Source organism: Stenotrophomonas sp., from assembly GCF_059505245.1.
Genome location: NZ_JCACKF010000019.1, coordinates 57,672 through 105,489, shown reverse-complemented (window position 1 = coordinate 105,489; position 47,818 = coordinate 57,672). Strand labels below are relative to the sequence as shown.

Genomic DNA, 47,818 nt, shown 5'->3' with positions numbered 1-47,818 from the left:
CTGTCAGGTGGGGCCGGGGCCCGCTGCACCGGCCCGTTGCCGCCATGGAGGGCGCCATCCAGCCCCAGGGCGGGGCTTTGGGGGGCCCTGGCCAGCGCCCCCCGCCCCCTCCCACACGGATCAACGAAAGCGCCGGCAGGCGAACCAGCCGCCAGCGCCTTCATCAACTCAACCAATCCTTGCACGCACCATCAACCTGTTCCTCGCACGCCTGCTGCATCCGCTGCTGCAGCCGCGCCAGTGTTTCGGCGCCCTGGTGCTTGCCGCTCCACGTCTTCAACTGCCCGGCCAGGCGCTCGAAACGCTGGCGGGTACGCTGGTGGTAGCCCGACGGCTGCGCTTCCAGTTCGGCGATCAGCGAGGCGGTGGCCTGCTCGATGCGTGGTGCATCGTCCGGCGCCAGCTTCAACAGGCCCTCCACGTACAGCACGCCCCACTGCACGCGGGTGGCCGGGCCCTGCGCACCATCGTAGGCGCGCTTCAGCCACTCCAGCGCACCGGCGGTGTCGCCGCGCTGCTCGGCCAGTTCGGCCAGCTCGGGCATGTAGTAGTACGGCTGTTCGCTGCGTTTCAGCTCGGCCAGCAACAGCGCCTCGGCGCCCGCGTCGTCGCCGACCTGGCGCAGTGCGTAGACCGCGCTGCTGATCGTCGCCTGGCGTGCATGCGCATCGGTGGCGGCGGCATCGGCAGCGGCCACGCGCTGCTTGACCCGCTCAACCAGGGCCGCGGGCAGTGCGCCGTTGGGCTGCTGCTGACGGGCCAGCGACACTTCGGTCAGCGCACGCGACAGCGCGTCGTCGGCACGGTTGCCGCGCTCGGCATCTGCGCGCTCCAGTGCGACCAGCAGCTGCTGTCCCAGCGTGTTGCTGGTGGCCGGCCCCGCACTGGCCTGCTTGACCAGCGTCGCGCCCGCGTAGCCCAGCAGTTCGCGGTTACGACGGACTTCGGCAGGTTGCGCCAGCACTGCCTGTAGCAGCTCACGCACCTCGGTGGGCGAGCTGGCGGGCGTGTCGGCGGTGGCCAGGGCCAGCAGGGCGAAGCGGCGTTGCAGCGCCGCGTCGGGTGCGGCCTTGGACAGCTGGCGCAGCACATCCTGGCTCCTGCGCTCGCCGGCCAGGCGGTTGGCGTCGACTTCCCAGCCGTAGTCGCCCAGCACCTGCCAGTCTTCGGCGGCCAGCCTGTCCGGCGTGGCCAGTGCCGTCGCCAGGGTGGCGGCGATGGCGCTGCGGCGCCCGGCCGCGACGGTCAGCGCACGGGTCAGTTCGGCCGCGTCGTTGCCGCCGGCCACGCGGGTGAGCTCATTGCGTTGTGGGTCCAGCACGATCAGGGTCGGATAGCCGCGCACCCCGAAGCGTTCGCCCCAAGCCTGTGCCCCTTCCTCGTCGCCATCCAGGTAGACCGGCACGAACTTGCCGGTCAACGCGATGAACGCCGGGTCCTTGAACAGGCCAGCCTTGAGCTGGTTGCACGGCGGGCACCAGACCGCGCCCCAGTACAGCAGCACCGGCTTTCCGCTGTCGGCGGCCTCGGCGAAGGCATCGTCCACATCGCCCTGGCGCCAGGCGATGGCGGACGCCGGCGCGGGCGCCTCGGCGGAGCTGGCGGTGGACACCGGGGCCGGGGTGCAGGCGCTCAGCGCCGAAGCCAGCAGCAACACGGAAAGCGCGACGCGCATCGGCGGCATCTCGAAGGGGGGACAGTCCATTGTAGGAATGACCGGGGAGTGTGCTGATTCAGTTTGCTTATATCGGCCGTGCAGCGGGGCATGACACCCGCTGTCCTCAGGCGGCTGCCCGCACCATCTGCTGGTACACCAGCCCGTTGAACTCGCCGACATCACCGTCCAGCACGAAGCCATAGCGCAGGTAGGTAGGCACTGCGTTGAGCGAGGCGCGCACGGTCAGCACCGGTGTGCGCAGGTGCGGCAGCACGGCTTCGAACAGGGCATGGCCGATGCCCTGGCCCTGGCAGGCGGGATCGACGAACAGCATCGCCAGGTGGCGGCCTTCCTTCAGCTCTACCACGCCGAGGATGCGGCCATCCTGCTCGGCCACCAGGATGTGGTTGTCACCCTGCAGGCGTGCAGCGAACGCATCGGCGGCGGCGACACTGCCGAACGTAGCAATGCCGGCCGCGCTGAGCGAGGGCGCGACGGCCGCAGTGAATGCGGCCAGGCATACCGCGCTCATCGCGGGCAGGTCATCGATGTGGGCGGGGCGGATCCTCGGCATGCAGCGATCTTCCTGTGGCGTGTGGCGTGTCATCGTCGCCGGTTGCCTGCACGCTAAGCTGGTCCCATGAGTGAATTCAATCCCGCCTACGCTTCGTTGTTTCCGCAACAGGGACTGAGCCTGGGCCTGATGACGCCCGTTGCGGCGCATGGGCTGGCCGATCCGGGCGCGGCGCGGCGCATTGCGCGGCTGGCCGACGATCTTGGTTTCGCCGCGTTGTGGGCGCGCGATGTACCGCTGATGGTGCCGCAGGGTCCGGACGCGACGGCGAGCGCGCTGGACGACCCCTTCCTGTGGCTGGGCATGCTGGCCGCCGCGACCACGCGCATCGTGGTCGGTACCGCCGCCATCGTGTTGCCGTTGCGCCAGCCGTTGCAGGTGGCGAAGTCGGCCTTGAGCCTGGACCGGATCAGTGCAGGGCGGTTCGTGCTGGGCCTGGGTTCGGGTGACCGCCCGGAAGAATTCGCCGCCTTCGGCGAGGATCTGGAGGGCAGGGCGACGACCTTCCGTGAGCGCTGGACGTTGCTGCGCGCGGCGTTGTCACCGGAGGCCGATGCGCGGACCGCCGTACTGCAGGCCACGGGTGGCTTCGACGTGCTGCCGGCGCCGGCAACCCGCATCCCGATGCTGGTGGTGGGTACCGCGCGGCAGAGCCTGCAGTGGATCGCGCGCGAGGCCGAAGGCTGGGCCACCTATCATCGTGAGGAGGTCGCGCAGGAGGGGCGCATCGGCCTGTGGCAGCAGGCGCTGGTGCAGCGTGGTGGCCCAGGCAAGCCGTTCGTGCAGTCGATGCTGCTGGATCTGCAGGCAGATCCGCAGGCGCCAGCCGAGCCGCTGCCGCTGGGCCTGAAGGTCGGCCGCGATGGCCTGCGTGACTATCTGCTGCGCGTGCATGGGCAGGGCGTGGCGCACGTGATGTTCAATCTGGTCGACAACGGGCGGCCGATGGACGCGGTGTTGCGTGAGATCGGGGAGCAGGTTCTGCCGAATATGCCCCGGTAGGTGTCCACCTGGGTGGACGCGCTTCATCGTTGCCAACGCTGCGCTCGCCGGTGTGCTGGAAGTCCGCATCTGCGTATCATTCGCATTTGATACCCCGCTGCCGGAGCCGCGTGTGACCCAACGTTCCCCCATGCACCCGAGCGGACGCCTGTTCGCCGCGGTCGCTTTCATCGAGGCCGTGACCTGGGCCGGCCTGCTCATCGGCATGTGGATGAAGTACGGCCCCATGGCCAACGTGGCCCTGGTGAAGCTGTTCGGACCCCTGCACGGCGTGGCGTTCCTGCTCTATGTGGCGGTGACGCTGTTCGCGGCGCTGCGCCTGCGCTGGCCGTGGTGGGCCAGTGCGCTGGCGCTACTGGCAGCCATCCCGCCGCTGGTGACGCTGCCACTGGAATGGTGGTTCAAGCGCCGTGGCCTGTTGGGCCTGCGCGCGGTGCGCTGAAGTCGCCGTTGCGTGCCCGTTCAAGAGAATGGGTATCAAATGCAAATACGAGCCGTTATCATTTGAGGATGGCGTCCGGTCCTGAGCAGGGCCGGCGCCGGGCGGGGCGCAGGTGCGCCCGGCGATCCCTTCCTGTTACGGCTGGTGTTCCATGCACGCACGTCCCGTCGTTCCCGGCTTGCCGGCGCTGGTAGTGGCCGCCCTGATCGGCACCATGGCGATGATGTCCTTCGTCGCCGTGATCGGTCCGGTGGTCCGCATGCTCGGGCTGTCCGAGTGGCATGCCGGACTGTCGGTCACCGCCGCGGGCATGTTGTGGATGCTGGCCGCGCGCCCCTGGGGCCAGCTCAGCGACCGCATCGGCCGCAAGCGCGTGCTGATGCTGGCGATGAGCGCCTACACCGTGGTCTACATCGCGCTGGCGGTGTTCATCGACGTTGCCCTGCAGGCGGTGCCGCCGGTACTGGTATCGGTGCTGGTGCTGGTCGGTGCGCGAGGCCTGATCGGCCTGTTCTACGCGGCGGTGCCGCCTACCGCAGCCGCGCTCATCGCCGACAAGGCACCGACCGGCCAACGTGCGAAATTCCTCGCCCGACTGGGCAGCGCCAATGCGCTGGGCATGGTGCTCGGGCCGGCCGCTGCCGGCTGGCTTGCCTATACCAACCTTTCGCTGGCGCTGTACGTGGCCGCGTTGCTGCCGCTGCTGGCACTGGCATTGCTGGCCTGGCGGCTGCCGGCTACACCGCCGGTGGTTGGCGCGTCCGCACAGCGCCGCGCGCCGATGAGCCGCCTCGACCCGCGCCTGCGCCTGCCGCAGCTGGCGGCGCTCATCGCCATGGTCTCGGTGACCATCGCGCAGGTGACGGTGGGCTTTTTCGCGATTGATCGCCTGGGCCTGGATGCTGCCGCTGGTGCACGCATGGCCGGCATCGCGCTGACCGCGGTCGGCATCGGACTGATCCTGGCGCAGGCGCTGGTGATGAAGCTGGAGGTGCATCCGCGCCGCTGGATCATCCTCGGCGCGCTGATTTCCGGCATTGGCTTTGCTTCGGTGGCGGGCGTGCAGCAGGGCTGGCAGTTGCCGGCGGCGTACGCGCTGGCCGCGTTCGGCATGGGCTTCGTATTCCCCTCGTTCCAGGCGCTGGCCGCCGACGCGGTGGAAGCGCACGAGCAGGGTGCCGCAGCGGGTACGGTCGCTGCCGCGCAGGGGCTGGGCATGGTGGCCGGGCCGATGCTCGGCATGCTGTTGTATCGCGGCGGGCCCAGCCTGCCATATCTGCTGGTCGGCGCGCTGCTGCTGTTGCTGTGCGCGCTGGCTGCAGCGCATCGGATGAAGGAGACCCCATGAACGATTCCCTGATGCAGGGCGCGTGGCCGGAGGCTGCGCCCGCGGCGCTGGAGAGCACTGACGACGCGTCGCTGTTCTTGCTGCAGCATGCAGGCCAGCATGTGCACGCACGCGGTTGCCGCCTCGCGCTGCCGGGTGGCACGCTGGCAACCCTGGCGGAGCGCGTTGCGGCCTTCTTCGCCCAGCAGCGTGGCGGTCCGGGCCTGCTGGTCGGTGCGGTGCCATTCGAACCGCATGCCGACGACGCGTTGTACCAGCCCGAGCGCCTGCTGCCGGCCCTGCCGTTGCAACCACGGGCGGCGCCGGCGCTGCAGGGCCCGCTGCAGGCGGAGCCCGCAGCGCAGGACTATGCAGCCGCGGTTGCCGCGGCAGTGAAGGCGCTGCGCGCGCCCGACCAGGACCTGCACAAGGTGGTGCTGGCGCGCAGCCTGCTGGCGCACAGCCGCCATGCGCTGTCTCCGGAGGTGCTGCTGGCGCGGTTGGGCGCGGATCCCTCGGTGGCGACCTATGCGGTGCCGCTTCCGGTTGAACCGGGGCACGCACCGGCCTGGCTGGTCGGCGCAACACCGGAGCTGCTGCTGCGCAAGCGTGGCGCCGAGCTGTTGTCGCACCCGCTGGCCGGGTCCGCGCGCCGCAGTGCCGATGCCGCCGAGGACGAGCGCGCCGCGCAGGCGCTGCTGGCTTCGAACAAGGACCATGACGAGCACCGCCACGTGGTCGAGGCCATCATCGAGGGCCTGGCGCCGTACTGCAGCCACATCGATGCGCAGCCGCGCCCGGTGCTGCATGCCACCGCCAGCATGTGGCATCTCGGCACCCGCATCCACGCCACCCTGAAGGATCCGAAGACATCGGCGGCCGAGCTGCTGGCGCAGTTGCATCCAACGCCGGCGGTCTGCGGTACACCCCGGCTGGCGGCACTGCAGCGTATCCGCGAGCTTGAGCCGGTGCCGCGTGGCTTCTATGCCGGTGCGGTCGGCTGGCTGGATGCGCAAGGGGATGGTGACTGGTATGTGGCGATCCGCTGCGCACGCCTGCAGGGCACGCAGCTGCGCCTGTACGCCGGCGCCGGCATCGTTGCCCAGTCGCAGCCCGAGGCCGAGGTCGCCGAAACCGCGGCGAAGTTTGCCGCCCTGTTGAACGCGTTGGGCGCCCACGACGCCGCGCCCGTCATCGAGCCTGCTGCATGAACACGCCCACTGTTTCTTCCCGCCTGCCACTGCAGCAGGCATGGCCCGATGCGCTGGTGGCGCGCTATCGCGAGGCGGGCTACTGGCGCGGCGAGACCTTCCCGGCGTTCCTGCGTGAGCGTGCGGAACGCTACGCTGATGACATCGCCGTGGTCGCTGGCGATGTGCGCCTGAGCTACGCGCAGCTGTGGCACGAGGCCGGTCGCATCGGTGCCGGACTGCTGGCACTCGGCCTGCAACCCGGTGAGCGGGTGCTGGTACAGCTGGGCAACACCGCCGGGTTCATCGCCACCGTATGCGGGCTGTTCCGCGCCGGCCTGGTGCCGGTGTACGCGCTGCCGGCGCACCGCATCACCGAGCTGGTGCACTTCGCCAACAAGGCCGAAGCCAGTGCCTACATCACTGCCGACCTGCACGATGGCTTTGATCATCGCGGGCTGGCGCGGGCGCTGCAAGCCGAGGTGCCGGCGCTGCGCCACGTGGTCATCGATGGCGACGCAGCAGAGTTCACCGCGCTCGAGGCGCTGCAGGGAGACCGCAACCAGCTGCCGGCCGACCCGGACCCGCAGTCGGTGGCGTTCCTGCAGATCTCCGGTGGCAGCACCGGGCTGTCCAAGCTGATTCCACGCACCCACGACGACTACATCTACTCGTTCCGTGCCAGCAATGACCTCTGCGGCATCGACCGCGACAGCGTGTATCTGGTCGCGCTGCCGGCCGCGCACAACTTCCCGATGAGCTCGCCCGGTTTCTTCGGCGCGCTGTATGCCGGTGCCCGCGTGGTGCTCAGCCCCGGTCCGGGGCCGGATGCGGCCTTCCCGCTGATCGCGCGCGAGCAAGTGACCTGCTGTGGGCTGGTGCCGCCGCTGGCGCTGTTGTGGGCACAGGCCGCCGCCACCAGCAAGCACGACCTGTCCAGCCTGCAGGTACTGCAGGTAGGCGGGGCCAAACTGGTGCCGGAAGCCGCACGGCGGGTGATTGACGGCCTGGGCTGCACCCTGCAGCAGGTGTTCGGCATGGCCGAAGGCCTGGTGAACTACACACGGCTGGATGATCCGGAAGAGCTGATCGTAGCCTGCCAGGGCAGGCCGATCAGCCCGGACGACGAGGTGCGCGTGGTCGATGACCATGACCAGCCGGTGCCGGAAGGCGAGGTAGGGCATCTGCTGACCCGCGGCCCGTACACCATCCGTGGCTACCACAACGATGCGGTGGCCAATGCGCGTTCGTTCACCGACGACGGCTTCTACCGCACCGGCGACCGCGTGCAGCAGCTGCCCGGAGGCTACCTGGTGGTGCAGGGCCGTGCCGGTGACCACATCAACCGGGCGGGCGAGAAAATCTCCGCCGAGGAGATCGAAGATCACCTTCTGGCCCACCCCGGCGTGTTCGACGCCGCCGTGGTCTCCATTCCTGACGAGTATCTCGGTGAGCGCAGCTGCGCGTTCGTGATTGCGCAGGGCGAGCCGTTCAAGGCGCCGGCACTGAAGGCCTGGATGCGCGGGCGCGGCCTGGCCGCGTTCAAGGTGCCCGACCAGGTCGTGTTCGTCGACAGTTTCGATACCACCGCGGTCGGCAAGATCAGCCGCCGCGAACTGCGCGCGCAGCTGCGTGCGCGTCATCTGCAACAGACAGGAGGAACGCGCTGATGGCGCTGCCCCGTATCACCGATTACCCCTTGCCGACTGCCGCCGAACTGCCGCAGGCGCGCGGCCCGTGGCGCCCCCAGCGCGATCGTGTCGCGCTGCTGGTGCACGACATGCAGCGCTATTTCCTGGCCGCATTCGACGCCGGCAACGCACCGCTGCGGCCGGCAGTGGACAACATCGCACGGCTGCTGGCGCATTGCCGCGCGCACGGCATTCCGGTGTTCTACACCGCCCAGCATGGCGACCAGGACCGCCGTGACCGTGGCCTGCAGGCCGACCTGTGGGGACCAGGCATGCGTCGCAGCGCCGACCATGAACCAATCATCGAGGCACTGGCACCGCAGCCTGGCGAGCACGTGCTGGTGAAGCACCGCTACAGCGCGTTCCAGCGCAGCAACCTGGAGACGCTGATGCGGGTGCGTGGACGCGACCAGCTGCTGGTCACTGGCGTGTATGCGCATATAGGCTGCACGGCCACCGTGGTCGAAGCCTTCCAGCGCGACATCGAGGCGTTCATCGCGGCCGATGCGGTAGCGGATTTCTCGCGTGCCGACCACGATCAGGCCCTGCACTGGATTGCCCGCACCTGTGGCGTACCGATGACCACCGACCAGTTGCTGGAGGTGCTGTGATGGCCGCCACGGGTGACGTGCTGGATCTGGAGCGGATGCGTGCCGACGTGGCGCGCGTGCTGGAATGTGCTCCGGCCGAGATCGGTGACGACGACAACCTGATCGACCTGGACCTGGACTCGATGCGCATGCTCGGCCTGGTCCTGGCCTGGGGCAACACCGGCCTGCCCATTGAGTTCTCGCAGCTGGCCGAGCACACCACGCTGCGCCAGTGGTGGGCTGTGGTGCAGCAACTGCAGGCCGCGCAGAACGCATGAACGCCGCTGCGCTGGCCACACCGGTGGCATTGACCGAGGCCCAGGCCGGACTGTGGTTCGCACAGCGGCTGGCACCGGACAATCCGTCATTCAATACCGCGCACGCGGTGTGGATCGACGGCCCGTTGGACGTGGCCGCGTTCATTGCAGCGGCAGACCAGGCTGCAGGCGAGGCCCAGGCCTTCGCATTGCGCTTTGCCGAAGGGGCCGATGGCCAGCCGCTGCAGTGGCATGACCCGGCACACGTGCCGCTGCTTTCGGTGCGCGATGTTTCCACCGCGGCGGATCCCGCCGCTGCGGCACGCAACCTGATGCACACCGACCGTCTGAGCCCGGTCGATCCCACCCGTGACCGGATCAGTCAGCAGGTGTTGTTTGACCTGGGCGGGCAGCGCTGGGTCTGGTACCTGCGCGTGCATCATCTGGCCGCCGATGGCTACGGCATGGCGCTGTTCACCGATCGCGTGTGCGCGTTGCATGCCGGTCGCATGGCTGAACCGCTGCCAGGGCTGGCGGGCGTGCTGGCGGATGACGCCGCTTATCGTGCCGATCCGCGCCGCGCGCTGGCCGGGCAGTGGTGGCGTGAGCACATGAAGGGCGCACCGGCAGGCGTGGGCCTGGCCGGCACGCTCGCGGCCAGTGACGACGCGCTGCGCTGGGTGCAGCCGCTCGATGCGGCCTTCCGTGAGCAGCTGCTGCAGGCCTCGGTGCGTTGGCTGCAGCCCTGGCCGGATGTGCTGGCCGCGTTGTCGGCCGAGTACTTGCGGCGGATGAGCGCCGCCGATGAAGTGGTGCTGGGCGTGCCCTACATGGGCCGGCTCGGCAACGCGTCGGCGCGGGTGCCGGCGATGGCGATGAACGTGTTGCCGCTGCGCGTAGCGGCCGGCGAGGGCAGCGTCGAGGCCTTCACCCGCGGCCTGGGCCGGCAGCTCAGCCAGGGTCGCAAGCACGGCCGTTACCGCAGTGAGCAGCTGCGCCGGGACCTGGGGCTGGTCGGCGCGCAGCAGCGCCTGCACGGTCCGCTGGTGAATGTGCAGCCGTTCTACAAGCCGCTGGCGCTGGCCGGCGTGCAGGCGACGCTGGAGGTGCTGTGCACCGGGCCGGTGGATGATCTGACACTGGGCTTCCGTGGCGATGGCCAGCACCTTCTCGATCTGGAGATCGAGGCCAATCCCGCGCTGTACAGTCGCGAGGATGTCGATGCGCATGCAGCGCGGTTGCTGCATTTCGTGTCGGCAGCATTGCAGGCTGACGATATTGCAGCCGTGCCTTTGGCGACGCTTGAGGAGGCGCAGCAGGTGCTGCACGGTTTCAATGCCACCGCGCATGCGCTTCCCGAGACTACCCTGGTTGAACTGCTGCAGCAGGGCATGGATCGGGATCCGCACGCGCCGGCGCTGGTGTTCGGCGACACTACGCTCGACTATGCAACGCTGGAAGCGCGCAGTTTCGCGCTTGCCGCACAACTGCGCGGCATGGGCGTCGGCCCGGGCAGCGTAGTCGCGGTGGCATTGCCGCGCTCGCTGGAACTGGTGCTCGCGCTGGTCGCGGTGCTGCGCGCAGGCGCGGCCTATCTTCCGCTGGACCTTGCCCATCCCGATGAGCGGTTGGCACGTATTCTTGCGTCGGCGCAGCCGGTGTGCGTACTGGCTGCGCCAGACGTATCGGTGCGCATGGCCGGTGTGCCGGTGCTCGCGCCGGAGCAGTGGACCGCCCTGAGTTTTGCGGCGCCATGGGCGGATCCTGCGCCCAGCGATGCCGCCTATGTGATCTATACCTCCGGTTCGACCGGCGAGCCCAAGGGCGTGGTCGTCGAACACCGCGCGATCGTCAATCGCCTGCTGTGGATGCGCGAGCACTACGGCATCGGCGCCGATGACCGCGTGCTGCAGAAGACCCCGGCCACCTTCGATGTCTCGGTCTGGGAATTCTTCCTGCCGCTGCTGTGCGGGGCAACGCTGGTGGTTGCCAGGCCCGATGCGCATCGCGATCCCACTGAACTGGCGCGCTTGATCCGGGGCCATGGCATCACCACGGCGCATTTCGTGCCGTCGATGCTCGACGCCTTCCTCGCTGCGCCGGCCTCCGAAGGTTTGCAGCTGCGCCGCGTATTCACCAGCGGCGAGGCGCTGGACGCTGCGTTGCGCGACCGCTTCCATGCGCGCGTGCACGCAGAACTGCACAACCTGTATGGCCCGACCGAGGCCGCAGTGGACGTCAGCTATTGGCCGGCGTCAGCGCAGGATCGCTCGCGGCCGGTGCCGATCGGCTTCCCGGTCTGGAACACCCGCCTGTACGTGCTGGACGCCCGGATGCAACCGGTGCCGGTCGGCGTGACCGGTGACCTGTACCTGGGCGGCGTGCAGCTGGCACGCGGCTATCTCGGTCGCGACGATCTGACCGCCGAACGCTTCCTTGCCGATCCTTTCCTGGCGGGCGAGCGCATCTACCGCACCGGCGACGTGGCGCGCTGGCGCCGCGATGGTGCGGTGGAGTACCTGGGCCGCAGCGACCATCAGGTGAAACTGCGCGGCCTGCGCATCGAACTGGGCGAGATCGAGGCGGCTTTGCGCGAACTGCCGGGCATGGAACGGGTGGAAGTGCTGCTACGCCAGGATGCTCCCGGCGAAGCGCGTCTGGTGGCCTATGTGCCGACCGCGCTTGCCGATGCCGTAATGCTGCGCAGCCACCTCGCCACGCGTGTGCCGGACTACATGGTGCCCTCGGCCATCGTTGGTGTGGACCACTGGCCGGTGACCGCCAACGGCAAGCTCGACCGCAACGCGTTGCCGAAGCCACCGCAACGTGAAGTTGCGGGCTTGGCGCCGCGCACGCCGTTGGAACAGGAGCTAGCGTTGCTGTTTGCCCAGGCGCTTGGGTGTGAGGCGCCGGTGGCGGTGGATGCGGACTTCTTCAGTCTCGGCGGTGACTCGCTGTCGGCGGTGCACCTGCTGCTGGCGATCGAGCAGCGCTGGCGCTGCGATCTAGGTTTGGGCGCCTTGTTTGCCCAGCCCACCGTGGCCGCGCTGGCGGTTCGTATTGCCGCGCCACCCGCGCTGGCCGATCACGCGCTGGGGCCGGTGATCGCGCTGGCCGCAACCGACGCTGCCGGGCCCACGCCGCTGTTCGTGCTGCACCCGGCCGGTGGCATCGCCTGGAACTACCGCACCCTGGCCCGGGCACTGCAACCAGCCCGCCCGGTGTATGGCCTGCAGTCGCCGGCACTGGACGCGCGGCTGCCACTGCCGAGCAGCATCGAGGCGATGGCCAACGAATACGTACGGCGCGTGGTCGCACTGCAGCCGAAGGGGCCGGTGCATCTGCTGGGCTGGTCGGTGGGCGGCATCCTCGCCCAGGCGATGGCGGTGCGGCTGCATGAGATCGGCCGCGACGTCGGCGAACTGGTGCTGCTGGACGCCTATCCCAGCGAGTGCTGGCGGGCCGAGCCTGAACCGGACGCCGTCGCCGCACTGCGGGCACTACTGGCGATTGCCGGCCATGACCCGGATGCGCATCCGGAACTGGACAGTCGTGAACGCATACTCGCGTTCCTGCGTCGCGGCGGTAGTGCGTTGGGCAGCCTGCCGGATGTGGTGCTTGACGGCGTGGTACGCGCGGTGACCGGTACCAACCGGCTGATCCGCGAACACATCCACCAACCATTCGACGGCACGCTGGTGCACGTCCGCGCGGGCCGGGATCACCAGGCGCGGCCACAGCTGCAGTCGGCGTTGTGGCGGACCCACGCGCGCAAGGTGCAGGCACTGGAACTGCCGTTCCTGCACGCCGAACTGACAGGCCGCGATGCGGTGGCGCAGCTGGCACCGTGGTTGTCGGCGCGGCTGCGCCACTGGGACGAGCAACAGGAGACCGCAACATGCAATTGACCGGTTTTGATGGTCGTGTGGCGCTGGTGACCGGCGCTGCCGGCGGCATCGGCGAGGCACTGGTACGGTTGCTGGCCGCGGCCGGTTGCACCGTGGTGGCGACCGATCGCGAGGCACCCATGTTCGCGGATGCACGTGTGCAGGCGTTTGCTCTTGACGTGACCGACAGTGCGGCCGTCGACGCCTTGGTGGATCGGGTCGAGTCCAGCATCGGGCCGATCATGCTGGCCGCCAGCGTGGCCGGTGTGCTGCATGTGGGCGGCGTGACCGAGACCGGCGATGACGACTGGCGCCGGGTGTTCGCGGTGAACACCGACGGCGTGTTCCATGTCGGGCGTGCTCTGGCGCGGGTGATGTCGCCGCGCGGGCAGGGCGCGATGGTTACCGTCAGCTCGAATGCGGCCGGTGTGCCGCGACACGGGATGGCCGCCTATGCGGCATCCAAGGCCGCCGCCACCATGTTCACCCGCTGCCTCGGGCTGGAGCTGGCGCCGCTGGGAATCCGCTGCAACATCGTCGCCCCGGGATCGACGTTGACCCCGATGCAGACCGGCATGTGGCAGGACGAGCACGGTGCCGAGCGGGTGATCGCCGGCAGCCTGGAGACCTACAAGGCTGGCATTCCACTGCGCAAGCTGGCCACCCCCGAGGACATCGCGCACTCGGTGATGTTCCTGCTCTCGGAACAGGCCGGGCACGTGGCGATGAGCGACCTGTACGTCGACGGCGGCGCCACCCTGCGCGGCTGAGCCCCGACGGCTGGTAGTGCCGGCCGCTGGCCGGCAACCCACAGCTCCGGTAGTGCCGGCCGCTGGCGGACAATCCATGGCTCCGGTAGTGCCGGCCGCTGGCCGGCAACCTCATTCAACTTCAGACATCTCCCAACCTCCATCGAGGCATGGCCCGACAGCCAACGCGCAATGATCGACCCACCATGGGGCATGAGCAGCCATCGCCTCCGCCTGGGCCGTCACTCGATCATCGGCCAGGTCTACGTTCTGACAACTACCACGCATCAGCGCCGCCGGCTCTTTGAAAGCAAAGCTGCAGCAGCATGTGTGATCGACCAGTTCCACTACATCGAACAGCGCGGGCTCGTACGGTCACACGCATGGGTCGTCATGCCGGATCACGTCCACTGGATGTTCGGACTGCGCGCAGCTCACCTTCCCGACATCGCGCGCCGGATGAAATCGTCGAGCGCGCTCGCCCTGAATCGCTTGGCGGGCCGTCGAAGTACGGTGTGGCAGCCCGGCTACTTCGATCATGCCGTGAGGGCCGAGGAGTCGATGGCGCGGCAAGCGCTGTACATCCCGGGGAATCCGGTACGCGCCGGTCTTGCTGGGCAGATTGGCGAGTATCCGCATGCGTGGTCGGTCTGGGTGTGATGCCGGCCAGCGGCCGGCACTACCACGGCAGAACCGAAGCGCAGCGCAGATCGCGTTCCGGCGCACAGAGCACCCGCGATGGTAGTGCCAGCCGCTGGCCGGCAACCACATGACCCGCGCGGAGACGCGTAGCTGCCGGCCAGCAGCCGGCACTACCAGTCAATATTCAGCGCGGCCATTCGCTGTTCAGCGCCGCTTGCGCGCGTCTTGGCCGTGGTCGGCCTGGTTGTGATGCCGGCCAGCGGCCGGCACTACCAAAGCAAAGGCGAAGCGCAGCGCAGTTGCGCTGCGGCGCACAGAGCACCCTCGGTGGTAGTGCCGGCCGCTGGCCGGCAACCCCATGACCCGCGCGGAGATGCATGGCTGCCGGCCGGTAGCCGGCACTACCAGTCGATGTTCAGCGCGGCCATTCGCTGTTCAGCGCCGCTTGCGCGCGCTTCGGCCGTGGTCGGTCTGGTTGTGATGCCGGCCAGCGGCCGGCACTACCAAAGCAAGGGCGAAGCGCAGCGCAGATTGCGTTCCGGCGCACAGAGCAGCCTCGGTGGTAGTGCCGGCCGCTGGCCGGCAACCCCATGACCCGCGCGGAGATGCATGGCTGCCGGCCGGTAGCCGGCACTACCAGTCGATGTTCAGCGCGGCCATTCGCTGTTCGGCGCCGCTTGAGTGCGCTTCGGCCGTGGTCGGTCCGGTCTGATGCCGGCCAGCGGCCGGCAGTACCACGGCAGAACCGAAGCGCAGCGCAGATCGTGTGCCGGCGCACAGAGCACCCGCGATGGTAGTGCCGGCCGCTGGCCGACAACCCCATGACCCGCGCGGAGACGCGTAGCCGCCGGCCAGCAGCCGGCGCTACTCCTTCGGCGTCTGGCGCGGCTTGCGCGTGCGCTTCGGCTTTGCGCTATCCGCACCGCTGGCGGCGCCATCCTGCAGTGCCTGCAGCCAGGACAAGGTGTCCACGTAGTCGATGAAGTGGCGCAGGTAGCCGGGGCTGGTGGCCTGCATCGTGTCCAGCATGCGCTGCACCAGCACCGCCGAGTTCAGCGGGCCGCCGTCAGCCGGGGCCTCGGTGCGCAGGGAGCGGCGCACCTGCAGTTCGCTGCGCAGCTCCGACCACTCGCGCTGCACCTGCTGCAGCATCGGCACCTGCGGGTAATGCGGCAGCGAGCGCGACCCTGCATCAAGGTCGCGCACCAGTGCGCGCAGGCCTTCGAGCGCTGGCGGCTTACTTGGCATCCGGGGCCTTGGGCTTGGGAATCGGCGCGATCTCTACGCGACGGTTGCGTGCGCGGCCTTCCTCGTTGGCATTGGAACTGACCGGCTGCTCGCTGCCGAACGCGGCGGCGAACACGGCGTCCGCCGGTACGCCATCGGCGATCAGGGTGCGGGTCACGGTCAGCGAGCGCTGCGCCGACAGCTCCCAGTTGTCGGCGAAACGCCGGTTGCCTTCGCGTACCGGCGCGTCATCGGTGAAGCCGCTGACCATCAGGATCTCTTCGCGGCTGCCCAGGTAGGCGGCCAGCGGTGCGGCCAGGCTGCGCAGCAGCTCCTGGCCTTCGGGCTGCAGCTGGTCGGAGTTCAGCGCGAACAGCACGCTGCCGCTGATGCCGATGCGGCCATCCACCAGCGTCACGCGACCGGCCGCCAGCGGGCCCGCCAGCGCCTGTTCCAGGGTCTGCAGACGCTTGGCTTCGGCCTGGCGCTGCTTCACTTCCTGGTCCAGTCGCTGCGACAGCTCCAGCTGCACGGCGACCACACCGACCAGTATGAGCACGAACGCGCCCAGCAGCACCGACATCAGGTCGCCGAAGGCTGCCCAGATCGGGGCATGCGAACCGCCGTCGACCTCCAGCTCGTCGCTCATGCGCTGCCGGCCTTGCCGCGGCGCGCGGCCAGCTGCTGCAGTTCTTCCATCACCTGCTTCTGCGACAGCAGGCTGAGGTCGACCACCTCGCGCGCCTGGGCTACGTAGTAGGCCAGCTGCTCGTCGCTGCGGGCCAGCGAGGCATCCAGTGCGCCGCCGATCTGTTCCAGGCGGCCGGACAACTCGGTGGCGGCACTGCCGAACTGCGCGACCGCTTCGCCGAACGTGCCGGCCAGCTGGCCCACTTCGGCAGCGCTGCCGTTGAGCGCTGCGGCAATGCCATCCAGCTTGCCGGTCTCTGCGGCGATATGGTCGGTGAAGCGATTGCCAACGCGCTCCAGCAGCTCGGCCGAGCCACCGACCAGTGCGTCCACAGCGGTGCGCTGCTCGTGCGAAGCGTGATTGATCGCATCCAGCAGGGTCTGCACGGTGACCAGCAGGCGGCCGCGCTCTTCCAGCATCGCGTTGTCACGCACCAGGCTCTCGGACAGCGTGCTGCGCAGCTCGTTGATGACGTCGGCAGCAGCCTTCGGAGCGGCCGCGGCGGTCTGCAGCAGGGTAGACACTTCAGCCAGCGTGGCGCTGGCCTGCGCGCGACCGTTCTCGCCGATCTGCTGTGCGGTGGCCGCCAGGGTGTCGCAGACCTGCTGCTGCTGCGCGGCCAGGCGTTCGCCGTTGGCCTGCAGGCGCTCGGTCAGCTCGGTGGAAACGTGCTGCAAGGCTTCGCTCCAGCGCTGCAGGCGCTGTTCGTCGCCGGCCTGCAGCTGCGCCTGCAGCGCGGCGTGGGCCTGCTGCAGCTCGGCGTTGACCGCGTCCCAGCTCGCCTGGCGTTGCTGCTCGCGGCTGTCCAGGCTGGCCTGCAGCTCGGCGTGCGCGGTGGCGGCGGCGGCCTGGGCGGCCTGCCACTGCTGCGAACGTTGCAGTTCGTGGTCCTGCAGCAGCGACTGGCTGGCGCTGTGCTGCTGCTCCAGTGCCTGCAGCAGCGCCTGCGCACGCGCGTCCAGATGCTCGCTGGCGACGATCAACGCCTGCTGCTGGCGTTCGACCAGCGCGCTGTTCAGTGCCTGCTGCTGTTCGGCGGCAGCACGCAAGGCCTCCGCATTGTCCTGTGCATCGGCCTGCAGGCGCTCGCCGATACGTGTGACCAGCGCTTCGGCATGCGTGGCCTGGCCATCGCTGAAGGCCTGCAGGTGCTGGCGCAGATCACTGACCAGCGCCTGTTGTGCCTGGGTCTGCTCGCTCACCACCCTGGCCCAGCTGGCCTCGGTGGCGACGCAGCTGCGCTCGAAACCCTCGCTCAGGCCGGCCAGCTGCTGCTGCACGGCCTGCTCGACGCGGGCATGCAGTGCTTCGCCGTGATGGGCCAGGCCAGCCAGGGTGGTTTCGGCCATCGGCTGCAGCGCACCACCGATGGCGGCGGCGCTGGCTTCGGCCCCTTCGCGCAGCGACTGCTGCAGCGAGACGGCCAGGCGTTCCTGCAGGGCCTGGCTCTGGGTCAGGAACTCGGCCTGGCCGGCCAGCAGGCGCTCATTGGCGGCCGCACTGTGCTGTTCAAAAGTGCTGGTCATCGCCTGCAGGCGGTCGACCAGCGCCGGCAGCGCCGCAGACTGTGCCTGCAGCAGGCGCAGCGATTCGGCGCGCTGCCAGGCCTGCGAGTACGGATGCAGGTCGCCGGCAATGGCGCGGTCCAGCTGCTGCACGGCCTGCAGGCGGTCACGACGCAGCAGTGCCGCCAGCAGGCCGAGCATGGCCGAGCTGGCCACACCGGCGATCGAGGTACCGAATGCCACCGCCAGGCCCTGCACCGGCGAGGCCAGCGAGCCGCGGATCGCGGCCATGTCGGTCGCACTCTGCAGCGCCAGGCCGGTGCCACGCAGCGTGTCCATCATGCCCAGCAGGGTGCCGAGCATGCCCAGCAGCACCAGCAGGCCAACCAGGTATGGGGTCAGCACCGGTGCGGGCAGGGCGGTGCGCTCGCCTTCCACGCGCAGGCGCACGGCGTTGCGCAGGCCCAGCGGCACGCGTTCCAGCCAGGCGGCGAGGCTTTCCTTCGCGCTGGACAGGTCGTTCAGCGCGCTGCGCAGGCCGTTGCTGGCCTGGCGGTAGCGATACAGCTCCACGCCACCGGCGATGTAGCAGGCCGCGATGATCGCCGCCACCGCTGCACCCAGCGGATGCACCGAAACGTAGCCAATGCCGATCCAGCACACGGCCAGCAGGCCGACAAGGAAAACAACGACATGGAAAGCAGTTCTGGACATGGTGTTCCGGTCAGTGGGAGCGCAGGGCGTCTTGCAGCCCTTCGATCGGGTGGAAGCGCAGCTGCAGCTCGGCGAGCAGCAGGGTGCGCATGTCATGGCGGAAGGCCGCGCGCCAGCCGGGCTGGCCGTGCACGCGTTCAAAACGGGCGCCGAGCACCGCCGGCGCCGTGGCCAGCAGGCTGTGCTCGCGCGGGGTAAGGGTCTGTTCCATCACCGCATCGACCTCGGCCAGCCGCGCCAGCTCGGGCGAAACCTGCACCAGCTGGTCGCGCAGTCGGCCGCGCAGGCGCCCGGTGGCGGTCTGGATGGCCTGCTGCAGCACCCGATAGCGCTGGCGCAGCGAGGCGAAGTTGGGTACAGCGGCGGCTTCGGCCAGGTCCAGCAGGCGCTCGGCTTCGGCATCCTCACTGATCGAGGCCAGCAGGCTGGCGTGCGCCTGCGCGCAGTCGGCCAGCACATCCTCGAGCGCTTCGGCGGCTTCACCGGGCTCGGGCAGGCGTCCGCCGAGCGCCCCGGACAGGGCCACGGCGCGGCTCCAGTCCACCCACTGGCCGAGGCGCTCGGTCAGGGCGGGACTGGTGGCCGGCATCGCGCCGTCGCTGAGACGGGCGAGCAGGCGGAGGAACTCCGGTCCACCCAGGACCGGCTGCGCTGCGTTCGCCATCAAGGGGTGAGGGGCCAAAAACCGTTGATTTTACAACCAGATGACCCGGCCTGGATGAAGGCGGGGCCGGGGGGAGGGGCCCGCGGGCGCGACAAGGCTTAGAATGTCCGGCTGCACCCATCCGTTCGACCCCTGGAGTTCCCCAATGACTGTTGCGCAGTTCTACCCGATCGGCACCCCCGGACAGCCCTGGGGCGACGCGGAACGCGCACAGTGGCGGGCCCGCCAGCAGCGCCAGCGCAGCTACCACGACGATGTGGTGGCCGCGCTTGAACGCCTGGACGACAGCTTCGATGTGATCCAGTACGGTCAGCTGGACTACGCGCCGGACCATTACCCGCTGTTCGCCGTGGTCAACCACGACTGGAACCCGGCGCTGCCGACCGCGCTGATCACCGGCGGCGTGCACGGCTATGAGACCAGTGGCGTGCATGGCGCCCTGCAGTTCCTGGAACAGCAGGCCGAGCGCTACCTGGGCCGGCTGAACCTGATCGTGGCGCCGTGCGTCAGCCCATGGGGCTACGAGCGCATCCAGCGCTGGAACCCGGATGCCATCGACCCGAACCGCAGCTTCCGCGACGGCGGCCAGATCGAGGAAGCCGCCGCGCTGATGCGCTGGGTGGCCGAGCGCAAGCCGAACCTGCTGGTGCACCTGGACCTGCACGAGACCACCGACAGCGACCTGCACGAGTTCGATCCGGCCCGCTGCGCCCGCGACGGCAAGCCGTTCGAGCGCGACACGATTCCGGACGGCTTCTACGTGATCGGCAACAGCGAGGATCCGCAGGCCGAGTTCCAGAAGGCCCTGATCGCCGCCGTCGCCCCGGTCACCCATATCGCCCCGGCCGACGCCGAGGGCAACCTGGTCGGCCTGCCGTTGCAGTCGCCGGGCGTGGTCTGGGGCGAATCGCGTTCGATTGGTGCCTGCGCCGGCTTCACCGATGCACGCTTTGCCACCACCACCGAGGTCTACCCGGACAGCCCGCGCACCAACCCGCAGGAATGCAACGACGCCCAGGTGGCGGCGGTATGCGCCGGCCTGGATTTCGCCCTGGCCGCACAGTAACGCGCCACGTTCCGGGCGGTGACCGGCATCAGCCGGTGCCGCTTGGCCGGCGCGGTGGCGAGCGGCGCGCCGGTCGTCGCCCGGCAGCCGGCGAAGACATCCAGATCGCGCTGGTACACGCTGCTGCTGACACCGAACAGGCCCAGCAGGGAATGGAAGACATTGTCGTGGCTGTAGGCGCGGTGCAGCGCATTCCCACGCAGGCAGGCCATGTCCAGGCCCGCGTTGCGGCTGAACTCCGTTGAGAACCACATCACCATCGGCACCTGGGTCTGTTCGCGCGGGGCGATGAAGTAGGGCGTGCCGTGAAGGTACATGCCGCGTTCGCCGAGCGATTCACCATGGTCGGAGACATAGATCAGCGCAACGTCGCGGTGGTCCGAATAGCCCTGCAACAGGTCGATGGTCTCCGCCAGCACCTGGTCGGTATGCACCAGGGTGTTGTCATAGGTGTTGACCAGTGCCTCGTTGCTGCAGTGCTGGATCTGGTTGCTGTCGCAGGTCGGGCTGAAGGCCCGCGACGCTGCGGGATACCGTTCAAAGTAGGTCGGCCCATGGCTGCCGAGTTGATGCAGCACGACCAGGGCATCGCCATGGATGGCGTCGAGGCGTGCGCCGAGCTGATGCAGCAGCACGTCGTCGTAGCAGGTGCCGTCGGCGTTGACGCACTGGCCGGCCACCTTGAGTGCGGGCATGTCCTCGGTCGTCACGCGCTCGCACACGCCCTTGCAGCCGCCATTGTTGTTGTTGCGCCAGAGCACGCCGACGCCGGTACGCTGCAGGATGTCCAGCACGTTCTCCTCGGTCGCCGCGCGGACGTCGTCGTATTGCTGGCGGGTCATCTGCGAGAACATGCACGGTACCGAAATCGCCGTTGCGGTTCCGCATGAGGAAACATCACTGAAGCTGATGACGCCATCCTTGCGCGAGAGCCGGGGATTGGTCGCGCGTGGGTAGCCGTTGAGCTGGACGTTCTGTGAACGCGCGGTCTCGCCGACGACCATGACCACCAGCTTCGGGCGCGGGCCCGGAACGCGCCGCGCGTCCGTGCCGATCGGGCGCAACGGTTGCTGGCGGGTGCTGTAGAGGCTTTTCAGGTAGCCGTGGGTATGGCGCACCACGTTCAACGGCAGTACCTGGTCGCGGATGTAGCGGTTGTTGCGCAGCAGCGAGGAGTAGTCCTTGTAGAACGAAAAGCCGATCGCCAGCAGCACCACAAGCGACGCCAGGACGTTGGCCGGCCACACCAGCAGGGAACGTATCGAACCGGCCCCGCGGGTGGTGCGCACCAGGGCGAGCCCGGCAGCGGGCAGCACGCCCAGCGCCAGCAGCGTGAGCAGCAGCGGCAGCGACAGATAGGCGTTCAGTTCGGCCTGATTGGTCTCGAACACGTTCTGCACCATGCTGCGGTCGATCAGCACGTTGTAGTGCAGCATGAAGTAGCTGCACGCGGCGCTGACGACAACGAGCAGCACCAGCAGCGGCCTGCGCAGGAATGGCAGTGCCAGCAGTGGCGTCAGCAGCAGGTTGAACAGGCAGAACAGCAGCGGCGGCAGGCTGGCCAGGAACAGCATGCAGCGCAGGCTGTTGAGATCGATCAGCCCCCACAGCGTCTTCCAGAGGGCGAGGTTTCCAATCGTGGCGAAGAACAGTGCGGCGGCCCAGACCAGAACGATTGGATGGGACCGCGGGAAACGGAGGCATTGACGCACGAGCAGGTTCCGCGGAACAGGAGTGCGCGCAGTATCGAAACGGCCTTATCAGGAAGTTGTCAGGATTGCCGGGCTAGCCCAGCAGGATCACGCCCCACACCGCACCCACCATCAACAACGCGGTGGTCTGCGCGGCGCTGCCCATGTCCTTGGCGTTCTTGGACAGCGGATGCTTCTCCAGCGAGATGCGATCAACCACGGCTTCAATCGCCGAGTTGAGCAGTTCCACCAGCAGGCTGATGAAGCAGACCGCCAGCACCAGTGCCCGCTCGACCGTGCTGATGTCCAGCACGAACGCAGCCGCCATCAGCAGCGCGTGCAGCAGCAACAACTGGCGGAACGCCGCCTCGCCGCGAAAGGTGGCGATGAAGCCATCGCGCGAATGGATGAGGGTGTGGAAGATGCGGCTCAATCCGGTCTTGCCGTGCGGGTACTTGCCGCTGTCCTTGGGGTGCTGCATGCCGTCTCCAGAGCGGGGGAGCAGCCCGGAGCATGTGCAGCCCGATGTCAGGAATCCGTCAGATGCGGGGGGCGGGGCCAGCGCAGGGTGAACCGGCACCCCTGCCCGGAGGATTCCACGGTCATCGTCCAGCCCAGGTGCTCGACGATGCGCTGCACGATCGACAACCCCAGCCCCTCGCCGCTGTGCGCGCCACCGGGCACGAAGCGCTGGAACTGCCGTGGGTCGATGCTGGACGGCAGGCCGGGTCCGGTGTCAGCGACGATGAGTGCGGTGTCGTGGAGGGTGATCCGCACTTCGCCGCTTTCGGTGTACTGGCAGGCATTGCGCAGCAGATTCCAGATGATGCTGTGCGCCAGATCCGCGTTGGTGACCAGCACGGCGTCACGCCGGGCATCAAACGCAACGGTCACCGGCTTGCCGGAAAGCCAGGGCTGGCAGCGCTCCATGCAGGATTCGAGCAGCGGACGCAGGGCCACCGCGTTGCGCGGCACGGCGCCGGGGGCACGCGAGAGCAGCAGCAGGCAGGTCAGCTGGCGCTGCATCTCCTGGGTGGTGCGCAGGATGCGTGCCGCGCTGGGAACCAGGTGGCTGTCGGCCGGAAGCTGGCAGGCCAGCGTTTCGGCAGCACCGCCGATGATGGCCAAGGGCGTGCGCAGCTCGTGGCTGGCATCGCCGCTGAAGCACTGCTCGCGATGCAGGAACCGTTCGAGCTCGTCACTATGGCGGGCAAAGGCGCGCGCGAGCACGCCGATCTCATCGCGTGCGTCCTGGTAGGGAAAGGGCTTGTGGCCGTCCTGCACCGCATCGGCCAATCGTGTGATGGGCGCGATGACGTGGGTAGCGACCTTGCGGCCAATCAGGAAGGCGCCGAGTACGCAGACCGAAATGACCAGTGCCGCAAAGGCATTGATCAGGTGTTCCAGATAACCATAGGGTGCAGCGTCCTGCAGCAGGTAGTAACGTTGGCCACGACTGTCGAACACACGCAGGTGCCACTCGTTGGGCGCCTCTTCGCCGTGGTAGCCCGGGCCGTATTGGCGCAGCACGACAGGCACGTCCTGGGCATCGAACAGCTGGGTCCCTGGTGGCAGGGCGGGGCGTTGGCCACGATCCAGCGCGGCCTGCAGCCTTTGCACTTCGCCGTGCTGGGTCCGTGCGACGACAGCAGCCCGGACCTGGTCGTAGTCGACCTGTTCGGCCAGTACGATGAAGCCCATGGCACCGGCCATCAGCAGCACGAACGAGATCGTGATGCGGGTGCGCAGGCTCAGGCGGCGGTAGAGGGAGGCAGGGCTCACGCCTGCATGCGCCAGCCGACGCTGTGCACCGTGGTGATCAGCGCGGTGTCGAAGCTGCGGTCCACCTGCAGGCGCAGCTCATGGATGTGGGTTCGCAGCGCGCCGCTGTCCGGTGGCTCGTCGCCCCAGACCAGATATTCCATCTCCTGCTTGCGCACCACGGCGGGAGCTGCACGCACCAGGCACATCAGCAGCTTGTGCGACGTGGGCGTCAGCGCAATGCAGCGGCCTTGCCGCCAGGCCTGCGGCGAGCGCGTGTCCACCTGCAGGTCCTTCCACGCCAGCACGCTCTGGACCTGGCGCCCCTGTGCCCTTCGTACGAGGGCCTTGATCCGTGCATCCAGTTCCGTCAGCGAGAACGGTTTGACCAGGTAGTCATCCGCGCCCAGGGCCAGGCCCTGCACACGGTCTTCGACCGGATCGCGTGCGGTCAGCATCAGGATCGGCACCGGGTTCTGGAACTCCTGGCGCAGCTTCTGGCACAGCGTCATGCCGTCCAGGCGCGGCAGCATCAGGTCCAGCAGGATGGCGTCGTAGTCGTGCTGCGTTGCCCGGCGCAGGCCACTGGCGCCGTCGCGCGCGTCGTCCAGCACGTAGCCGAGCGGTTCAAAGAAGGCATACAGGTTGGCAACCAGCTCGGGGTTGTCTTCGATGATCAGCAGGCGGGTCATGGCATGCGTCCTTGCGCGTGGCCGAACTCTGCCCGATCGATGGCCGAATGCCAATGCCCTTGCTGAATGGATCGCGGCCTGGGTTCGGCCCGGTCAAGCGAGGTTCAATCGCCCGGGCTGCGTGAATCGCGGATCGAGTAGATCACCGAGAAGATCTTCCAGCCCTGCTCGGTGCGGACCAGCTGCCACATTTCCTTGCCCCAGTTGGTCTTCACCCCATCGTCGTGGAAGCTGTAGTCAAACGAGACCGAGGCCACATCGCCGTCCGTTTCGATCCTCGTGTTGGAGAACTTCTCCTCCTTCGGCTTCGGCGAGGCCATCGCCCCGTCGATCAGCGCGATGAAGTTGTTGGCGGGAATCTGCCGTGCCTTGATCGCATCGGGCTTGGCCTTGCGGATGTCCTGCAGGCGCACATCCTCGGAAACGAACTGCCAGCCGATGTCTTCCGGTTTGTCAGAGAAGAACAGGCCCATGTAGGTCGGCTTGTCCTTGTTGATCAGCGAGGTGCGGAACGCTTCGACCACCTGTTCGATCGCCTTGACGTCGGCGGGGGCATTCTGCGTGGCGTAGGCCGGCAGCCACGCCGGGAGCAACAGGGCGAGGGCGACGAAGCGTGCACGTGCGTTGGGCATCATGGGGTCCTGGGGAGGAATAGGGTGGCGCGGGCGCATCACCGCGCGTAGGTTCGCCAGAAGAGCACGTGGTCTTCGGTCCTGTTGATGGCGACGAAGACTGATTTTCCGGATTCGGGCGCGCAGCGAAAGACGCGATACGACGACTTGAGCGTCCCGTCGCCCGGCCACCAGTATCGATCGAACGCAACAGGATCACTGTCGTTGAATGTGGTTGCCTGGCAATCCGCAGGCAGCCGCAGTGGTATCGCAGGAGGCTTGGAGAAGGCCAGCGCGCTGGTGTTCGAGTCGAGGTCGTGTACCTCGCGCAGGTCGGTCGCCTCGTGGGGCACCCAGCTGGGAATCCATCCCTTGTTCACCATGTCGGAGTCAAGCGCCTCGCGCAGCGTGTCGAACGAACTGTCCATCACCAGGCCGCAGGCGCACAGCACACTGCAGAGCGTCACGACGATGGCGCGCCGGATCATTCCTTCAGGGCTGATCATCGTTGTAGTCCCCGCCGGGAAGCAGCCTGACCAGATCTTCCGGCGCCAGGCGCTTGAGCCGCTCTCGCAGTTCCAGTCCGTAGGGCCGGTCGTTGGATTCGGCATGGCGCTGCCCTTGGGCCCGCACCGCTTCACGACCAGACCGAGCTCCTGCGTGATCCTGCACTTCCGGCGCTTGCCTGCCATCGACGGGTGTCCCTGCGTTCGTCCTGAAACATCGGTCGGCGCACGCTAGCACGGTTGCCGGGAGCCGCAACAGGTCCGCTTGTCGTTGGGGTTTGACGTCGAAGAGAGTCTGCGCGGATGATGCGCGGGCGCGCGGCGCAGGAGGGGATCTGTCAATGAGGGCACTGATGTGGGGGCTTGCGGGCCTGTTCGTGGCGTACGTGGCCGGTTGCTCGGCGATCTCGGCGTGGCATTCCCACGCGCTCGCCTCGGTCCCGGTCGGGGCGAGCAGGGCCGAGGTACTGCGGGCGTTGGGGCCCCCTGACGTAGTGGAGCACGCCGGTGTTCCCTTTACCCGCTATGCCAGCCGTGGATGCAGTGGTCGCTGTGCGCACCGATGGTGGTATGAGAACCGGCTGGGACTGGATACCGAAGCCTGGTCGGTGGAACTGGATGCTTCCGATCGCGTGATCGCAACGTCGCGCCTGACATCACCGTAGAGGACCGCAGCAAGCGCATGCGTATCCATCGTCCTTTCATCTTCATCGCAAGCCTGGCCCTGGTGGCGTGGTGCACGTTGATGGGCGTACTGGTGCTCATCCATGGCTTCAAGGAGCAGGGCCTGCGCTGCGGCAAGCTGTGCTCACTGCAGATCTCCATCCGCCTGCTTTTTGGTGATCGAGGATTCGAATTACTGGTGGCGCTGGGGCTCTTTGCCGCAGCGCTGATATGCGGGTACATCGCGCTGCGGGAGGGCATGCATGGCGGGCCGCAGAGGCGGGCGGGGCGCCGTGGGCGCAGACACCGCCGACCGGGACGGCCCCGGTCGTAAGGTGTCTGCACCGATGTAAATCGCTGCGTGTGCGGACGCTGCAGGTCGCTTCAGCGATGCAGGGCGTCGATGATCAGCCCGGTGGCGATCTCCACCAGCAGGTACTCGTTATCGGACTGGCGCACCCAACGCCGGTCGCGGCCCGGTTCGCGCAGGTCATAGCGCGCGTAATCGTCTACCCAGTAGCGGCGGTCCACTTCGGCCCACGGCAGGCGCTCGCCACGACGCCAGGCCTTCTTCTGCCAACCCGGCGGCGGCGCATCGCGGTGGTGCGGGCCGCCTGCATGCGGCGGCGGGCCGTTGCCGCGGGCATGGTGCGGCGGATCGGCAAAGGCGGGCGCTACGGCGAGTGCTGCGGCCGAGCCCACGGCAATGGCAAGAAGACGTATGGATGTCATCGGGATGCCTCCGTCATGGCCGCGATATGCGGCGCTGCGAGCGCGAATATAGGGCAGGCTGTGTGAATGAATACGGGTGTGGACAGGGCTTTCATGAACAGATCGGGGAGCGGCTGCGGCTGCGAAGACGACGTCAGCGGGCCGCACCAACGGCGATGGCCCCTGCAGCCCAACCGCCCCCCAGTGACAGGAACACATCCATCTGACGGTCGACCCGCTCCGCGCGCGAGGCGGCCAGCGCTGACTCCGCATCTGCCAGCGCGGCCTGGGCCGAAAGCACATCGAGGAAATCGATCCTGCCGTAACGGTACAGCTGCTGCGCCTGCCCGGCGGCCCGCGCTGCATCCCCACGCGCCTGCGCCAGGCTGCGCTCGCGTTCAAGCTCCTGCGTGCAGGCAGAAAGCGCGGTCTCGGTCTGCCGCAGAGCCTGCAGCACGACGCCGTCAAAGGACGCGAGAGCGGCATCTGCATTGGCGCCGGCCGCCGCGATGCGGGCCTTGGCTACGCGGCGGTTGGGCCAGTGCCATGAGAGCAGTGGCCCGACGCTCACCCCTAAACCGTCGGCGGAAAGCAGCTGAACTCGCGTGCCTGCCGTACCCAGGGACCCGCCCAAGGTGACCCGCGGATAAAGGTCTGCGGTCTCTACGCCGATCATCGCCGTGGCTGCGGCAAGGCTGCGCTCGGCGGCACGTATGTCAGGGCGTCGTTGGAGCAGCTGCCAACCATCACCGACCGGCAGCGCCTGCTCCAGCTCCGGGGGGCGTGGGCAGGCTTCGGCCTCCCTGGGATAGTCCGCCGGGAGCCTGCCCATCAATGCGGCCAGTTCGAACAGTGCGGCCTGCCGTTCCGCCAGCAGGTGCGGTATCGCCGCCGCGCTGCGATTGACGGCTGCACCGGCACGGCTGACATCGAAGTCCGTTCCGCGTCCGCCTGCAGCCAGGCGTCGGGTTGCGTCCAGGGTGGCGCGCTGGACCGCCAGCACCTGCCGGGTTGCAGCGAGCGTGTGATTGCGGGTGCACACCTGGAGATAGGCACGGGTGACGGCCGCAGCGACGACCACGCGGACCTGGTCGCGTGCCGCAGCAACCGCCTCCGCGTCGGCGTTCGCGGCTTCGATGCCGCGGCGGATGCCACCTGCGAGATCCAGTGGATAGGAGAGGTGAAGGCCCAGCGCGTACGACTGCGGGGCGGCCGACGCCTGGGTGTAGCCACCGGCATGGGTGAGCGTGCCCGATGCATCCACGTCGGCCTGTACGGCACCGCGCGCGCGATACTCCAGCACGGTAGCGCTGGCGCGCCGAAGGTTGGCATCGGCGGCGCGCAGGTCGGTATTGGCCGCCAGTGCTTCGCGTACGTAGGCGTCAAGCTGAGGGTCGCCATACAGGTGCCACCATCGATCCGGTGGCGCGTCGTGGCTGAACGATGCGTCCTGGCCTGAGACGAACGCCCGCGCAGCCTGTTGTGAAGCTGCTACGGCGTTCGCAGGCAGGTGATAGTCGGGGCCGGATACGCAGGCCGTCAGGGGCAGCAGCAGGGCAAGCAGCCCACCACGTACTGTCCGCGCGCTCACTTGCAGGCTCCCGGTGCCGAGGGCGTGATGGTCACGTTCGCAGTGCGACCCACGATCAGGCGCGTATCCGGTGGCGCATCATCGATGCGGATGCGTACCGGGATGCGCTGTGCCAGCCTCACCCAGGTATAGGTCGGCGCTACGGCAGGCAGCAGGTTGTGCGTGCTGGAGCGCTGATCGTCGGCAATGCCGGCGGCGATGGTCTCCACGTGTCCGCGGACATCGCGGGTGTCGCCCATCAGCCGCGCCACGGCGGCATCGCCCTCGGTGATGCAGCCCAGTTTGGTTTCCTCGAAGTAGCCCTCGATGCGCAGGCTGCCGGTGTCGATCAGCGCCAGCGCCTGCGCACCGGGTTGCAGGTAGTCGCCCGCGTGCAGGTCCAGGTTGGTGACGATGCCATCGGTGCTCGCGCGCACCTCGGTGCGTTGCACGTTGAGCTGGGCAACGCGCTGTTCGGCCCGTGCCTGCGCCAGGGCGGCCAGCTCGGTATCGACCTTGGCGGCATTGCGTTCGCGTGTTTCCGAGGCGACCAGGTTGCCAAGTGCGTTGTCCCGCGTCGATTCGCGGCGGGCCAGCGCCAGCGTCGCGCGTGCGCTGCTGACCGCTGCGTCGGCCTTCTCAAGTGCTGCAGCGAAGCGCGGTTGATCCAGCACCAGCAGCAGTTGTCCGGCGCTGACCCGCTGGTTGTCGTGCACCAGCACCTGGGTGACCAGCCCCCCCATGTCCGACGCAACGCGCACCACATCGGCGCGCACCCGTCCATCCCGCGTCCACGGGCGTGTTTCGTAACGCTTCCAGATGGACAGTGCGGCGACGACAGCAATCGCGAATACAACCAGCGTAGCGCTCCAGCGCCCGATGACAGCAAGCAGGTGTTTCATTTCATTTCTCGAGCAGGGGCGAGAGCCGGATCATCAGCTCCGCCAGGATCACGAACAGGCACAGGCCCACCAGAGGTCGCGCGACGAACAGGCGGTACAGGCCGAGGCTGGCGAGCAGGCGCGAGGTCAGCATCGACAGCACCAGCGCGGCGGCGGCCACGGCGAGCAGGCCGGGAATGAGCACGCCATCAATGGAAAGATCAGAAAACATGAGGTCAGTGCCGAAGGGTGAGAGCAGGCGCCAGCAGGTCGCGGCGCAATCCGCAGAGCAGGTGCGACAGATGCTCACGATCATCCCCGCTGCTGGCCACTGCTGCCTCGCGCATGCGGTCGAGCAGTTCCAGAAGATGGGCGTCGACGCTGCGTGGCGCGTGGGCACGAACCCTGAAATGTGCGGCGACGCGTTCGATCAGCGCCGCATGAAGCACCCGGACCTGCGGGTTTTCCTGGCACTTGTCCAGTGCGCGGAGTTGGTTGGATGCACGTACCGCACGCACGTCCGCAAACAATGCCCGCAGGTCGTCTGCGGCACTGGAACCGCCCCGCAACCGGGGAGCGAGCAGTCCGATTCGATCCAGCATGCGGCTGAGCCAGGCCCGGGCCACGCCACCTTGTCCGGCGGCGTGTCGTGCGATATCCCGACGGATCGAACGCTCCAGCCGTGTGCGGTTGCGGCCCGCATCGGCGGTCTGGAACAGCTGCATGCTGCACAGTGCCACCGTCGTACCCACGAACAACGCAACGCTGTTGTTGAGTGCGCCGACGATGTTGACCGTATTGGTCGCGCCCAGTCCCGCGATGAGCGGAAACGTCAGCACCACGCCCAGCGCAGCCATGATGAAGGGTGGCCGGGCCAGGAACGATCCGCACAGCAGCAGCGCAGGCGCCAGCGCTGCAATCAGGCCGACGAAATCGGACAGCGCGGGGAAGATCAGCAGACCGTAAAGCAGGCCGACGCCAACGCCGATCAACGACCCCACCAGATAGCGCATGACATGCGGCGCAGGCGCTTCGATCGTGCCGAACAGCACGCACGCCGTGCCGATGATGGACACCGCCGTGGCGCCGTCCGACCAGCCGGTAACGATCCACAACACGCAGCTCAGCAGGATGCCGACGAACGCGCCCAGCGCGCTGCGCAGGGCAAGCCGATGATCCCGGTGAAGTACCGCACCCTGCGCATGTCGCGCAAGGCGGGCAGGTACATGCCGGCGCCAGTCGGGCCGGGCAGTGTGCAGCTCCGCCTGCAGTACGCGGCAATCGGCGTGGGCGAGGTCGAGCTCGGCCTGTTGCGCGGCGAGGCCGGTCTGCATCAGCTCGCGCCAGCCAGACGAATCCATCGCGCTGGCCTGTGATGAGCGCAGCCGTGCGAGGGAATCTTCCACCGCGCTGGAGAGCATCAGTACATCCAGCATCCGGTCATGCAGGGCGCGCAGGATCTGCACCTGGGCCACGCCGTGGGCGCTGTCGAAGGGCAGGTGGATCGACAGCACATGCAGCTCGAGCAGGTCGGCGGCCACTTTCGAGCGGTCCGTCGCCAGCACCGTGTCCGATGCACCGGCGCACATGTCGCGCGTCCATCGTTCCGCATCATCCAGCACGGCAGCAACCCGCGCGTGCACGCGCATCGAGACCCGGCGCGGCAGCACCAGCGCATGTACCAGCGTTGCGGCCAGGATGCCGATGGCGATTTCCTGCACCCGCGTGATGGCGATGGTGAACACGTCTGCCGGCACCATCACCGCAGGAAAGCCGATCAGGCTGGTGGTATAGCCGGCCAGCAGGAACGCGTACGCACGTGGCGTGCGGTCGAGCATTGCCAGGTACAGGCACAGCGCCATCCAGGTGGCGAGCGCGGCGCTCAGCACCAGGGGGGCATTGGCAAAATGTGGCACCAGCGCGACGGTGGCGATGGCCCCGCCCACGGTACCGAGCAGGCGGAACAGGCCGCGGCTCAGTGTTGCCCCGGAAAGGGGCTGCGACACCAGATAGACCGTCCCGATCACCCAGAATGGGCGATTCAGGCCGATCCGCAGGGAGACATACAGCCCCAGCGACGCGGCGAGCAGGCATTTGAGCGAGAACAGCAGCGCTTCCTGATCGGCTCTGAGGGAAGGGTTTTTCAACCGGGCAAATGCCTGGAACACGTGGGGACGGGCAGGGGTGGGGGAGTGCATGCGGCTCATGCTAGTGATCGGCCGCACTGGCGAATTTCGCTACAATGACAACCAATCGCTAAAACCGGTCAATGTGAGAATGGCTCGCATTTCGCTCCCCGGCTTTGACCTGGACCCGGACGAGACCGATCGCCCGGCGGTTGCCAGCCGCCTGCAGGTGGCCGAGCACGACGCGGAAATTCCGGTGCATGAGCACCGCAAGGGCCAGCTCATTCTTGCGCTGCATGGGGCGGTGACCTGCGAAGTGGCCAACGCGCTGTGGATCGTGCCGCCCCAGTGTGGCGTCTGGATTCCGGGCGGCATGCCGCACAGCAACCGCGCCACCGCCAACGCGCGCCTGTGCTACCTGTTCGTCGAGCCCGGCATCGTCGACCTGCCGGCGCAGTGCGTGACGCTGGCCATCTCGCCGATGCTGCGCGAGATGATCCTGCACCTGGCCGACGCGCCGCTGGACTATCCGCATGGCAGCCACACCGACCGGCTGGCGCGGGTGTTGCTGGACGAACTGGTGCAGATGCCGGCCGAGCATCTGTCGCTGCCGGTCAGCCATCACCCGAAGGTGCGGGCGTTGGCGGCGGCGCTGTCGGCGGATCCGGCAGATCGCAGCACCATCAGCCAGTGGGCCGTGCGCCTGGCCCTGGGCGAGCGGACGTTGACCCGGCTCATCGAACGCGAAACGGGACTGTCCTTCGGGCGCTGGCGGCAGCAACTGCACCTGCTCATCGCCATTCGGGAACTCGCCGCCGGTGCACCGGTACAACGCGTTTCCGAGACGCTGGGCTATGAGTCGGTGACGGCCTTCATCACGATGTTCAAGAAAGCGCTTGGCCTTTCCCCGGCGCGGTACTTTGCGGTGCGCCTGCGTGGGCAGTAGCGGGGAACAACGGGCGAAGCCGTTGCCTGGAACGCCTACTTCGAGGTGCCGGAGACCGATTGAATCGCGGCCACCACCGCAGCAGGAACTTCGCGCTGGAGGGTGTGGCCGGTTGCCAGGTAGCGGTGCGAGCCGCGCGTGAATCCCGAAAAGAGCAGGGCGTGCTGTGCTTTCCAGAGTGCCTTGCCCTCTGCGGTTTCCTCGAAGAACAGCGGTTCGGCAGCCAGCTGGGTTGCAGTCAGCAGCGCTACCGGCACGTCCGGCATCGTGCGCGGGGTTTCCGCACCGGGTGCATCCAGCTGTTCGGTCAGCACGGCGTAGTCGGCGGCCATGGCCGGCGGCAGCATCGCCCGCAGCTGGGCATCATCTGCCTGCACGCGGGCACTGTCGGCCTGCTTGAACGCATGGCGCTGCCCCATCGTGGCCGGGTCCACCAGCACCAGGCCCTGCAGGCGCTCCGGTTGGCGGCGTGCAAACTCCGTGGCCAGCAGGCCGCCATAGGAATGACCCACCAGCACCACGCTGCGACCGGGGGCGAGCGTATCGATCACGGCCGTGAGGTCGGCCAGATGCGCATCGATGCGCTTGGGGTGACCGTCGCTGCCGGACTTGCCGAGCCCTGCGCGGGCGTAGGTGATGCTGTGGTAATCGCGCCCCAGACCCGCAACCACCTCCTTCCAGGCACCCGCACCCTGCCCGAAGCCGGATTCAAAGACCACGGTGATCGGGCCGGCCCCGGTCTCTTCGGCCTGCAGCGCGTAGGCACCGCGATCCACCTGGATTTCCCCTGCGTGGGCGGTGCCCGCCGCGGCCATCACCGCGGCCAGCGCCCACATCGTCACTCGACTGCTCTTCATTGCCATTCCCCTGGGCCGTGACGCGTGCCGGCCCTTCCGATGGGTCAGGTCTGCAGCGGAGTGCCGTAGCCTGCCGACCTCGCGACAGGTCGTGCTGGTAATGTAGTGAGGTATAACACCGACTCCCTGTGCAGGAAGTCATGGGGACGGAGCGTATACCGCTGAATGGCGTTGGATGCTTGAATCTGTGATCGGTTACGCGACTCCACACTTGAATGTGTAAGCGTCCTCAACGATAAAGGCGGCATGTGGCAACTGCCGCATTCCGGACCAAGGACGATCCGATGCATGACGCGTGGGCACAGCTCCGCGTTCTCGTTCCCGCCGGCGCTGTGTTCGTCCAGGAAGGAGAACAGGGATGTTGGAACGACTGAAGACCATTTCGTGTGCCGTGCTGGCGATCATCGCCGTTGCCTGCTTCGCCCCTGCTGTGGCGCATGCGCAGGAAAGCAAGATCACCTGGCGCATTTCACAGCCCGGCGGCGATGCGACCCAGTACAAGACCCAGCAGGCGGCGGTGGCCGGCATCAAGAACCTGCCGGCGCCCAGCCCCTTCCCGCCGGAGTTCCAGTTCGGCTGGCAGTACGTCGACAAGATCAAGTCGAAAGTCGTGGACTTGAACGGAAACACGTCGATCACCTACTGGATGGGAAGGACGCAGCCCTCCGACCCTGACTGGACTTACTACGGCGCGGGTGATGGTGGCTTCCTGTCCGAAGAGGAAGTGCTGGAAGCGCTCATTGCAGACTTGCAGGACATCAATCCCCAGTGTCCTGGGGAAACTGCTGTGCCGGAAGGAGAATGGGGCCCAACTGCTCCAGGGATGGACGGAATTTCGGAGGTCAGGGAGTACCGGGTCACCGGCATGCTGGGCAGCAATTCGGCGGAGTCTCCGTGCGTGCCCTTCGACGCAGGAACGACAGGGCTTGCTCGCATGCGACGCTTGAACTGCCCGATCCCCTTCACGCAGTGGTCCAACACACACAACGCCTGCGTCAGCGAAGAATTCGTTGCAACCATTACCTCGAAGTCGCAGAAGTGCGACAAGGACAGCGCGGGTCCGAGTTGTCCCTCGACAGAAAAAGGTGAGGAGGCAAACAACGCGCCTTGCGACGGCACCGTAGGCAATCCGTGCGACGTCAAAACGGGCGAGAAATACGAAATCGCGCCGGACTTCGATCTGGGCTGGATCGCGCTGACGCGCTTCTATCACTCCGGCATCTCGACCTCATCCGGTGGCTTCGGTTATGGCTGGACCCATTCGCTAGGCGCCCACTTGGCACTGGATGGCGTTGACAGTGTGGGCATCATTGAAAGTACTGGTTTCCAGCGTGCATTCAAGAAGGTCGGCCAAGCCTATGAGGCGGACGACGACAGTGGCGATCGTCTGGTCCAGAACGGCAACTGGACACTGTACTCGAAGGGCTCCATCTCGACCTTCGACGCGGACGGGCGTCTGGCCGCCAAGCGCTTCGCGGATGGCACGTCGCTGACCTATATCTACGACGACAGCGACCGCCTTGCGGCCGTTACCCACAGCAGTGGCCGCACACTGGAGTTCGTCTACCAGTCCAACGACTATGAGGCGCTGATCAGTTCGGTGCTGGTCGAAGGCATTTCGCTCGCCACCTACACCTACACACCGCAGAACCAGGTCGCCACGGTGACCTATGCGGGTGGCGGTGTGCGCACGTATCACTACGAGAACCAGGCTTTTCCCCAGCACCTGACGGGTATCACCGCCGAGGACGGTCGCCGCTACAGCACCTTCACCTACGATTCCATCGGCCGTGTGATTTCCAGTCAGCATGCCGGCGGTGCCGATGGCGTGACACTGGCCTACAGCCCCAATGGTGGTGCGGTGGTGACCGACGCGCTGGGGCGGCAGACCGACTACACCCTTACACCCGGCGGCGATAGCGCTCCGTCGCGCAAGGTGACCGGCCTGACGGATTCGCAGGGAACCGTCAGCCGAACCTACTACGACCAGAGTGTCGACTTCCGCCGGCGTCTGGATACCTACACCGATCGCCGCGGCATCCAGACCAAGCACACCTATGCGCAGGGCCCCGACCCGGTGAGTGGTCGTGCCGTCAGCATCCATACCGTGACCGAAGCGTTCGGCCTGCCCGAGCAGCGGGTGGTGACCACGGCGCGCGACGTCGAAATCAATGCGGTACTGACCACCCGCATCGGCAATCGTGAAACCCGAACGTCCTTCAATACCCGGCGCCAGCGGACAACCAACACGGTGACCGACACCGCGTCCGGTCAGACGCGCATCACCAGCTACACCTACTGCGAAGCCGCTGATGTGGCAGCGGCAGGCAGCTGCCCGGTGGAGGGGCTGCTGAAGAGTGTGGATGGCCCGCGCACGGATGTGGCCGATGCCGTTACCTATGCCTATTACTCGGCGGATGATGCAGGGTGCGCGATCGGAGGCGCCTGCACCTATCGCAAGGGCGACCTGCGCAGTGTGACCAATGCGCTGGGCCAGACGGTCGAGACCCTGGCCTACGACGCACTCGGAAGGCCGCTGTCGGTCAAGGACGCCAACGGCGTGGTGACTGATTACACCTACCATCCCCGCGGCTGGACGACCTCAATCACCGTGCGCGGCGCGACCACTGCCGAGGATCGGGTCACCCAGCTGAGCTACTGGCCAACCGGCCAGGTGCAGAAAATCACCGAGTCGGATGGCAGCAGCGTGTCCTACGTCTACGATGCTGCGCTGCGCTTGACCGACATCGAGGACAACGCGGGCAACACGATTCACTACACGCTGGACAACGCCGGCAACCGCCTCAAGGAGGACACGCTGGATACCGGCGGCACCCTGCGCCGTACCCTGGCACGGACGTTCAACACGCTCGGTCAGCTGACCGCACTGAAGGACGCGAGCAATCACGCCACAGGCTTCGCCTACGATGCCAACGGAAACCCGCAGACGATCACCGACGCACTGCAGCGCGTGACCAGCCAGCAGTATGACCCGCTGAACCGCCTGGCGCAGACGCTGCAGGACGTCGGCGGCGTCGCGGCGGAGATCCGCAGCCAGTACAACGCGCTGGATCAGGTCACCCAGGTCACCGACCCGAAGGGCCTGCACACCACGTACGCCTACAACGGGTTCGGCGATCTGACCGGTCAGGTCAGCCCGGACAGCGGCGCCAGCAGCTTCACCGTGGACGCCGCCGGCAACCGCAAGACGGCTACCGATGCACGCGGCGTCACCGCCACCTATCACTACGATGCGCTCAACCGCCTGATCGGCATTGCCTATCCAGACCCCAATCTGGACGTGGGCTACAGCTATGACGTGGCACCGACTGCCTGTGCCACCGACGAGCGCTTTGCCAAGGGACGCCTGGGGCAGGTGCTGCATGCCAATGGCAGCACCCAGTACTGCCATGACCGCTTCGGCCAGGTCACCCGCAAGGTGCAGACCGTCAATGGTGTGGCCAGCACACTGCGCTATGCCTACAGCAAGTCGGGTCGCCTGACTGCGTTGACCTACCCCGACGGCAGCGTGGCCGACTACGTGCGCGATCCCCAGGGGCGCATCAGCCAGATCGGCCTGACTCGGCCCGGCCAGGCACGCCAGATCGTGGTGAACAACGTGACCTACGCGGCCTTCGGACCGGCGACCGGTTGGACTTATGGCAACGGCCGCCAGTTGCAGCGCCCGCTGGACCTCGACTATCGCCCGCAGGCGGTGCACGACCCGGCTGCAGGCGGCCTGTCGCTGGGCTACGGGTATGACCCGGTCGGCTCGGTCACCGAGCTGAAGAACGGCACGGGCTCGACGGTGCTGGCCAAGTACGCCTACGACACGCTGGGCCGCCTGACCCAGACTCAGGACGGCGCGACCGGCACGCCGATTGAAACCTATGCCTATGACGCCACCGGCAATCGCACCGCGCTGACCACCTCGGCAGGCACCGTCAGCTACACCTATCCCGCAACCAGCCACCGGCTGACCGCCGTGGATGGCGAAGCGCGCACCCAGGACGCGGTGGGCAACACCACCCGCATCGGCAGCAAGACGTTCACCTACAACGATGCCAACCGCATGAACGCGGTGAAGCAGGGTAACGCCACACTGGAGAGCTACGGTTACAACCACCGCGGCGAACGCGTGCTGCGCACCCCGACTGGTGGCGCTGCACAGATCACCCTGTATGACGAAGCAGGGCAATGGCTGGGCAACTATTCGGCCACCGGCCAGGCGCAGCAGCAGGCCATCTGGTTGGACAACTATCCGGTGGCGCTGATCAATGTGCCTGGTACCGGCGTGCCGGAACTCGCTTATGTCCAACCAGATCATCTGGGCACACCGCGCGTGGTGATCGATCCGGTCCGGAATGTCGCGATCTGGGAGTGGAGCAACAAGAGCGAGGTATTCGGCAACCAGATTCCAAGTGCCGATCCGGATGGCGATGGTGTGGCGTTCGAGCTGGCGCTGCGCTTCCCGGGGCAGCAGGCCACGGATGCGAGTGCGTTGTTCTACAACTATCAGCGGGAATACGACCCGGTGGTGGGGCGGTATTCGCAGAGTGATCCAATTGGGCTTGGTGGAGGTGTTAGCACCTATACCTATGCAATCGGCAATACAATTTCGCACGTTGATCCACTGGGTTTGAAAGACTCCCAGCCTGGAGTGACTGTGACAGAAACTGGCGCATATACGGTCGATTGGCGCTATTACGTGAATAGGACATTGGAAGCTCTTGGCTTTCCGGGGGCATTTGTCGCGGGAGCCAGCGACTTCGGCGGGCAGTATGCCAATCAATGGTCAGCCACACACGTGGTTGGTGGGTCTCATAACGGATGGGTTGGCCAGGATAAGTACTTCCACTGCATGGCGAACTGCGAGGCTGCACAGAAGGGTATGGGCGGATCAGCTGCTGCTCAGTGCATAAGCAACGGGCGCGAGTGGTTCGATCAAAGCGTCAAGGGCGACTCTGCCGCTGACTCCGCTGCGGATCAGTTGGCAAATCGCCTCGGACGATCATCTGGACAAATGAGTCGTACGGGGAGTTGCTCGCAGATGTGCGGGAGCTATCGTCCCGGTGGAAACTTCCCCTACTGATGATTTGGACGCCTCAAATGTACGCTCCCAAGCTGCTCCCAGTCGTGATGCTGTCAATCGCACTTTCTGGTTGCATGGAAGTTGCCAGCACCGAGTATGCAGACCGCAATCAAGCCGTCTCAAGACAAGCAATCGGTGAATCGAAATGGTTGCCTTCATGGTTGCCTGAGGACGCAGTCAACATACGCGAGTCGCACGACATGGACACAAATGAATCGTGGCTGGTTTTCCGCCTGACCAGCGGGGTTCTTGCTTTGCCCGAAGAATGTAGGCTGGTGAGCAAGCCGGAGATGTCCGACGTGCGAGTCATGCGGAGATTTCCTCCGTTTGCCCGCAACGCGTGGTCGCGAGCGTCAAGCTATGGCGGCAAGTTCTATCTGTGTCCGGAGGGAAATGCTGGCCGCTGGGTCATGCGCGATGAAGAGCTGGGCCTTGTTTACAGCGGAATAAAGTTATAGGTGGCTGGGCGGTCTCACCTAGTAAGCGAAATGCGTGAGTGGCACGTGGCGATCTCCTTTCCCGGTGCCTGATTCGGCACTTTCCGGCCGAGCGTCGTGTGGGTTCGGGTATGTGTCAAATCGACCTTGCCACTTGTCCGTGTTCACGAATGGGAGGGCCGCGTAAGAAGATCGGATGGTCCGGCAAGCTTCAAGCACCCAGGCGTTCGGCAGGAAGATTGCTGGGCCGCGGTGACGACTGTGCGGGAGGACCTATGGGATATCGGCTCCATGGTCTATTGTGGCTGCAGCGCAGGCGGTGGATAGAGGCGAAGGGAAATGAAAGACAAACTGAGAGAAAGAGAGGCGCTGTCGCCAACTGGCTTCTATGACCGATACTATGCGGAGAGTGGCCTGGATCAGGAAATCGTAGTGGAGCTGCTGGAGCATGTTGCAGACGAGCTTCGTTTGCCCTCCGGGAAGCTCCGTCCTGGAGATCGATTTTCGAAGGAACTGTCGCCTGGTGAAGCTCATGGTTGGGACTCGGGGTATGGGGTGTTGATATTCGAGCTTCAATCGCTCGCAAAAAAAACGTGGTATTGCAGTCGATCGGCGGGTGGATTCGCTCGACGACTACATTCGTATCATGGCGGGTATCTATTGATGAGATTGATGCGTCCCTGAATGGCTATCGGCGTGAGACGTCGCAGTGCGTACTGAGGATTCGGGGATGCCAAAGTGAGGTGTGCCGCCGCTGTCATTACCGGTCTGGTTCTGGCGGGCTGTGCAACATCGGGTGGCGATATGGTCGTGCGCGTCTCGGGAAGCGTGCCGCCAGGTCAGGGTGACGTTCGCGCTCTAGATTGTGAGCTGAGTATGCTCGGGAAGGACGAAGGTGTAGTTTCGTCGAAACCGGTTGGAAGCACATTCTCGGTCCCCATGATGGTCGTTGCAGGGCCGGAACCCAGAAGCTACCAATTCGCCGTCGAATGCAGGGACGGTCGAAGGTTCGCATCCAAGGAAGTACAGATCAGTAGTCGGCGGTCCTATGCCCGGGATCTCAATCTTGGGGAGCTTCAGGAGCGGTGACCGGCGATCGTCCTCGCGCATCCCAGAGCTCTGATGGGGAATCTAGTCCATGAGATTCATTTACGTGTTGCTCTTCATCCTTCTCACAGGTGCGGCGCTATTTTCATTTCGCAAACTCCAACGAGGTGAGCTGGGCGAGAAGCCGGTTTATGCCGCTTTGCAAAGCGCCGAGCTGGAGTACAGACGCCAGCCGGTTGGCGACCTGATCTATGAAGAAGGGGGCGGGCATCTGCTCGCCGGGTTCTCTGTAGACGCGCAAGCGAGGGTTTGGGTTGCGTTGGACACAACGAGGGACAATGGGGATCTGTTTGTCGTCCCTATGCACGGGGAACAGAGAATCTCTTGTCAACTCGTCGATCAGCTGGTGTCGGCCAATGTTGGATCAGCACAGGCTAGGCACGCGTTGAAGGCGTCTTGCGTGAAGTAGGGCGTTGCGAGGCTGAAGAAATTCCCCGTACACGCCGCAGCAATGATGACGGCGGTGATTCGGTCGTTCTGTTGTATAGGTTTGGGGGGATTCCAGTAGATGAAGGATTTCAACGCGCTCGAATGGTGTGACGCCACGTTGCTGGCTATCAACATCGATAGAAGGAATCCAGGCGTATGCGATGAGGTAAAGGTCCACGTGCGCTGGCCGGACGGTCGGGAGTCAATCGTTTGCTTCCCGGAAGCGTACGGGTGCTCTGCGCTCATGAACTTCGGCGTACTGGGGGAGGAGGGAATAGAGTTCGCCAGGGTCGACGATGACGAGCCGGGACTCGCTGATCTCCTTGATCGTTGGAAGGCGGTCGGCTATCCGTTGTCCGGCCTGAAGTGTTTCCGTATCGAGACCACCTCGACCGGAAGCGTCATTCTCATCTACGCCAGAACATGGCGGATCGAGCATCTGCCGATGGCGGATGCAGTGCCCTGAAGGACATCCCGTGCCCAGATTCCTCACCCCCGACGAGGTTTCTCTCATCCACAGGCTGCTGCCCGAGACGACCGAGCTGTCCGAACGGTTGTTGAAGGATCTGGCGCTCGCCCAGGTGGAGGACGTGGAGGTCGTCGGATTCGGGGGCGTGGTGTTCCTGTCCAGCACGACCCGGCTTTTCGGCAGTGACATTGCTACGGCCATGCTTGCCGATGCTGACGGCGTGCCGGTGAGAGTCACCCTGTGCCTGGATAATCACGATCAGCTCTTCGAGCTGGAGCTGTGGAAGGTGGACTTCTCGCCGATCATCGGCGTCGATCTGAGAAGCGCTTTCAGCGAGCACTGACGCCTGTTGAAGGCGGTCCTCACTGAAGGCCGTTGCGCATGGCGTTCACCCTTCGGGCTGCAGCCGCCCCACCGCCTGCGCGCACAACGACTGGCAGGCCATCACCAACCCCTCCATCACTCGGTCGCCCACGTATTGCTCGGGTTCGCCGTTCTGGCGGGTGCGCTCCGCCGCCAGCAGCATTTCCAGCACCACCCGCAATCCACTCAACGCGCAATCGGCATCGGCCAGGGCCAGGCAGCGGCCGGGCAGTTGATGCCGCTCCGGCCAGGGTTGTCCGTCGGCTGCCGCACCGGAGCCGATGCGGTGGAGATTGGCAATGAAGGTGTTCCTGTCCACTGTTGGCGCAGCCTGTGGCGAACCGTCGTCGCCGGCGGTGCTGCGGTAGGCGTGCAGATGCGGGAAGTCCGATTCGTTCATGGCAAGGCTCCGTGCAGGGCAATCGGTAGCCGCCACCCGAAAGGTGGCGGGCGGTACGTGGTTCGAATCCGGGTTGGCCTCAAGCCGGCGGGCGCGAACGCCCCCAACGCACCGCCCGCCATAGCCGGCAGACGGATTGCCAGCCGGCGCCACGGAATGTGGACGCCGACTGGCAAGCGCAATCACTCAGGACCAACTCGGGATTCGAAACCCGGCCACCCTTTTCCGGTGGCACGCCATCTGAGCCCCTGGCGCTGTGCAATGCCAATCAGAACAGTTGCAAACATCACTCGATTGGAGACGCTTTCGGCATTCTCCCACGCTGTTAAGCACCGCCAGCGCTAGCTGGCGCGGCGGTCCGCCCGCACCGTGCAATCTGCGACAGGTGTCGAGGTTGGGGGGCGTTAGGGAACAAGGGGGGAGGGGCGATGACGACAGGCTCTGAAGGGAAGGGCCTGAGTCGAGCATGGCCCGCCTCTACAAGCGTCAAAGCGTGATGTGCGACTCGGGTTGACGTTCCCAGCCACCAAGCGCAGGCTTGTTCAGCACGTTTCCTAAACAGAAGGAGACTTATGACCGCGACCGCTTCGCTGCACCCAACCCCCGACACCCAGGGCCGTTCCCGCCTGTGGAGTGTGTTCTGGCTGCAGGGCGTCATTCCCAGCAACATTCTGTGGGCGGTAGCCCTCTGGGCCCTGGCCAACCAGCGCACCACGCTGCTGCTGGGGGTATTTGCCGTGCTGCTGCTTTATACCGGCTGGATCATCCCGGCGGTCTGGCGGGCGGCGCCCACCGCGCACAACCCCAACCTGGGCGTGGCTGCGCGCGGGTTGACCGTGGCCTGGGGGCTGAACACCGTGCTGGTGATCTTCTTCCTGACCCTGCAGCTGGTGGCTCAATAGAACTGAACGGGCTCGCCGCCACGGTCGAAGGCGGCGAAGCGGCCGATCTGACCGACATGGATGGCGTTGACCATCAGCTTCAGCGGGCGCGCGGCTTCGTCGCTGTTGGGTGCGAAACCGCCTCTGCCATCCAGCGCCGCCACGAACACCAGGTCCCAGTCGATGCCGGTGGTGGTCGACTCGGCCGCCAGCGCCTGGAAGCTGGGCACCTCGGCCGGCAGCTTGTCCACGCACAGCACCGGCGACAGGGTGCCGCCCTCGCGGCGGTCATGCCGGTCGCGCTGGTCGCTGGTGGGCGAATCGGGCAGCTCGGCGCGCACGAACACGAACAGCAGGCGTTGCGGTTCAGCCTGCTCGCCGGCGGCATGCAGCAGTTGCTGGAAATCGTTCATCATCATGAGGGTTGTCACACGCCCGCTGCACGGAAAGCCGCATGCTGCCACAACGCCTGCCGCGCGGGGCCGAACGCGATTGATTTAAGTCATGCCCATGGAACTGAAGGCCGCGTACTCTGGCAATCGTTCCAGCAGGCGAGGGTATCCGGGCCGTTCCGGGCACAGGCAAGACGGTGGAGCAACAAGGTGGACCAGCCATGAGCCAACTCACCGACGGTTTCGGACGCAGCTTTCCGTACCTGCGCCTGTCGTTGACCGAAGCCTGCAACTTCCGTTGCAGCTACTGCCTGCCCGACGGTTACCAGGCCGATGGCCGCCCGCGCTTCCTGCAGGTGGATGAAATCTCGCGCCTGGTGCGTGCGTTTGCCGCGCTGGGCATGAGCAAGATCCGCCTGACCGGCGGTGAGCCCAGCCTGCGCAAGGACCTGGACGAGATCATCGCCACGGTTGCGGCGGTGCCGGGCATCCGCAAGGTGGCCATCACCACCAACGGCACGCTGCTGCCGCGGCGCCTGCCGGGGTGGCACCGGGCTGGCCTGACCGCGCTGAACGTGAGCATGGACAGCCTGCAGCGCGAACGCTTCAAGACCATCACCGGGCACGACCGCCTGCCGGAGATCGAACAGGGCCTGGCCCTGGCGCAGGCGCTGGGCCTGCCGGCGATCAAGCTCAACGCGGTGCTGCTGCGGGGCCTGAACGACGACGAGCTGCCGCAGTGGATGGAGTACCTGCGCGATCGCCCCTTCAGCGTGCGCTTCATCGAACTGATGCGCACCGGCGACAACGAAGCCTATTTCCAGCGCCACCACCTGCGTGCCGACGTGGTGATCGAGCAGCTGCTGGCCGCTGGCTGGCACGAGCGTCCGCGCGCCGCCGATGCCGGGCCCGCGCGCGAGTTCGGCCACCCCGACCATCGCGGCAGCATCGGCATCATCGCCCCGTATTCGCGTGACTTCTGCAAGGGCTGCAACCGCCTGCGGGTGACCGCCAAGGGCGACCTGCGGCTGTGCCTGTTCGGCGAGTTCGGCGTGCCGCTGCGCCCGCTACTGCAGAGCGACGATGACCATGACGCACTGCTGGCACGCATCACCACACAGCTTGGCCTGAAAGCGGCCGGGCATGGACTGCACCAGGGCCAGACCGGGCTGACCCCGCACCTGGCCTCCATCGGAGGATGAGCAACACGATGAGTGGGGAATTGAATGCGGCCTTCCATATGGCCGATGTCCGCGACAAGCGCATCACCCGCCGCCGTGCGGTGGCGGTGGGCGAGCTGCATGCCGGTCCGGTGGCCTATCCGCTGATCGTCGAGCGCCGCCTGCCCAAGGGCGATGCGCTGGTGATGGCCGAGATTGCCGGCCTGCAGGGCGCCAAGATGGCCTCGATGCTGATGCCGCTGTGCCACCCGCTGCCACTGGAACTGGTGCAGGTGTTCTGCGCGCCGGTGCCGGAACGGCAGGCGATCCGCGTGTGGTGCGAGTGCGCCAGCGAGGCGCGCACCGGCGTGGAGATGGAGGCACTGGCCGGCGTCAACGCGGCGCTGCTGACCCTGTACGACCTGAGCAAGCCGGTGGAACCGGCCCTGCGCATCGAAGGCATCCGCCTGCTGTTCAAGGAAGGCGGCAAGCGCGGTGTCTGGCTGCACCCCGACGGCATGGACGATGCCGAGCGCGCGCGTTTCAAGCCGCGTGCGCCGAAAGGCCTGGAGGGCGCGGCCTGCGCAGTGATCACGCTGAGCGATCGCGCCAGCGAGGGCACCTATGACGATATCTCTGGCCCGACCCTGGTGACCGGCCTGAAAAAGCTGGGCGGTGAGGTCGTGGCCGCCGAGGTGTTGCCTGATGGCATCGAGCCATTGGCGGGCCGCCTGCAGGCCTTGGCCGCCGAGGGCGTGCGCCTGTGCCTGTGTACCGGTGGTACCGGGCTGGGCCCGCGTGACCTGACGCCGGAGGCGCTGCGTTCCTTGAACGCGCGGCCGGTGCATGGCCTGGCGCAGATGGTGCGGGCACTGAGTGCACAGCACACGCCGATGGCCTGGCTGAGCCGCGCCGAGGTGGTGCAGCTGGGCAACATGCTGGTGTTTGCATTGCCTGGCAGCCCGAAGGCGGCGGCGCAGTGCCTGGATATCCTGGCGCCGGTACTGGGCCACGCCCTGGCGATGGTCGAGGGTGGTGGCCACTGATGATTGCCTACAGCGATGCCTTGCAGCACCTGCTGGACGCGGCCACGCCGCTGCCGGCCGAGCGCCTGCCGCTGCATGAGGCCGGCGGCCGTACCCTTGCCAGTGACATCCACAGCGGGCAGTCGTTGCCGCCGTTCGACAATTCGGCAATGGACGGCTTCGCGCTGCGCGCCAACGGCGCGACATTCGAGGCCGGTACCGAATTCGCGGTGCAGGGCTGGCAGGCAGCCGGCGATGCCGGCGCCGAGGGCGGCGAGGGTGCCTGGGAAATCATGACCGGTGCGCGCATGCCGTCGGGGCTGGATACGGTGGTACCGGTCGAGAATGTGGAGATCCTCGCCAGCGAGGAGGGACGCCCGACCCGCATCGCCCTGAAGGCATCGGTGAAGCCGGGCCAGCACGTGCGCCTGCGCGGCCAGGACGTGAGCGAAGGCGAGCGCGTGCTGCAGGCCGGGCAGGTGCTGGATATCAATGCGCGCACCCTGCTGCATGCCATCGGCGTGGGCCAGGTGGCGGTGGTGGCACGGCCGAAGGCTGCGGTGATCGCCACCGGCAAGGAGCTGGTGACCGAGGCGGCGCAGACGCTGGAGTCCGGGCAGATCCGTGACAGCAACCGGCCGTATCTGGTCGGTCGCCTGCAGGCCGCCGGTGCCGAGGTTGTCTGGCAGGGCACGGTGGGCGACGACGTGGCCGCGTTCAATGCGGTGCTGGATGAAGCGCTGGCCGCTGGCGCGCAGGTGCTGATCAGCACCGGCGCGGTGTCGGCCGGGCGCTACGATTTCGTTCCCGATGCGCTGCGCGGCCGTGGTGCGCGCATCGTGTTCCACAAGGTGGCGATCCGCCCGGGCAAGCCGCTGCTGTTCGCGGTGCTGCCCAATGGTGCGCTGTATTTCGGACTGCCGGGCAACCCGGTCTCCGCTGCCGTGGGCCAGCGCTTCTTCGTCGAGCCGGTGCTGCGCCGCCTGCTGGGGCTGGCACCCGAGCAGGTGCTGACGTTGCCGCTGCAGGCCGACGTGCGCACGCCGCCGGGCCTGCGCTTTCATGCGCGGGCCCGGGTGGAAGTGGACGCGCAGGGCCGCCTGAGTGCCCGCGTGCTGGGCGGGCAGGAGTCGTTCCGTTTGATGTCCATGCTGCAGGCCAACGCCTGGGTGGTGCTGGACGGCGAGGGCGGTCTCGCCCCTGCCGGCACGCTAGTGCGCGTGCAGGGCTGGGGTCATCAGGACCCGGTGCAGCTGGCGAGCCAGGAGCCGTGATGAGACAGGTGAATCTGCAATTGTTCGGTGCGTTTTCCGATCTGGATGCCAGCCGCGAGATCGCCGTGGATGTAGCCGGTGGCACCGTGGCCGATCTGCGCCAGGCGCTGCGCGAGCTGCTGCCGTTGCGTTGGCCGGGTTTCCGCGCGGGCCTGCTGGACTACTCGGCATTCGCCGATCAGCAACGCGTGCTGCGCGACCACGAGGCGCTGCCCGACGATGGCCGGGTGGCGATCCTGCCGCCGGTGAGCGGGGGCTGAGCGATGAGCGAGACGATCATCGCCAAGGTCGTGGACCGCGCGCAGGCGGCAATCGATCCGGCCGAGGGCATCGCGGCGGTTTCCGATACGGGCTTCGGCGGCATCGACGTGTTCATCGGGAAGGTGCGCGACGTCAACGTGGGCCGGCGGGTGACCGGGATCACCTACGATCTGTTCGAACCGCTGGTGCTGAACGAATTCAAGCGGCTGGCCGCCGAGGTCGAAGCCACGTTCGGTCCGAAGCTGAAACTGTATGTAGCGCATGCCAAGGGCCGGCTCGGCATCGGCGATGTGGCGGTGGTGGTGGCCGCCGGCAGCCCGCACCGTGACGAAGCGTTCCGGGCCTGCCGGCATTTGATCGAGGTGGTCAAGCACCAGTGCCCGATCTGGAAGCAGGAGCATTACGAGGACGGCGACAGCCAGTGGAGCGAAGGTTGCAGCCTGTGCCATGCCGACAGCGAACCCGGCCATGACCATGCACACGATCACGAACATCCCCATTGATGGCATCGTGCTGGCCGGCGGCCTGTCCAGCCGGATGGGCCGCGACAAGGCGCTGCTGCCCTGGCACGGCCGCACGCTGCTGGAACACATGCGCGGCCTGCTGCTGCAGGCCGGCGCCGGGAGGGTATGGGTGAGCGGTGACTATCCGGCCTTCGGTGGCATCCCAGATCAGATTGCGCGCTGCGGCCCACTGGGTGGGTTGCACAGCGTGATGCAGCAGATGCCCGATAGCCAGGCCTGGGTGGTAGCGGTGGATACCCCGTTGCTGGCGCCACGGCTGCTGCAACGGCTGGCTGCCGAGGGGCAATGCGCATGCACGATCTTTGACGGGCATCCCTTTCCCATGCGGCTGAATGTGGACAATGCCACTCGTAGCGCGCTGGCCGCGATGCTGGATGATCCACAGGGGCCGCGCTCGGTAATGGCCTTCCAGCGCCGCCTGCAGCTGCACGCGCTGCAGCTGGAAAGCGTTGACGAAGCCTGCTTGGTCAACTGCAATACCCCCGAACAATGGGAGGATGTTGCGTCATGAAAGTGCAGTTGCAGGACCAATCGGTACGGCTTCGCCTGGACGAGGCCGAGCTGGCGCGCCTGCTGGCCGGTGAATCGGTCGAGAACATGACCCGCTTCGGCGGTATCGAAGGCTGGGGCATGGCGGTGTCGCTGCATGGCGGCGAGCAGCCGGTGCTGCTCGATGGTGGCACCTTCTGCCGCCTGGTACTCCCGCGCCCGGCAGTCGAGGCATTGGCGGCACGGCTGCCGTGCCGGGATGGCCTGCCATTCGACATTGCCCTGGAAGATGGCAGCCGGCTTCAGCTGCAGTTCGATGTGGACGTGCGCGACAGCGTGCGCCAGCGCGGGGTGACACGCCGCAGCACCGCTTCATCGGTTTGACATTTGTCAGGGGCAGAGTGGAAACCGGTCCCTGATTGATCCAGATCAACCCCGTCGTCGGTGCTGCGCGGCCTAATGGCTGCATGACGACGGGTCACAACTTGAAACGCTGTACCCACGTCATTCCACAGCCTTGGAGCCATGTATGACCGTCGGTAGCGATCCTGTTGTCCGCAGCACTGCCAGTCCCGGTCGCGTCATCAGCGACTGGACGCCGGAGGACCCCGGCTATTGGGAGCGC

Annotated in this window: 47 protein-coding genes (1 of these 47 running past the window's edge); 27 read left to right on the top strand and 20 right to left on the bottom strand. The window is 66.9% G+C overall.

Annotated elements, in window-relative coordinates; translation table 11 throughout:
* Positions 1–163: 163 nt before the first annotated feature.
* On the bottom strand, positions 164–1,684 hold the full coding sequence (locus AC5JLE_RS08610) for a thioredoxin family protein (RefSeq protein WP_496065214.1): 1,521 nt from the start codon (positions 1,682–1,684) through the stop codon (positions 164–166).
* Between the two features lie 97 nt (positions 1,685–1,781).
* Positions 1,782–2,231 (bottom strand): GNAT family N-acetyltransferase, encoded by a 450-nt coding sequence (locus AC5JLE_RS08605; RefSeq protein WP_032962518.1) that lies wholly within the window; start codon positions 2,229–2,231, stop codon positions 1,782–1,784.
* A 66-nt stretch (positions 2,232–2,297) separates the two neighbouring features.
* Between AC5JLE_RS08605 and AC5JLE_RS08600 the strand changes: the two genes are divergently transcribed.
* From AC5JLE_RS08600 to AC5JLE_RS08555, 10 genes are all read left to right on the top strand, one after another.
* Positions 2,298–3,233: a TIGR03571 family LLM class oxidoreductase gene (locus AC5JLE_RS08600; RefSeq protein ID WP_496065211.1), complete on the top strand. Its 936-nt coding sequence runs from the start codon at positions 2,298–2,300 to the stop codon at positions 3,231–3,233.
* 130 nt (positions 3,234–3,363) lie between these two features.
* Positions 3,364–3,675, top strand: a complete 312-nt coding sequence (locus AC5JLE_RS08595; RefSeq protein ID WP_041863547.1) for a DUF3817 domain-containing protein — start codon at positions 3,364–3,366, stop codon at positions 3,673–3,675.
* Between the two features lie 151 nt (positions 3,676–3,826).
* Positions 3,827–5,023 carry an MFS transporter gene (locus tag AC5JLE_RS08590; protein ID WP_496065210.1) on the top strand — a complete coding sequence of 399 codons (1,197 nt, stop codon included), beginning with the start codon at positions 3,827–3,829 and terminating at the stop codon, positions 5,021–5,023.
* A complete protein-coding gene (locus tag AC5JLE_RS08585) occupies positions 5,020–6,213 on the top strand; it encodes an isochorismate synthase (RefSeq protein WP_496065209.1) in 1,194 nt (397 codons plus the stop codon). Before AC5JLE_RS08590 ends, AC5JLE_RS08585 begins: the two co-directional genes overlap by 4 nt.
* Positions 6,210–7,862, top strand: a complete 1,653-nt coding sequence (locus tag AC5JLE_RS08580) for a (2,3-dihydroxybenzoyl)adenylate synthase (RefSeq protein ID WP_049439392.1) — start codon at positions 6,210–6,212, stop codon at positions 7,860–7,862. The genes AC5JLE_RS08585 and AC5JLE_RS08580 overlap by 4 nt, the downstream gene beginning before the upstream one ends.
* Positions 7,862–8,494, top strand: a complete 633-nt coding sequence (locus AC5JLE_RS08575) for an isochorismatase family protein (RefSeq protein ID WP_032962508.1) — start codon at positions 7,862–7,864, stop codon at positions 8,492–8,494. The genes AC5JLE_RS08580 and AC5JLE_RS08575 overlap by 1 nt, the downstream gene beginning before the upstream one ends.
* Positions 8,494–8,751: a phosphopantetheine-binding protein gene (locus tag AC5JLE_RS08570; RefSeq protein WP_032962506.1), complete on the top strand. Its 258-nt coding sequence runs from the start codon at positions 8,494–8,496 to the stop codon at positions 8,749–8,751. Before AC5JLE_RS08575 ends, AC5JLE_RS08570 begins: the two co-directional genes overlap by 1 nt.
* The gene (locus AC5JLE_RS08565) at positions 8,748–12,638 is read left to right on the top strand and encodes an enterobactin synthase subunit F (RefSeq protein ID WP_496065208.1); all 3,891 of its coding nucleotides are present in this window, start codon (positions 8,748–8,750) and stop codon (positions 12,636–12,638) included. The genes AC5JLE_RS08570 and AC5JLE_RS08565 overlap by 4 nt, the downstream gene beginning before the upstream one ends.
* Positions 12,629–13,387, top strand: coding sequence for a 2,3-dihydro-2,3-dihydroxybenzoate dehydrogenase (locus AC5JLE_RS08560; RefSeq protein ID WP_241884003.1), 759 nt, complete (start codon positions 12,629–12,631; stop codon positions 13,385–13,387). The genes AC5JLE_RS08565 and AC5JLE_RS08560 overlap by 10 nt, the downstream gene beginning before the upstream one ends.
* Before the next feature lie 192 nt (positions 13,388–13,579).
* Positions 13,580–14,026: an REP-associated tyrosine transposase gene (locus tag AC5JLE_RS08555; RefSeq protein ID WP_496065207.1), complete on the top strand. Its 447-nt coding sequence runs from the start codon at positions 13,580–13,582 to the stop codon at positions 14,024–14,026.
* Between the two features lie 846 nt (positions 14,027–14,872).
* Here the strand turns inward: AC5JLE_RS08555 and AC5JLE_RS08550 are convergent.
* Genes AC5JLE_RS08550 through AC5JLE_RS08535 form a run of 4 tightly spaced genes read right to left on the bottom strand, consistent with a single transcriptional unit; the run spans position 14,873 to position 18,809 of the window.
* Positions 14,873–15,256, bottom strand: coding sequence for a DUF2894 domain-containing protein (locus tag AC5JLE_RS08550; RefSeq protein WP_049407312.1), 384 nt, complete (start codon positions 15,254–15,256; stop codon positions 14,873–14,875).
* Positions 15,246–15,884, bottom strand: a complete 639-nt coding sequence (locus tag AC5JLE_RS08545) for an OmpA family protein (protein WP_005409939.1) — start codon at positions 15,882–15,884, stop codon at positions 15,246–15,248. Before AC5JLE_RS08545 ends, AC5JLE_RS08550 begins: the two co-directional genes overlap by 11 nt.
* A complete protein-coding gene (locus AC5JLE_RS08540) occupies positions 15,881–18,145 on the bottom strand; it encodes a DUF802 domain-containing protein (RefSeq protein WP_496065206.1) in 2,265 nt (754 codons plus the stop codon). The genes AC5JLE_RS08545 and AC5JLE_RS08540 overlap by 4 nt, the downstream gene beginning before the upstream one ends.
* A gap of 10 nt (positions 18,146–18,155) precedes the next feature.
* Positions 18,156–18,809 (bottom strand): DUF3348 family protein, encoded by a 654-nt coding sequence (locus AC5JLE_RS08535; RefSeq protein WP_032962494.1) that lies wholly within the window; start codon positions 18,807–18,809, stop codon positions 18,156–18,158.
* 145 nt (positions 18,810–18,954) lie between these two features.
* Between AC5JLE_RS08535 and AC5JLE_RS08530 the strand changes: the two genes are divergently transcribed.
* Positions 18,955–19,875: a M14 family metallopeptidase gene (locus AC5JLE_RS08530; protein ID WP_032962492.1), complete on the top strand. Its 921-nt coding sequence runs from the start codon at positions 18,955–18,957 to the stop codon at positions 19,873–19,875.
* Here the strand turns inward: AC5JLE_RS08530 and AC5JLE_RS08525 are convergent.
* From AC5JLE_RS08525 to AC5JLE_RS08500, 6 genes are all read right to left on the bottom strand, one after another.
* A complete protein-coding gene (locus tag AC5JLE_RS08525; protein ID WP_496065205.1) occupies positions 19,779–21,587 on the bottom strand; it encodes a phosphoethanolamine transferase in 1,809 nt (602 codons plus the stop codon). The genes AC5JLE_RS08530 and AC5JLE_RS08525 overlap by 97 nt on opposite strands.
* A 73-nt stretch (positions 21,588–21,660) precedes the next feature.
* Positions 21,661–22,047: a diacylglycerol kinase gene (locus AC5JLE_RS08520; protein ID WP_014647409.1), complete on the bottom strand. Its 387-nt coding sequence runs from the start codon at positions 22,045–22,047 to the stop codon at positions 21,661–21,663.
* Positions 22,048–22,094: 47 nt separating this feature from the next.
* The gene (locus tag AC5JLE_RS08515) at positions 22,095–23,348 is read right to left on the bottom strand and encodes a sensor histidine kinase (protein ID WP_496065204.1); all 1,254 of its coding nucleotides are present in this window, start codon (positions 23,346–23,348) and stop codon (positions 22,095–22,097) included.
* Entirely contained in the window at positions 23,345–24,019 is a 675-nt protein-coding gene (locus AC5JLE_RS08510; protein ID WP_032962486.1) for a response regulator transcription factor, read from the bottom strand. Before AC5JLE_RS08510 ends, AC5JLE_RS08515 begins: the two co-directional genes overlap by 4 nt.
* Before the next feature lie 104 nt (positions 24,020–24,123).
* Entirely contained in the window at positions 24,124–24,654 is a 531-nt protein-coding gene (locus AC5JLE_RS08505) for a Cif family virulence factor (protein WP_197574572.1), read from the bottom strand.
* A gap of 35 nt (positions 24,655–24,689) precedes the next feature.
* Positions 24,690–25,136 (bottom strand): YbbD-related protein, encoded by a 447-nt coding sequence (locus AC5JLE_RS08500; RefSeq protein WP_197561426.1) that lies wholly within the window; start codon positions 25,134–25,136, stop codon positions 24,690–24,692.
* 682 nt (positions 25,137–25,818) lie between these two features.
* Between AC5JLE_RS08500 and AC5JLE_RS08495 the strand changes: the two genes are divergently transcribed.
* Positions 25,819–26,133 carry a hypothetical protein gene (locus tag AC5JLE_RS08495; RefSeq protein ID WP_049420791.1) on the top strand — a complete coding sequence of 105 codons (315 nt, stop codon included), beginning with the start codon at positions 25,819–25,821 and terminating at the stop codon, positions 26,131–26,133.
* 50 nt (positions 26,134–26,183) lie between these two features.
* Here AC5JLE_RS08495 and AC5JLE_RS08490 read toward each other — a convergent pair whose 3' ends face one another.
* From AC5JLE_RS08490 to AC5JLE_RS08470, 5 genes are all read right to left on the bottom strand, one after another.
* The gene (locus AC5JLE_RS08490; protein WP_478439506.1) at positions 26,184–26,531 is read right to left on the bottom strand and encodes an RcnB family protein; all 348 of its coding nucleotides are present in this window, start codon (positions 26,529–26,531) and stop codon (positions 26,184–26,186) included.
* Positions 26,532–26,664: 133 nt separating this feature from the next.
* Positions 26,665–28,101 (bottom strand): efflux transporter outer membrane subunit, encoded by a 1,437-nt coding sequence (locus tag AC5JLE_RS08485; protein ID WP_496065203.1) that lies wholly within the window; start codon positions 28,099–28,101, stop codon positions 26,665–26,667.
* The gene (locus AC5JLE_RS08480; protein WP_496065202.1) at positions 28,098–28,982 is read right to left on the bottom strand and encodes an HlyD family secretion protein; all 885 of its coding nucleotides are present in this window, start codon (positions 28,980–28,982) and stop codon (positions 28,098–28,100) included. The genes AC5JLE_RS08485 and AC5JLE_RS08480 overlap by 4 nt, the downstream gene beginning before the upstream one ends.
* A 1-nt stretch (position 28,983) precedes the next feature.
* On the bottom strand, positions 28,984–29,193 hold the full coding sequence (locus AC5JLE_RS08475) for a DUF1656 domain-containing protein (RefSeq protein ID WP_329857487.1): 210 nt from the start codon (positions 29,191–29,193) through the stop codon (positions 28,984–28,986).
* Positions 29,194–29,197: 4 nt separating this feature from the next.
* Positions 29,198–31,072, bottom strand: a complete 1,875-nt coding sequence (locus AC5JLE_RS08470; RefSeq protein ID WP_496065213.1) for an FUSC family protein — start codon at positions 31,070–31,072, stop codon at positions 29,198–29,200.
* A 166-nt stretch (positions 31,073–31,238) separates the two neighbouring features.
* Here AC5JLE_RS08470 and AC5JLE_RS08465 point away from each other — a divergent pair, with 166 nt between their 5' ends.
* Complete coding sequence (locus AC5JLE_RS08465; RefSeq protein ID WP_021204230.1) at positions 31,239–32,033, top strand: AraC family transcriptional regulator; 795 nt, start codon at positions 31,239–31,241, stop codon at positions 32,031–32,033.
* Between the two features lie 35 nt (positions 32,034–32,068).
* Here the strand turns inward: AC5JLE_RS08465 and AC5JLE_RS08460 are convergent, their stop codons facing one another.
* The gene (locus tag AC5JLE_RS08460; protein WP_496065201.1) at positions 32,069–32,890 is read right to left on the bottom strand and encodes an alpha/beta fold hydrolase; all 822 of its coding nucleotides are present in this window, start codon (positions 32,888–32,890) and stop codon (positions 32,069–32,071) included.
* 358 nt (positions 32,891–33,248) lie between these two features.
* Here AC5JLE_RS08460 and AC5JLE_RS08455 point away from each other — a divergent pair, with 358 nt between their 5' ends.
* The 5 genes from AC5JLE_RS08455 (at position 33,249) to AC5JLE_RS08435 (ending at position 40,767) form a co-directional block, all read left to right on the top strand.
* Positions 33,249–37,982 (top strand): RHS repeat-associated core domain-containing protein, encoded by a 4,734-nt coding sequence (locus AC5JLE_RS08455; protein WP_496065200.1) that lies wholly within the window; start codon positions 33,249–33,251, stop codon positions 37,980–37,982.
* 17 nt (positions 37,983–37,999) lie between these two features.
* Positions 38,000–38,440 (top strand): YbbD-related protein, encoded by a 441-nt coding sequence (locus AC5JLE_RS08450; RefSeq protein WP_180886916.1) that lies wholly within the window; start codon positions 38,000–38,002, stop codon positions 38,438–38,440.
* A 1,117-nt stretch (positions 38,441–39,557) separates the two neighbouring features.
* Positions 39,558–39,935: a hypothetical protein gene (locus AC5JLE_RS08445; RefSeq protein WP_262216505.1), complete on the top strand. Its 378-nt coding sequence runs from the start codon at positions 39,558–39,560 to the stop codon at positions 39,933–39,935.
* Positions 39,936–40,034: 99 nt separating this feature from the next.
* On the top strand, positions 40,035–40,421 hold the full coding sequence (locus tag AC5JLE_RS08440; protein WP_262216506.1) for a hypothetical protein: 387 nt from the start codon (positions 40,035–40,037) through the stop codon (positions 40,419–40,421).
* A gap of 10 nt (positions 40,422–40,431) precedes the next feature.
* Positions 40,432–40,767 (top strand): DUF6984 family protein, encoded by a 336-nt coding sequence (locus AC5JLE_RS08435; protein ID WP_262216507.1) that lies wholly within the window; start codon positions 40,432–40,434, stop codon positions 40,765–40,767.
* 45 nt (positions 40,768–40,812) lie between these two features.
* Here the strand turns inward: AC5JLE_RS08435 and AC5JLE_RS08430 are convergent, their stop codons facing one another.
* Positions 40,813–41,187, bottom strand: a complete 375-nt coding sequence (locus AC5JLE_RS08430; protein WP_262216508.1) for a hypothetical protein — start codon at positions 41,185–41,187, stop codon at positions 40,813–40,815.
* 572 nt (positions 41,188–41,759) lie between these two features.
* Between AC5JLE_RS08430 and AC5JLE_RS08425 the strand changes: the two genes are divergently transcribed.
* Complete coding sequence (locus tag AC5JLE_RS08425; RefSeq protein WP_005416862.1) at positions 41,760–42,089, top strand: hypothetical protein; 330 nt, start codon at positions 41,760–41,762, stop codon at positions 42,087–42,089.
* Here AC5JLE_RS08425 and AC5JLE_RS08420 read toward each other — a convergent pair.
* Positions 42,083–42,487 (bottom strand): hypothetical protein, encoded by a 405-nt coding sequence (locus AC5JLE_RS08420; protein WP_032959980.1) that lies wholly within the window; start codon positions 42,485–42,487, stop codon positions 42,083–42,085. The genes AC5JLE_RS08425 and AC5JLE_RS08420 overlap by 7 nt on opposite strands.
* A 194-nt stretch (positions 42,488–42,681) precedes the next feature.
* On the opposite strand from AC5JLE_RS08420, the gene moaA reads away from it, so the two are divergent.
* The 8 genes from moaA to AC5JLE_RS08380 all read left to right on the top strand — a co-directional run.
* A complete protein-coding gene (moaA, locus tag AC5JLE_RS08415; protein WP_032959978.1) occupies positions 42,682–43,662 on the top strand; it encodes a GTP 3',8-cyclase MoaA in 981 nt (326 codons plus the stop codon).
* Between the two features lie 8 nt (positions 43,663–43,670).
* Positions 43,671–44,666, top strand: a complete 996-nt coding sequence (gene moaCB, locus AC5JLE_RS08410; RefSeq protein WP_241883986.1) for a bifunctional molybdenum cofactor biosynthesis protein MoaC/MoaB — start codon at positions 43,671–43,673, stop codon at positions 44,664–44,666.
* Entirely contained in the window at positions 44,666–45,919 is a 1,254-nt protein-coding gene (locus AC5JLE_RS08405) for a molybdopterin molybdotransferase MoeA (RefSeq protein WP_496065199.1), read from the top strand. Before moaCB ends, AC5JLE_RS08405 begins: the two co-directional genes overlap by 1 nt.
* Positions 45,919–46,179, top strand: a complete 261-nt coding sequence (locus AC5JLE_RS08400) for a MoaD/ThiS family protein (RefSeq protein ID WP_005409914.1) — start codon at positions 45,919–45,921, stop codon at positions 46,177–46,179. Before AC5JLE_RS08405 ends, AC5JLE_RS08400 begins: the two co-directional genes overlap by 1 nt.
* A 3-nt stretch (positions 46,180–46,182) precedes the next feature.
* Positions 46,183–46,683 (top strand): molybdenum cofactor biosynthesis protein MoaE, encoded by a 501-nt coding sequence (locus tag AC5JLE_RS08395; protein ID WP_197561415.1) that lies wholly within the window; start codon positions 46,183–46,185, stop codon positions 46,681–46,683.
* Positions 46,673–47,215, top strand: a complete 543-nt coding sequence (gene mobA, locus AC5JLE_RS08390; protein ID WP_496065212.1) for a molybdenum cofactor guanylyltransferase — start codon at positions 46,673–46,675, stop codon at positions 47,213–47,215. Before AC5JLE_RS08395 ends, mobA begins: the two co-directional genes overlap by 11 nt.
* Entirely contained in the window at positions 47,212–47,577 is a 366-nt protein-coding gene (locus AC5JLE_RS08385) for a hypothetical protein (protein WP_032959973.1), read from the top strand. Before mobA ends, AC5JLE_RS08385 begins: the two co-directional genes overlap by 4 nt.
* A 145-nt stretch (positions 47,578–47,722) precedes the next feature.
* A protein-coding gene (locus AC5JLE_RS08380) for a NarK family nitrate/nitrite MFS transporter (RefSeq protein ID WP_032959971.1) crosses the window boundary here: on the top strand, positions 47,723–47,818 show its 5' end (the start). Its footprint extends 1,323 nt past the window's final position; the window shows 96 of its 1,419 coding nt (coding positions 1–96); the start codon lies at positions 47,723–47,725; the stop codon falls past the right edge of the window.

What these genes read in the sequence shown, in the direction of transcription:
- AC5JLE_RS08535 (WP_032962494.1), bottom strand. Translation starts at nt 18,809, where the DNA reads ATGGCGAACGCAGCGCAGCCGGTCCTGGGTGGACCGGAGTTCCTCCGC.
- AC5JLE_RS08420 (WP_032959980.1), bottom strand. Translation starts at nt 42,487, where the DNA reads ATGATGATGAACGATTTCCAGCAACTGCTGCATGCCGCCGGCGAGCAG.
- AC5JLE_RS08540 (WP_496065206.1), bottom strand. Translation starts at nt 18,145, where the DNA reads ATGTCCAGAACTGCTTTCCATGTCGTTGTTTTCCTTGTCGGCCTGCTG.
- AC5JLE_RS08480 (WP_496065202.1), bottom strand. Translation starts at nt 28,982, where the DNA reads ATGAAACACCTGCTTGCTGTCATCGGGCGCTGGAGCGCTACGCTGGTT.
- AC5JLE_RS08445 (WP_262216505.1), top strand. Translation starts at nt 39,558, where the DNA reads ATGAGATTCATTTACGTGTTGCTCTTCATCCTTCTCACAGGTGCGGCG.
- AC5JLE_RS08450 (WP_180886916.1), top strand. Translation starts at nt 38,000, where the DNA reads ATGTACGCTCCCAAGCTGCTCCCAGTCGTGATGCTGTCAATCGCACTT.
- AC5JLE_RS08580 (WP_049439392.1), top strand. Translation starts at nt 6,210, where the DNA reads ATGAACACGCCCACTGTTTCTTCCCGCCTGCCACTGCAGCAGGCATGG.
- AC5JLE_RS08395 (WP_197561415.1), top strand. Translation starts at nt 46,183, where the DNA reads ATGAGCGAGACGATCATCGCCAAGGTCGTGGACCGCGCGCAGGCGGCA.
- AC5JLE_RS08425 (WP_005416862.1), top strand. Translation starts at nt 41,760, where the DNA reads ATGACCGCGACCGCTTCGCTGCACCCAACCCCCGACACCCAGGGCCGT.
- AC5JLE_RS08405 (WP_496065199.1), top strand. Translation starts at nt 44,666, where the DNA reads ATGATTGCCTACAGCGATGCCTTGCAGCACCTGCTGGACGCGGCCACG.
- AC5JLE_RS08585 (WP_496065209.1), top strand. Translation starts at nt 5,020, where the DNA reads ATGAACGATTCCCTGATGCAGGGCGCGTGGCCGGAGGCTGCGCCCGCG.
- AC5JLE_RS08600 (WP_496065211.1), top strand. Translation starts at nt 2,298, where the DNA reads ATGAGTGAATTCAATCCCGCCTACGCTTCGTTGTTTCCGCAACAGGGA.
- AC5JLE_RS08575 (WP_032962508.1), top strand. Translation starts at nt 7,862, where the DNA reads ATGGCGCTGCCCCGTATCACCGATTACCCCTTGCCGACTGCCGCCGAA.
- AC5JLE_RS08570 (WP_032962506.1), top strand. Translation starts at nt 8,494, where the DNA reads ATGGCCGCCACGGGTGACGTGCTGGATCTGGAGCGGATGCGTGCCGAC.
- AC5JLE_RS08605 (WP_032962518.1), bottom strand. Translation starts at nt 2,231, where the DNA reads ATGCCGAGGATCCGCCCCGCCCACATCGATGACCTGCCCGCGATGAGC.
- AC5JLE_RS08545 (WP_005409939.1), bottom strand. Translation starts at nt 15,884, where the DNA reads ATGAGCGACGAGCTGGAGGTCGACGGCGGTTCGCATGCCCCGATCTGG.
- AC5JLE_RS08455 (WP_496065200.1), top strand. Translation starts at nt 33,249, where the DNA reads ATGTTGGAACGACTGAAGACCATTTCGTGTGCCGTGCTGGCGATCATC.
- AC5JLE_RS08385 (WP_032959973.1), top strand. Translation starts at nt 47,212, where the DNA reads ATGAAAGTGCAGTTGCAGGACCAATCGGTACGGCTTCGCCTGGACGAG.
- moaA (WP_032959978.1), top strand. Translation starts at nt 42,682, where the DNA reads ATGAGCCAACTCACCGACGGTTTCGGACGCAGCTTTCCGTACCTGCGC.
- AC5JLE_RS08465 (WP_021204230.1), top strand. Translation starts at nt 31,239, where the DNA reads ATGGCTCGCATTTCGCTCCCCGGCTTTGACCTGGACCCGGACGAGACC.
- AC5JLE_RS08495 (WP_049420791.1), top strand. Translation starts at nt 25,819, where the DNA reads ATGCGTATCCATCGTCCTTTCATCTTCATCGCAAGCCTGGCCCTGGTG.
- AC5JLE_RS08440 (WP_262216506.1), top strand. Translation starts at nt 40,035, where the DNA reads ATGAAGGATTTCAACGCGCTCGAATGGTGTGACGCCACGTTGCTGGCT.
- AC5JLE_RS08475 (WP_329857487.1), bottom strand. Translation starts at nt 29,193, where the DNA reads ATGTTTTCTGATCTTTCCATTGATGGCGTGCTCATTCCCGGCCTGCTC.
- AC5JLE_RS08400 (WP_005409914.1), top strand. Translation starts at nt 45,919, where the DNA reads ATGAGACAGGTGAATCTGCAATTGTTCGGTGCGTTTTCCGATCTGGAT.
- AC5JLE_RS08560 (WP_241884003.1), top strand. Translation starts at nt 12,629, where the DNA reads ATGCAATTGACCGGTTTTGATGGTCGTGTGGCGCTGGTGACCGGCGCT.
- AC5JLE_RS08595 (WP_041863547.1), top strand. Translation starts at nt 3,364, where the DNA reads ATGCACCCGAGCGGACGCCTGTTCGCCGCGGTCGCTTTCATCGAGGCC.
- AC5JLE_RS08510 (WP_032962486.1), bottom strand. Translation starts at nt 24,019, where the DNA reads ATGACCCGCCTGCTGATCATCGAAGACAACCCCGAGCTGGTTGCCAAC.
- moaCB (WP_241883986.1), top strand. Translation starts at nt 43,671, where the DNA reads ATGAGTGGGGAATTGAATGCGGCCTTCCATATGGCCGATGTCCGCGAC.
- AC5JLE_RS08500 (WP_197561426.1), bottom strand. Translation starts at nt 25,136, where the DNA reads ATGATCAGCCCTGAAGGAATGATCCGGCGCGCCATCGTCGTGACGCTC.
- AC5JLE_RS08490 (WP_478439506.1), bottom strand. Translation starts at nt 26,531, where the DNA reads ATGACATCCATACGTCTTCTTGCCATTGCCGTGGGCTCGGCCGCAGCA.
- AC5JLE_RS08505 (WP_197574572.1), bottom strand. Translation starts at nt 24,654, where the DNA reads ATGATGCCCAACGCACGTGCACGCTTCGTCGCCCTCGCCCTGTTGCTC.
- AC5JLE_RS08550 (WP_049407312.1), bottom strand. Translation starts at nt 15,256, where the DNA reads ATGCCAAGTAAGCCGCCAGCGCTCGAAGGCCTGCGCGCACTGGTGCGC.
- AC5JLE_RS08460 (WP_496065201.1), bottom strand. Translation starts at nt 32,890, where the DNA reads ATGAAGAGCAGTCGAGTGACGATGTGGGCGCTGGCCGCGGTGATGGCC.
- AC5JLE_RS08590 (WP_496065210.1), top strand. Translation starts at nt 3,827, where the DNA reads ATGCACGCACGTCCCGTCGTTCCCGGCTTGCCGGCGCTGGTAGTGGCC.
- AC5JLE_RS08565 (WP_496065208.1), top strand. Translation starts at nt 8,748, where the DNA reads ATGAACGCCGCTGCGCTGGCCACACCGGTGGCATTGACCGAGGCCCAG.
- AC5JLE_RS08520 (WP_014647409.1), bottom strand. Translation starts at nt 22,047, where the DNA reads ATGCAGCACCCCAAGGACAGCGGCAAGTACCCGCACGGCAAGACCGGA.
- AC5JLE_RS08555 (WP_496065207.1), top strand. Translation starts at nt 13,580, where the DNA reads ATGAGCAGCCATCGCCTCCGCCTGGGCCGTCACTCGATCATCGGCCAG.
- AC5JLE_RS08430 (WP_262216508.1), bottom strand. Translation starts at nt 41,187, where the DNA reads ATGAACGAATCGGACTTCCCGCATCTGCACGCCTACCGCAGCACCGCC.
- AC5JLE_RS08530 (WP_032962492.1), top strand. Translation starts at nt 18,955, where the DNA reads ATGACTGTTGCGCAGTTCTACCCGATCGGCACCCCCGGACAGCCCTGG.
- AC5JLE_RS08610 (WP_496065214.1), bottom strand. Translation starts at nt 1,684, where the DNA reads ATGCCGCCGATGCGCGTCGCGCTTTCCGTGTTGCTGCTGGCTTCGGCG.